The organism is Cnuella takakiae (assembly GCF_001953305.1).
In the GTDB taxonomy this organism is placed as follows: Bacteria; Bacteroidota; Bacteroidia; order Chitinophagales; family Chitinophagaceae; genus Flavisolibacter; species Flavisolibacter takakiae.
Genome location: NZ_MTFE01000010.1, coordinates 5240572 through 5298242 on the forward strand (window position 1 = coordinate 5240572; position 57671 = coordinate 5298242).

49 protein-coding genes and 2 pseudogenes (1 of these 51 running past the window's edge) are annotated in these 57671 nt (G+C 46.4%); 19 read left to right on the forward strand and 32 right to left on the reverse strand.

Annotated features, from left to right (window positions below; all coding sequences use genetic code 11):
- The 14 genes from BUE76_RS24895 to BUE76_RS24915 all read right to left on the reverse strand — a co-directional run.
- Nucleotides 1-459: LytR/AlgR family response regulator transcription factor (locus tag BUE76_RS24895; protein WP_216820712.1), on the reverse strand; the 459-nt coding region annotated here is incomplete at its 3' end.
- A 2-nt stretch (nt 460-461) separates the two neighbouring features.
- The gene (locus tag BUE76_RS22405) at nt 462-2231 is read right to left on the reverse strand and encodes a sensor histidine kinase (protein WP_073041769.1); all 1770 of its coding nucleotides are present in this window, start codon (nt 2229-2231) and stop codon (nt 462-464) included.
- Nucleotides 2232-2593: 362 nt separating this feature from the next.
- On the reverse strand, nt 2594-3001 hold the full coding sequence (locus BUE76_RS22410) for a VOC family protein (protein ID WP_073041767.1): 408 nt from the start codon (nt 2999-3001) through the stop codon (nt 2594-2596).
- Nucleotides 3002-3066: 65 nt separating this feature from the next.
- Nucleotides 3067-4152 carry an alpha/beta fold hydrolase gene (locus BUE76_RS22415; RefSeq protein ID WP_083596435.1) on the reverse strand — a complete coding sequence of 362 codons (1086 nt, stop codon included), beginning with the start codon at nt 4150-4152 and terminating at the stop codon, nt 3067-3069.
- Nucleotides 4153-4379: 227 nt separating this feature from the next.
- The gene (locus tag BUE76_RS22420) at nt 4380-4706 is read right to left on the reverse strand and encodes an MmcQ/YjbR family DNA-binding protein (RefSeq protein WP_073041765.1); all 327 of its coding nucleotides are present in this window, start codon (nt 4704-4706) and stop codon (nt 4380-4382) included.
- Nucleotides 4707-4869: 163 nt separating this feature from the next.
- Nucleotides 4870-5451: an LOG family protein gene (locus BUE76_RS22425; RefSeq protein ID WP_073041763.1), complete on the reverse strand. Its 582-nt coding sequence runs from the start codon at nt 5449-5451 to the stop codon at nt 4870-4872.
- Between the two features lie 203 nt (nt 5452-5654).
- On the reverse strand, nt 5655-6047 hold the full coding sequence (locus tag BUE76_RS22430) for a RidA family protein (protein WP_073041761.1): 393 nt from the start codon (nt 6045-6047) through the stop codon (nt 5655-5657).
- A gap of 72 nt (nt 6048-6119) precedes the next feature.
- Nucleotides 6120-6812, reverse strand: coding sequence for a helix-turn-helix transcriptional regulator (locus tag BUE76_RS22435; protein WP_073041759.1), 693 nt, complete (start codon nt 6810-6812; stop codon nt 6120-6122).
- A gap of 184 nt (nt 6813-6996) precedes the next feature.
- Complete coding sequence (locus BUE76_RS25510; protein WP_394333555.1) at nt 6997-7158, reverse strand: type II toxin-antitoxin system RelE/ParE family toxin; 162 nt, start codon at nt 7156-7158, stop codon at nt 6997-6999.
- Nucleotides 7128-7295, reverse strand: a complete 168-nt coding sequence (locus tag BUE76_RS25515) for a type II toxin-antitoxin system RelE/ParE family toxin (protein ID WP_216820777.1) — start codon at nt 7293-7295, stop codon at nt 7128-7130. The genes BUE76_RS25510 and BUE76_RS25515 overlap by 31 nt, the downstream gene beginning before the upstream one ends.
- Nucleotides 7288-7539, reverse strand: coding sequence for a type II toxin-antitoxin system ParD family antitoxin (locus tag BUE76_RS22445; protein WP_073041757.1), 252 nt, complete (start codon nt 7537-7539; stop codon nt 7288-7290). Before BUE76_RS22445 ends, BUE76_RS25515 begins: the two co-directional genes overlap by 8 nt.
- Before the next feature lie 312 nt (nt 7540-7851).
- Nucleotides 7852-8346, reverse strand: coding sequence for a nuclear transport factor 2 family protein (locus BUE76_RS22450; protein WP_073041755.1), 495 nt, complete (start codon nt 8344-8346; stop codon nt 7852-7854).
- Between the two features lie 265 nt (nt 8347-8611).
- Nucleotides 8612-8992, reverse strand: a complete 381-nt coding sequence (locus tag BUE76_RS24910; RefSeq protein ID WP_216820714.1) for a Rossmann-fold NAD(P)-binding domain-containing protein — start codon at nt 8990-8992, stop codon at nt 8612-8614.
- A 63-nt stretch (nt 8993-9055) separates the two neighbouring features.
- Nucleotides 9056-9550: an NAD(P)H-binding protein gene (locus BUE76_RS24915; protein WP_216820715.1), complete on the reverse strand. Its 495-nt coding sequence runs from the start codon at nt 9548-9550 to the stop codon at nt 9056-9058.
- Nucleotides 9551-9591: 41 nt separating this feature from the next.
- On the opposite strand from BUE76_RS24915, the gene BUE76_RS22460 reads away from it, so the two are divergent.
- Nucleotides 9592-9966: a winged helix-turn-helix transcriptional regulator gene (locus BUE76_RS22460; RefSeq protein ID WP_073041753.1), complete on the forward strand. Its 375-nt coding sequence runs from the start codon at nt 9592-9594 to the stop codon at nt 9964-9966.
- A 337-nt stretch (nt 9967-10303) separates the two neighbouring features.
- Here BUE76_RS22460 and BUE76_RS22465 read toward each other — a convergent pair whose 3' ends face one another.
- The gene (locus tag BUE76_RS22465; RefSeq protein ID WP_073041751.1) at nt 10304-11212 is read right to left on the reverse strand and encodes a helix-turn-helix domain-containing protein; all 909 of its coding nucleotides are present in this window, start codon (nt 11210-11212) and stop codon (nt 10304-10306) included.
- A 73-nt stretch (nt 11213-11285) separates the two neighbouring features.
- Nucleotides 11286-12251 carry an alpha/beta hydrolase family protein gene (locus BUE76_RS22470; protein ID WP_073041749.1) on the reverse strand — a complete coding sequence of 322 codons (966 nt, stop codon included), beginning with the start codon at nt 12249-12251 and terminating at the stop codon, nt 11286-11288.
- 388 nt (nt 12252-12639) lie between these two features.
- Between BUE76_RS22470 and BUE76_RS25320 the strand changes: the two genes are divergently transcribed.
- The 5 genes from BUE76_RS25320 (at nt 12640) to BUE76_RS22490 (ending at nt 19629) form a co-directional block, all read left to right on the forward strand.
- A complete protein-coding gene (locus tag BUE76_RS25320; RefSeq protein WP_262485770.1) occupies nt 12640-12768 on the forward strand; it encodes a hypothetical protein in 129 nt (42 codons plus the stop codon).
- Nucleotides 12738-13145 carry a transposase gene (locus tag BUE76_RS22475; protein WP_073041747.1) on the forward strand — a complete coding sequence of 136 codons (408 nt, stop codon included), beginning with the start codon at nt 12738-12740 and terminating at the stop codon, nt 13143-13145. Before BUE76_RS25320 ends, BUE76_RS22475 begins: the two co-directional genes overlap by 31 nt.
- Before the next feature lie 343 nt (nt 13146-13488).
- Complete coding sequence (locus tag BUE76_RS22480) at nt 13489-16770, forward strand: SusC/RagA family TonB-linked outer membrane protein (protein WP_073041745.1); 3282 nt, start codon at nt 13489-13491, stop codon at nt 16768-16770.
- A 26-nt stretch (nt 16771-16796) separates the two neighbouring features.
- Nucleotides 16797-18572, forward strand: coding sequence for a RagB/SusD family nutrient uptake outer membrane protein (locus BUE76_RS22485; RefSeq protein ID WP_073041743.1), 1776 nt, complete (start codon nt 16797-16799; stop codon nt 18570-18572).
- Between the two features lie 217 nt (nt 18573-18789).
- Nucleotides 18790-19629 carry an endonuclease/exonuclease/phosphatase family protein gene (locus BUE76_RS22490; RefSeq protein ID WP_073041741.1) on the forward strand — a complete coding sequence of 280 codons (840 nt, stop codon included), beginning with the start codon at nt 18790-18792 and terminating at the stop codon, nt 19627-19629.
- Nucleotides 19630-20224: 595 nt separating this feature from the next.
- Here BUE76_RS22490 and BUE76_RS22500 read toward each other — a convergent pair.
- Nucleotides 20225-20815 (reverse strand): hypothetical protein, encoded by a 591-nt coding sequence (locus BUE76_RS22500; protein ID WP_073041738.1) that lies wholly within the window; start codon nt 20813-20815, stop codon nt 20225-20227.
- Between the two features lie 941 nt (nt 20816-21756).
- Between BUE76_RS22500 and kaiC the strand changes: the two genes are divergently transcribed.
- The 8 genes from kaiC (at nt 21757) to BUE76_RS22540 (ending at nt 28602) form a co-directional block, all read left to right on the forward strand.
- A complete protein-coding gene (gene kaiC / locus BUE76_RS22505; protein WP_073041736.1) occupies nt 21757-23484 on the forward strand; it encodes a circadian clock protein KaiC in 1728 nt (575 codons plus the stop codon).
- Nucleotides 23471-23788 (forward strand): circadian clock KaiB family protein, encoded by a 318-nt coding sequence (locus BUE76_RS22510; RefSeq protein ID WP_073041734.1) that lies wholly within the window; start codon nt 23471-23473, stop codon nt 23786-23788. The genes kaiC and BUE76_RS22510 overlap by 14 nt, the downstream gene beginning before the upstream one ends.
- A gap of 1 nt (nt 23789) precedes the next feature.
- Nucleotides 23790-24113 (forward strand): circadian clock KaiB family protein, encoded by a 324-nt coding sequence (locus BUE76_RS22515; protein WP_073041732.1) that lies wholly within the window; start codon nt 23790-23792, stop codon nt 24111-24113.
- A 2-nt stretch (nt 24114-24115) separates the two neighbouring features.
- Nucleotides 24116-25411 carry a sensor histidine kinase gene (locus BUE76_RS22520; protein WP_073041730.1) on the forward strand — a complete coding sequence of 432 codons (1296 nt, stop codon included), beginning with the start codon at nt 24116-24118 and terminating at the stop codon, nt 25409-25411.
- A gap of 9 nt (nt 25412-25420) precedes the next feature.
- On the forward strand, nt 25421-25819 hold the full coding sequence (locus BUE76_RS22525; RefSeq protein ID WP_073041728.1) for a response regulator: 399 nt from the start codon (nt 25421-25423) through the stop codon (nt 25817-25819).
- Nucleotides 25820-26122: 303 nt separating this feature from the next.
- A complete protein-coding gene (locus BUE76_RS22530; protein WP_073041726.1) occupies nt 26123-27709 on the forward strand; it encodes an IS1182 family transposase in 1587 nt (528 codons plus the stop codon).
- Nucleotides 27710-27907: 198 nt separating this feature from the next.
- The gene (locus BUE76_RS22535; protein ID WP_073041724.1) at nt 27908-28168 is read left to right on the forward strand and encodes a type II toxin-antitoxin system HicA family toxin; all 261 of its coding nucleotides are present in this window, start codon (nt 27908-27910) and stop codon (nt 28166-28168) included.
- A gap of 17 nt (nt 28169-28185) precedes the next feature.
- Nucleotides 28186-28602, forward strand: coding sequence for a hypothetical protein (locus BUE76_RS22540; protein WP_073041722.1), 417 nt, complete (start codon nt 28186-28188; stop codon nt 28600-28602).
- Between the two features lie 807 nt (nt 28603-29409).
- On the opposite strand, the pseudogene BUE76_RS22550 reads toward BUE76_RS22540, so the two are convergent.
- The 5 genes and pseudogenes from BUE76_RS22550 to BUE76_RS22570 all read right to left on the reverse strand — a co-directional run bounded on the left by BUE76_RS22550 (nt 29410) and on the right by BUE76_RS22570 (nt 34719).
- Nucleotides 29410-30384, reverse strand: a pseudogene (locus tag BUE76_RS22550) (tyrosine-type recombinase/integrase).
- A 346-nt stretch (nt 30385-30730) separates the two neighbouring features.
- Complete coding sequence (locus BUE76_RS22555; RefSeq protein ID WP_083596432.1) at nt 30731-32059, reverse strand: tyrosine-type recombinase/integrase; 1329 nt, start codon at nt 32057-32059, stop codon at nt 30731-30733.
- Nucleotides 32060-32515: 456 nt separating this feature from the next.
- Complete coding sequence (locus BUE76_RS22560; protein ID WP_073041717.1) at nt 32516-32911, reverse strand: hypothetical protein; 396 nt, start codon at nt 32909-32911, stop codon at nt 32516-32518.
- A gap of 308 nt (nt 32912-33219) precedes the next feature.
- Nucleotides 33220-34146 (reverse strand): helix-turn-helix domain-containing protein, encoded by a 927-nt coding sequence (locus BUE76_RS22565; RefSeq protein WP_073042113.1) that lies wholly within the window; start codon nt 34144-34146, stop codon nt 33220-33222.
- A 123-nt stretch (nt 34147-34269) separates the two neighbouring features.
- Entirely contained in the window at nt 34270-34719 is a 450-nt protein-coding gene (locus BUE76_RS22570; RefSeq protein ID WP_073041715.1) for a nuclear transport factor 2 family protein, read from the reverse strand.
- A gap of 289 nt (nt 34720-35008) precedes the next feature.
- Between BUE76_RS22570 and BUE76_RS22575 the strand changes: the two genes are divergently transcribed.
- Complete coding sequence (locus BUE76_RS22575) at nt 35009-36031, forward strand: LacI family DNA-binding transcriptional regulator (protein WP_073041713.1); 1023 nt, start codon at nt 35009-35011, stop codon at nt 36029-36031.
- Between the two features lie 159 nt (nt 36032-36190).
- On the opposite strand, the gene BUE76_RS22580 is transcribed toward BUE76_RS22575, so the two are convergent.
- The 9 genes and pseudogenes from BUE76_RS22580 to BUE76_RS22635 form a co-directional block, all read right to left on the reverse strand.
- Nucleotides 36191-38509 carry a GH92 family glycosyl hydrolase gene (locus BUE76_RS22580; RefSeq protein WP_073041710.1) on the reverse strand — a complete coding sequence of 773 codons (2319 nt, stop codon included), beginning with the start codon at nt 38507-38509 and terminating at the stop codon, nt 36191-36193.
- Between the two features lie 8 nt (nt 38510-38517).
- Nucleotides 38518-39219, reverse strand: coding sequence for a DUF6843 domain-containing protein (locus BUE76_RS22585; protein WP_073041708.1), 702 nt, complete (start codon nt 39217-39219; stop codon nt 38518-38520).
- A gap of 132 nt (nt 39220-39351) precedes the next feature.
- A complete protein-coding gene (locus BUE76_RS22595) occupies nt 39352-42306 on the reverse strand; it encodes a GH92 family glycosyl hydrolase (RefSeq protein ID WP_083639295.1) in 2955 nt (984 codons plus the stop codon).
- Nucleotides 42307-42477: 171 nt separating this feature from the next.
- Nucleotides 42478-43428: a BT_3987 domain-containing protein gene (locus BUE76_RS24920; RefSeq protein ID WP_073041705.1), complete on the reverse strand. Its 951-nt coding sequence runs from the start codon at nt 43426-43428 to the stop codon at nt 42478-42480.
- A gap of 28 nt (nt 43429-43456) precedes the next feature.
- Complete coding sequence (locus BUE76_RS22605; protein WP_073041703.1) at nt 43457-45262, reverse strand: RagB/SusD family nutrient uptake outer membrane protein; 1806 nt, start codon at nt 45260-45262, stop codon at nt 43457-43459.
- A gap of 15 nt (nt 45263-45277) precedes the next feature.
- Complete coding sequence (locus tag BUE76_RS22610; protein WP_083596454.1) at nt 45278-48334, reverse strand: SusC/RagA family TonB-linked outer membrane protein; 3057 nt, start codon at nt 48332-48334, stop codon at nt 45278-45280.
- Nucleotides 48335-48935: 601 nt separating this feature from the next.
- Nucleotides 48936-49190 (reverse strand): annotated as a pseudogene (locus BUE76_RS22615) (HepT-like ribonuclease domain-containing protein); the annotation flags it as partial.
- A gap of 1310 nt (nt 49191-50500) precedes the next feature.
- Complete coding sequence (locus BUE76_RS22625; RefSeq protein ID WP_073041699.1) at nt 50501-51991, reverse strand: calcineurin-like phosphoesterase C-terminal domain-containing protein; 1491 nt, start codon at nt 51989-51991, stop codon at nt 50501-50503.
- 1195 nt (nt 51992-53186) lie between these two features.
- On the reverse strand, nt 53187-54107 hold the full coding sequence (locus BUE76_RS22635; protein ID WP_073041695.1) for a hypothetical protein: 921 nt from the start codon (nt 54105-54107) through the stop codon (nt 53187-53189).
- Between the two features lie 190 nt (nt 54108-54297).
- Here BUE76_RS22635 and BUE76_RS22640 point away from each other — a divergent pair, with 190 nt between their 5' ends.
- Both BUE76_RS22640 and BUE76_RS22645 read left to right on the forward strand, forming a co-directional pair.
- The gene (locus BUE76_RS22640; protein ID WP_073041693.1) at nt 54298-55092 is read left to right on the forward strand and encodes an SDR family oxidoreductase; all 795 of its coding nucleotides are present in this window, start codon (nt 54298-54300) and stop codon (nt 55090-55092) included.
- A gap of 20 nt (nt 55093-55112) precedes the next feature.
- Nucleotides 55113-55436, forward strand: a complete 324-nt coding sequence (locus BUE76_RS22645) for a hypothetical protein (protein ID WP_073041691.1) — start codon at nt 55113-55115, stop codon at nt 55434-55436.
- Nucleotides 55437-55688: 252 nt separating this feature from the next.
- Here the strand turns inward: BUE76_RS22645 and BUE76_RS22650 are convergent, their stop codons facing one another.
- A complete protein-coding gene (locus BUE76_RS22650) occupies nt 55689-56069 on the reverse strand; it encodes a winged helix-turn-helix transcriptional regulator (RefSeq protein ID WP_073041688.1) in 381 nt (126 codons plus the stop codon).
- A 243-nt stretch (nt 56070-56312) separates the two neighbouring features.
- Here BUE76_RS22650 and BUE76_RS22660 point away from each other — a divergent pair, with 243 nt between their 5' ends.
- Nucleotides 56313-57221: an alpha/beta fold hydrolase gene (locus tag BUE76_RS22660; protein WP_073041684.1), complete on the forward strand. Its 909-nt coding sequence runs from the start codon at nt 56313-56315 to the stop codon at nt 57219-57221.
- A gap of 106 nt (nt 57222-57327) precedes the next feature.
- Nucleotides 57328-57671, forward strand: the beginning of a protein-coding gene (locus BUE76_RS22665) for a helix-turn-helix domain-containing protein (RefSeq protein WP_073041682.1). It continues 517 nt past the right edge of the window; only the first 344 of its 861 coding nucleotides appear in the window; its start codon is at nt 57328-57330; its stop codon lies off the right edge, out of view.

Below are 57671 nucleotides of genomic sequence, written 5' to 3' on the forward strand. Positions count from 1 at the left end.
TAAGGTTTCTGTAAACAGGGGTAAAGCAATTCTTGCCGGCAGCTCCTTTGATTTATTCAGATAATCCAGGAGATATACCAACCGATCATTGTTTTGCTTTTCGGCAATTTTCGACTTTGCTTTTAGGATTGCTTTCTGAAGTTCGCCAATGTCAATAGGTTTAAGCAGGTAGTCCAGAGCAGCATATTTAATTGCCTGAATGCCATACTGATCATAAGCTGTGATAAAGACGACTTCAAAGTTTACCTCCGGTAGTTTTTGCAACAAATCAAACCCTGTACCATCCTGCATCCGAATATCCAGCAATACAAGCTGAGGGTCATACTTGCCAATAATCAAAACACCAGTCGCCACGCTATCGCATTCGGCAATAACCGTTACATCAGGACAGTGCTGCTTTAAAAGCTCCTGCAGATTATCCCGGTTCGCGGCCTCATCATCCACAATAAGCACACGCATGCTTATAACCAGTTTTTAAGTGTGATCGAAACTAAAGTTCCCTTTACCCCTGAACTGACTTCCAGGCAGATGGGCGTTTCTTTATGAAAGCTATTAAAAAGTTCAATGCGTTTTTTAGATAGTTTCAACCCTTTGCCAACGAACTGATGTGCTGAATTAAAGCCAGTACCATTATCACGTATTAAGACCAGAATATTTTGTCCGGCTTTTCCAAGCGAAATACCGATCCTGCCTCCTTGCCTCATTGGAGCTATACCATGTTTTACAGCATTTTCTACAAAAGGCTGCAGCAGCATTGCCGGAATCTCAGTGTTTGTGCTATCTATATTATCATGCGAATCAATCTCATACTGAAAGCTGAATCGCATCTGCTCCATTTGAAGATAATCATGCAACATTTTGATTTCTTCGGTGATGCTCACAAACTCCGTTTTTTGCTCGTCAAGTACATTTCGGGTAATGCGGGCAAACTGAGACAAATACAAGTTGGCGGATGAGATTTCGTTCTTATTAATCAGGTTTTGTATGCCAGCCAAAGCGTTGTACATAAAGTGTGGGTTTAGTTGGGCCCGAACTGATGTCAATTGGAGGCGGGCTATTTCCTGTTGCTGCGCAGCATGGGTAAGTCTATTTCTATGAAGCTTTAAATAATAAGCAAACAGAAGTGAACCTCCTAGAAGCACAATGCCTAAGACCATCATTACCTGTTGCAGGGAAAACATCGTGGTTTCAGATGCTATAACCTCAAAGGGAATGGGAATAGTTTGAGCAGTGGTATTTCGCTTGAACTGTTCTGGAGCTTCCGGAATCACCAGAATTTCGTATTGGCCAGGATGGTTGAAAAAGGAGCTATTAATCCTCAAAAAAGGACGGGGACTATAGTAGGATTTCTCCCATGCGTTAGACACATAAACTGTATCAGTTCTTCCTGCAACAGAGCGCTTCAGGTAAACATTGTACATGTCATCTTGAATGGTGGGCTCCATTTCTACAGCCAGATGATTAATACTATCTGACCAGTTAAACTGTAGCTTTCCTTTCTCCCACTTTGTTCTATCGAAATGAAATTGTTTGTTGCTGGGAATATGATGCTGTTTGTATGGCCTAAACAGGTATTGATTATTATGATTGATTACTACAGACCGCAACTGTGCGGCAGGAAGGTATAGGCTGTTAAATATGGAGACGCTTCGGCCCCTGTAATTGCCAGCCTTATAGATTTCCAGTTTGATCAATTTACCTCCAACCTGAAACTTACCCAGATAAGCAAAGGTCAATCCTTTGACAGAACGAAACTCTTGCGGCCTGGTCCACGATACCAGTTCGGCGCTGTCATTAGCTGTTACGTGGTAAATAAAACTGTCTGCGTTTTGTTGGGTAATTCCAGCTGCTGCTAATTCAATTTCACCAACACCATTAAGCCAATAAAGCGTAGCATCACCATAATAACTAACTTGCCCCGCATGCTCTGCGGGACGCTTGTATTTCAGAAATACCTGAAAGTCCTCGTTACGACTTCCTCGGATCCATTTTTCACCTCCTGCTTCCATCTTGTATTGCAAAGAATCTTTAGTCGTATAGTAAGGGCCTGAAATGGTATCCATTCTCTGTGCATAAACTTGTACACATGTTAGTATGCTAAAAGCCAAAAACGGGAAGACTGGACGCCAAAGGCTTTGGCAATTGAAAGAAAAAAGTCGGAGCAATTTACCAAGAGACCTCGTACTTGTTCGGAATGCTGTAATGCGGGTTGCTTTTTGAAGAAGCATCATAAAGTATGTTTGTTAAACGAACTTGTGAAACATTTTGCTTTCTTTTATAGGCAACGAGAATTCAATATGCACAGATTGGTATGCAAGCTATTTCAACTAGAATTCATGGTCAAACTACCATGCAAGACTTTCAGGTAGATAAATAAATGAATAAGTGGATTGTGCGATAGCTGCAATTCTATAAGGCCCGGTTTTCATGCAACAAAAGGGCTAAAGGTGCTATTTAACTGCTAACGTTCAACGCTGTGCTGCGGGGCAGTAACGCTGTGTCAGCCTGGCTACTGTACTAAAGCTTATTTGAAGACCTGTTGTACAGCTCCTATGCGTCAGCTCCGCTTGCGGCAACAATATGTTGTGCGCCGCTATCCAGCCTTGTACAAAGTGGTCACTTCTATTCTGTTGTTGTCAGGGTCAAGTGTCTCAAATTCGTAGTAGCCATCCCCTGTTTTCCTGGGTCCACTCAAGATCGGGTAACCGGCAGCTCTAAGCTCCAATGCTTTTTCCTCCACCTCCGCCATTGTCTCTACACCAAATGCCAGATGAATGATTCCCTGATGCTGCTTCCCTTTAGTGTCATTCAAGTTCGCAGGAATGTTGGGACGGTGCATGATTTCAAGTCTTGCTCCTGAGGCAAAGGAGAGAAAGTAGCTCTGAAACGCCTTTTGCGGGTTAACATATTTACCATTGGGCACTCCTCCGAAGTATTGCTGATAGTATGCTTTCAGACGCTCCAGGTCAGCCGTCCAGATAGCTACATGTTCCAGGTTCATATTACGTTAGATTTGCTTTAAAGTGAGGGTTTTGAGCGGAGAACGTATGTTGTGCGTTCATATCATCATCTTAGGTTGTGATATTTCTTTACTTCACCCAGAAACTTTGCCAGGTCAGCAACAAACTCGTTTTTTCGTTCGTAATGGATATTATGGCCAGTGTTTTCGTAAATGCCGTGGCAGATCAAATGTGGGTGCATCTGATGCAACGCTGCATTTTGCCGCTCGAACGGCTGCAGGTCATCCTTACCAATTGGGTCCAGAATCAGCATCGGAACACTCAAGTTCCGGAAGATGATCTTTGGTTCTAACATGGCTGCTGACTCAGCAAAAAGGGGAACAGCAGTTGATTTCCGGATGTTGTCTATAAACTGTTGCGCCGTTTGCATATTGAACAACTTGAACAATCCATATCCAATGCCCCATGTTCCTACCGCAGTTTTTTGAATCCATGCAAGGTTATCAAATTGGCTACCTTTTACGCTCGAATCAAACAAAACCTTATAAGCTACAAACTCACTAGTATAGGTTGTATCTACCACTTCCTGGTAGTAAATCTGATTTACCCGCTTTGCCAGTGAGTCTTCGCTCAGGCGGTGGTAAAAGCTGTTCATTGCAACCGAGCCTCCGTCTTCCAGCACAAGCCCTAAAACCAGGTCAGGATAAGCATCATAAAAGGCCGTGGCAACTGCACCTCCCCTTGACCAGCCTCCGACTACGGCATTCTTTATTTTATGCTGATCCATCAATACAGCAATATCATCCGCCACATGGTGTAAGGAAACTTCGTGGGCAGGAATAGGAGTTTGACCATGACCATAGTAATCAATGCCGATAACGAAATACCCTGCTTTTACCAAGGAGTCTGCAATCGGCAGCAATTCGTAGGCATTACTGAAGCTACCGTGTGCCCATACCAGGGGGATGCCGTTGCCGTCTCCCCAGGTAAGGTAATGCATGCGGGTGTTCTTGGTTTGTATGAATTGTCCATGAGCTTTTTCAAACCGGAGAAAGTCAGCCTTTGCTCTTCTATAAGCTGCTGCCACCTGGTCGTCTATGGTAGTTGTGTGACCACGCTGTGCATAAATTGTCGCTCCAATTAACAAGTGGACGAAAACAAGGAAAATTTGCTTCACAATATTGGAGATCATTGTTTTAGAGTCCGCTTAACGCACAACGTAGAACAGATTTCAGGATCCAAGGAGTTTCGGGTTTGGGTAGTTTCATTGCAATTCTATTGTTCAATAAAGCTATACAGTTTAAGAATTGTTCTTCAGTCCTGGTTTTAGGAACCTGATGTTAGCAGCTTTTCATTTGCTTACTTCCGTAACAATGCCAAGCTATGAGTGAATCGGCAAACTATCTTGCAGATTTTTCACTATCTTTTTTCCGACCTAACCACTTCATTATATGCCGAAAGGAGGGCTTCCATAACTATCTCTTTTTGTACTTCATTGAGTTCGAATGTAGTTGCTCCCTTTTCGCCCCACTTGTTAGGCACAGGATAAATGTTTCTTTCGTCCATTTGACAAAACACACCCTGCTCCGCAGGTGTCAAGAAAATATTGGCTGTATTGTCTTTCAGCAAATAACTAGCAAACATGCGTTTGCCAACTACCTTAAATCCAACTCTTTCAAAATGAGGTGCTTGCTCAGTTCCCAGAAAAGAAAGAGCCATTTCTGTAAAAGTTTCTACCGTCATCATGGGTTGCAATTCAAGTAGCCGCTAACGGTTTGCCGCTGTACGAAGGCGGAGGTTTTCAGCACTAAACTTTACTAGATGCACAAAGCTTCAAATTAACACCTCACTGTTACAGAAACACTCCCCCGCTTTTGTAAAACGGATGTTAGCGGGGCGTTGTTCTATGTCAAACAGTTTCCTTGCTAATCCATTTTCCAACTGTCGGTGCTATATAGGTATTCATTTTGCCAAGTAGTTCGTCAATATTATCACTTACTAAAAGCATTTGCTGATTAACTTCTTTTAAAAACCCTTGGTCAACCATTGTCTGAACTAAAATATTAAGTGAGTCGTAAAATCCGGCAATGTTTAATATCGCAATTGGTTTTTTGTGTAGACCAAGTTGTGCCCAAGTCAACATTTCAAAAAATTCTTCCAATGTCCCAAAACCACCTGGCAACGCAATTACACCATCGCATAGTTCATTCATTCTCGTTTTTCGTTCGTGCATTGTATCAACCAATATCAGCTCTGTTAAGCTTTCGTGTGCAATTTCTTTTGTCTTTAAAAAGTTGGGCAATACACCAATTACTTTTCCACCTTCACTTAAAACTCCATTTGCAACTGCTCCCATTAGTCCAACATTAGCACCACCATAAACCAAATCAATTTTCTGTTTAGCTAATGTTTGTCCAAGTAAAGTTGCTTGTGCTGTGTAAATGTCCTGTGTACCATAACTTGAACCACAAAATACTGTCACTCTTTTCATTCTTGTGTATATCTTTATTAATGTAAGTGTTGCATCTACAATGCCCGCTAATGTGAAAGCATCGGCGTTGTGGCAAAAATATAATTTCGTCCGTCTGATACAGCACAAAGGCTCAAAAGTGCTATTACCTTTGAGCCTTTATTTGTCAGCCGCCATAGCGCTAATGCAATGTTAAGCGTCTGTACACTTTCTTTTTCTACGTTTTACTTTACAACGGTTGCTTCCAGCTCCACCGTCAATGAAGCAAAAAGTCCTTTTACTTCAATAAGTGTGGTGGCTTGCTCAATCCCGTTTTTTTGAATAAACGGCACGTAAACATCCATACAGGTAGTGAAAAATTCCTGCGTCGATGTTGTGTAAATGTTCAGTCTTACAATGTTTTGTAATTCGTAGGCAGCCTCGCTTACCAATTGCTCCAGGTTGGCAATTGTTTGAATGAGCTGGCTCCGCATATCTGCATTGCTTGGTACGCCGTTCGCGTCAAGGGCTACTTGCCCGGAACAATACAGGGTGCCAGCTGGTTGTTTTACTTCAACGGCTTGTACCGAATTGGTGTTCTTGCCCCAGGCCCAGGGGTCAAATGTAGTCTTTTGCATTTCACGTGTTTGATGGTGAGATACAAAATTCAAATGCACTTGTGACAGCCCTGTGTCAGGGGTCGACAAGGATCAATGGAATTTTTCAAAATATTCTTGCAAGGTCATTTTATGGGGTTCAAACTTTTCAGCAAGCACTTCCATTTTCGCCATTCTGTCTAGCCGGAAATACCTGAACCCTTTTCGTAAGCGGCACCATGCAATCAGTAACCAGTTTTCAGTGGTACTTATCAAAGCAAATGGTTCAATAGTTCGGCATGATGGTTTGTTACCCTCGTTTGTGTAGTCAATTCTTACTGCATAAAAATTTGTCAGTGCATACTGGAGTTGTGAAATATTGCTGCTGTTTCTTTCTCTGTTTATGTTTTGCTCAAAACGGGTTCTTTCGGCAAGTAGGTCCGCTTTGTCTTTTTCCGGTTGCCGGAGCACTGCTTTTATTTTGTCAATAGCTTCTGTATAATCTTTTATAAAAGATGCGTCTCTATTTTTTAATACCAATTGTTCGGCAAGGATTAAAGCGTTGGCTTGGTTTTCGGAGAACATTATTGGTGGAATTCTGTAACCATCCATCAATGTATACCCTTTCCCATCTTCTGTTAAAATAGGTACACCTGCCTGTTCTAATGCCCTTATATCCCGGTAAATGGTTCGGATGCTTACGTTGAACTTCTCTGCCAAACTAGTTGCGGTCAAAAGGCGCTTTGTCTGCAATTGCGTAAGAATAGCAGTTAATCGGGAAAGGCGTTTTGTGTCGTTGTCGTTCATCTATTTTCTAACCATTGATTCGCTACCTTCGCCGGCGGCGTTACGCCTGACGTTTTAGGCCTTTGCGAAGGCAGGGGTACCCGTGTTCCTTCAGCCGATCCTATGTACAAATGTCATTTTTTTTTGGGAAGGTGTAAACCAGCACTTCAGCCATGCTTTTGCAAATGCAATGCTGCACGAATCCTTATTCTTCCAGGTGGTTTTTCAAATCCATTCTTTGGTGCAGAATCCTGAGTATCATAAGATCATTATATGGTTCAACCCGATATGATATAATGTGTTTGCCCACCCGATGCCCCATAACACTCTTGGCGATTACTGGATACTTTTTCCCAGTTCCGGATATTCAAGAACTTCCTGAAAGCTGGCCGTGAGCATTCTATGGTATTTATCGGCCTGGCGTTCTGACAAGGTATCATAAGTGTACTCCCAAATCTCAACAAGATCTTCAATGGCTTTGTTGGTGAGGAAATACTTAGCTATTCCGCTTCTTTTTTGCTTTTAGTTGTGCCAGCTGATGTTCGGGATTGAAGTCCTTTGCAATGCCACTGTTAATGCCATCCTGAATGGCATGTCGCAGCGCTATTACCCTGTTTTCTTCTTCTTCCAAAAGGCGTAGTCCAGCCCTGATGACTTCACTGGCATTCTTTAACCTGCCCTCCGTAATCCTGCTTTCAACAAAACCTTCGAAGTAATCGCCCAATGACACAGAAGTATTTCGTCCCATATACTCGAGTTTTCCACAAAGTTACCAAAAACTGGTAGTTAGCAGGCCTGCTTTTGGAGGGGTGGTCGGGAGATTTCACACAACGTAGAAGCATTGGTGATGTGGCGGAATTAATTATTCTTTTAGTCCGGACCAATGCTTAGTGAATGTACTAGTGCTCATTGCTTGTTTTGTAGCTTGCATAAATTCGGTCACGCGGGAACAAAAGCTGATTAGTGATTTACAGCTGATTGCTTGATTAGCACCCCGCCAAATTGATAATACACTGTTGGCTGCTGGCATGTTTCTAATCGCACACAAATTCCAATATGCTTAATGGTCATAGCTAATCACTCTTGTTAGCTTCCACCCATCAACTCTTTTCTGCCAGATATGAACAAACTTGAATGTCCCGCAATCATCCTTTCCGTTTTCAGAATGACAATACCGATGCATACCTATTTCAATGGCTCCATAGTCTTTGATAGGATATACCTCAAGACTTCCAGGTATAAGCGTTCTTCTTAGTCCATTGTTTTGATCAAAAAGCCGACGTGTATTTTCAATTAACTGATTGTAATTTGTCAAACCACCATGGTCATGATAAAACTCAAGGTCGGTAGCGAATACTTTTTTTTGCTTGTCTAGGTCTCGGTTGTTGAATGCGTCAAATAACACGCTGTCCATGTGAGCAATGGTATCATATAAGGCTCTCAATGCTAGTGCATATGGCTTTGTCACTTCACTACTGCTCATTCGTGAAGAAGCGCAAGCAGCAGTAATACACACTAAGGTTACATAAACAACAGCAGCTCTTAGCCTTTTCATATTGACTTTTTAATGTCGCGTTTCACCTGCAGCCAACGTCCATCGGCTTTTTTCTATGCTGGCATTCTCTTTTCGGCAGCCGAATAACTTACTAAATATAGATAGAATTACAAATGATAAAGTGAGAAGTGTCAGCCAGAATAGCACAAAGTCTTTTGTTGCGCGCTGTGTTGTCCTTAAGTATAGGGTAACAAAGGATAAATAGTAATAACAGGTTCTTAGAAACCCGTTATTACGAAATATAAATTCTACAATCGTTATATGCTTATCGGTAAATCAACTCAATAAATTGTTTTACCGTAGTAGGTTTCCTTCCTAAGAACGAAGATAAAGTTTCATCTTCCAGCTCCAAAGCATCCTGCGTTTCAGCCGTTGCCCACATAGTAAACATACCAATGTACACCTGGGGCACGCCTGCTTCTTTCATTATGTCTTCAAACTGGGTTACGGAAGGAGATTTATATTCTACTTCTTTACCCAATACCGCAGACATTTCTTTTGCTATGTCAGAAAAAGAAACCGAAGTTATATTGGTTAGCGGATACGTTTTGTTCTGGTGTCCCTCGGTATTCAACACCTGTGCGGCAGCCTCTGCCAGTTCTTCCCGAAGCACCCAACTCGCTTTACCTTCCTGGGCAGGAAACACAATCACTCCGGTTTCGGCTGCATTACCAGCAAAAACGGGAATCATCTCCAGGTAAATTCCATTTTAAAGTATGGTAAAATCTACACCACTGTTTTTCAGAAATATTTCAGTCTGTACATGCGAGTTTTGAAAGGCAGCAATCGCAGTGTGTTCATAGCCGGGCTTCCTTACAAAGGAAGTGTACACAATGTGGTTTACACCTGCCTCTTTTGCTGCCTTGATTGCATTGATGTGATGAGCCGTACGGTTTTCAACGACTCCTCTGTCGTTGCTGGAAACCAATAATAATTTCTTAATTCCTTGGAAAGCTTCAACCAGCGAATCAAAATCCGAATAATCTCCGTTACGTAGCTCAACACCCTTGTCTTGTAAATGACTTGCTTTGGCCGTATCTCGCACGAGGGCTACAACCTGCGATTCTTTTACACCTTTGCTTAGCAAATGGTCAATGGCTTTAGAACCAAACTGACCGGTAGCTCCTGTCACTAAAATCATGTCTGTGTATTTTCTTATAAAGCTAATCACATCACCTTCTGCTACATAGTTTGCCAGTGTCATTTAGCACTATACTTTTGTATAGTCTCAAGAGTAATTAAACTATGAATAGTTTTACCGAAGTACTACAAGAAGAGGAAGTAAATCATTGTCCTAAACCGCTGATTCTTGCGTTGAAGGACACCATGAATGCGGTAAAGGGCAAATGGAAGCTACCCATTATTGCCGCTTTATTTCATGGAAAAAACCGCTTTAAAAACTTGCAGGAAAACATCGAAAAAATAACGCCTCGGATGTTGTCTAAAGAGTTAAAAGAATTGGAAATCAATGGTATAGTCACCCGTCGTGTGCTGGGGCAATCTCCACTTTTGATAGAATACAGGCTTACACCGTCCGGCAAAAATATAACTAAGGTAATTGATGCAATGATTGATTGGGGTCTTACACACCGGAAGGCAGAAATTAAGATGACTAAGTAACAAATGACAAGGTGATGTCTTGCTGATATGTGTGCAAGTGTTTCGGCAGCAAACAACGGAAAAGGTATTTCTGCAGTAGCAGAAGTACGTGTCACGTTAGCTTACATTTATTAAAAATGGTTATTAGAATTGTTATTGTTCAACACTTACTCTTTAGCTGCTATGGCAGAAATATCATGTTAGTGGTATGCGGTTCTTCTTCATTCCTGGTTTATCATTGTTAGGATAGGGTTGTCTGTGCCAGGCAGCGGATCTGAAAAAAAGAAAAAGATTTGTCGGATTAAAAGGGGCAACCTCTTCTCAACATTCGGGATGTACTTTTCTTGTGTGGCAATGGTCAATTAAAAGACTGCCTGAATGCTAAAGGCGAGAGTTTCGCTTTAGTTTTGAATAATTTGCTAAATGACTGCGGATGCTCAAACCCTAGCTGATAGGCAACCTCTGAAACGGTCAAATGGGTTGTAGATAATAATTCTTTCGCCTTTTCAATTAATTTATGGTGTATGTGCTGTTGGGCATTCTGTCCGGTCAGTGAACGAAGCATATCACTTAAATAGCTTGGTGATAGGTTTACATGTGCGGCAAGGTATTGAACAGTTGGCAAACCTTGCTCGAAAGGTTTTTCGTTGCTGAAATAGTCGTCTAAAACCGTATCCAACTTATGCAGCAACTCGTTATTTACAGCTTTTCGTGTGATAAACTGGCGTTTGTAAAACCGATGGCTATAGCTGAGCAGCAATTCAACTTGAGAGATCACTATTTCCTGGCTGAAATCGTCGATTCTGCTGTGCAATTCTTCCTGCATTACCTTAAAAATTGAAATGATGGTTGCCTTTTCATGTTCGGATAAATGCAAGGCTTCGTTGGCAGCATAAGAAAAGAAGCCGTATTGGTTTACTTTTTTAGCCAACGGGTACGACAGCAAAAAATCGGGATGGATAAACAATATATAGCCTGATTTCACAGTGTCATCCGGGCTTTGAAAAGGCTGGTTTGGTGCTGTAAACACCAAACCTCCCTCTCCGAAATCGTAATAATTTTGCCCATACTTCATCGCCCCGCTAAGGTCCATCTTATAAGCAACTTTGTAAAAGTTCACTACCAGGAACTCTGGCAGCGTACCAGGGGTTATCTTAACATCTTCCAGTTTCACAAGGCTAACCAACGGGTGCACAGGCTTGTCTAAACCAAGAATGCTATGCAATTGGGTTAATGATTCAATCTTTAAAAGATGGTTTTTGTTCATGTAATGACTTATTGCAATCCATAACACTTAAAACTATTAATACCCTGTGTCTTACTGTTTGTAAAGTAAAACTTTATTTATTTTCAATACTGCCTTTGGCATCGGAACTGTTCTTTAGTTCCTGCTCTAAGTCTTCCCAACTTGTGTCGTTCTGATCAAATTCGCTACGCAAATAGGCGATGATGGACAAGCAAAGGAAGGAAACCCGGTCAGGGTTCTCATCAGTGGTTTCCGAAGCATCGTAACCAGAAATACCACCGAAAATGTGTTCCGCATCAAATATGGTCAGTAAACTTTTAGGTGCTGGACTGTGATAATAAGCATCAGCACGCCAGTTCTCAAGGTCAGAAAAGTTAGGGTTCTTGTCTTTATCTCCATTTATCACCAAGGCCGACAGTGTCATGGTTGAATAGTCAGTTCCTGCTAAGGGATTACCATAAAGTTTATTTCCTGTTTCATTCAATCCTTCGGGGCTTCCTGGCACCCCAATCATCACTCTTGCTTTCAATCTTGGTTCGGGGAAATTTACCTTTTCACCAGTTACCGGGTCAGTTACTTCCATACCGGCAAGCATGGCTACAGTATGTCCACCTAACGAATGCCCAATGACAGCAATATTGGTGGTGTTCACTCTTTCACCTAAGCCCGGAACATTTGCGAGAATACTTTCTAGGTTGTCCAGGATAAATTGAATATCCTTTGGCCGGGACTTCCAAAATGTAACGCCTTCTGCACCAATTGGCAGTGCCAATGCTTTTGAATTAAGATGCGTCGGTTGAATTACCACAAAACCTTGCGAAGCAAGGAAGTTGGAAAGCGGTGCGTAACCATTTAGAGAGGACAAAAAATTGGAGCGGCCATGGCCATGGGAAAGGATGATTACCGGGAGGCTATGGCCTGAAACAGGTGCTGATACCTTCATTGCTAAATCCACCGGGCGACCTGCTACCGGAATCGTCACAGGATAATAGGAAAAGATAGGACTTCCACCTTCGACTTTTAAAATCGACTTCTTAGAACTTGTGTTTGATTGTGTCATTTTGAATTGTTTTAATTGATGACACAAAACTCAGGAAGGTTTACCGGGCAGATGTAACCTAACCGGGGGAGATAGTAGCCAAAATGAGGATTCAAAAAATAGTAAGGATTTGTTCTTTTTGTTTAGGCGAAAGGTGGGCCTCGTGCACGATCAAAACATAATGTGCTAATGGGGGTGGCTTAAAAAGTTCCGAGCAGTAGGCTTTCTTTAAATTTTTCTGTGTAGGCAGGTCGCGTCGGATGTTGATCTGTCAGAGGCTAGGTGGATTTGTGGTGTGCCCTACCATTACTGCTAACGTCAACTGTGTAAAAAGGGTTCAGCTGTTGTCGTTTACAAGCAGTAAGATAAAAAGAAGTGCAAATAACTTTACTGGTCTAAAAAGTTCTTTATGGCGTACCTGCAAGGCACGGACAGATTGCAAACAGCCATCTTCTGCCTGGAGGACTTCATAGCTCCCGATGCGCCTGTGCGCATACTGGAGGCTTTTTGCAAGCAGGTCGACTATACAGAGCCCTGAACTTCAGGGGCAAGTATACCCAAGAGGCCTGCAGACCTAATTACCATCCTTCGCTGCTGCTCGCCCTTTACCTCTACGGCTACCTTAATGGCATCCGCTCTTCGCGCAAGATGGCACAGGAATACACGCGCAACATTGAGGTGATGTGGCTCTGCAACAATCTCAGACCTAAGTACCACACCATTGCTGATTTCAGAAAACGGCATGCCACACAGATCAGGGCCGTATTCCTCCAGTTTGTAGCCTTGATGTGCCAGTGGAAAGGGGTGGGCAAAAAGAACATTGCCATTGATGGCACCCGATTCCGTGCACAGAACAGCAGAAAGGCTAATTACAGCGAAGAAAAGATTCGGCACCAGTTAGCCTATATCATTTAGAAAGTATCCGATTACCTGGAGGAGGTGCAGGCCATAGACCGCAAAGAGAAAACAAAGCTTAAGGACATGCAGCGCCTGCTCAAACTCACTCAGAACAAAGAAGCCCTGGAGCAGCGCAGGCCCTACCATGCAGTAGTTCGCTGTTTATTGACAATGATACTATCCGGTAACATTTTGTTCATGATTCTTTAAGATTGAATTAGCACGTTAGGTTTCATATGACTTTACGTTTGCACAACTCTTAATGAGCGATCAATTCTTGCCATGGATCAGCTCTGAAACCCTTGTGTTCTGCGGATCCTTTATCAGTTCTGGCAGCTCAAATAACAAAATACTTTTAGCAATGAATATTGACTTGAAGCGACATCGCTGTCTAGGTGTCATTCTTTTGCTCTTACTGAGCTTTTCCTTTCGCGGGATGGCCCAGCAGGGAGTAACTGTAAGCGGTGTTGTATTGGACGATGCCGGGGCTGCACTTTCCAATGTAACCGTGACTGCTATTAACCAGGCTGATACTGCCGTGCAGTCTGCAACGGTCACCAATGGGAAAGGTATATTTACCTTCAACCGGCTGGTGGTTGGAAATTTGTACAGATTTCGTGCTTCGCACATTGGTTTCACCCAGCAGATCTTGAATAACTATAAGGTAGCAGCCAGTGATAACAAGGCTGTCTCTTTTGTAATGCCCCGTTCTGCCGGCGCATCAATGGAAGAGGTGATCGTAGTGGGTTATGGTACCCAAAAGCGGGTGAATGCAACCGGTGCAGTAGACCAGATCTCTGCGGAAGCATTTGAAAACCGACCCATTACCAACCTCACCCAGGGTTTACAAGGTCAGTTGCCTAACCTGAACCTGCGGATGCTGGATGGTAAGCCTACACAGTCTCCCAGCTATAATATCAGGGGCACAACCTCCATTGGACAGGGTGGTAGCGCCCTGGTGCTGATCGACGGTTTTGAGGGGGATCCCAGCCAGTTGAACCCTAATGACGTGGAGTCCATCTCTATTCTGAAAGATGCCGCTTCCGCCGCCATCTATGGTGCCCGCGGGGTGTTTGGCGTAGTGCTGATCACCACCAAGAAAGGTGTAAAAGGCCGGACCAGCGTAAACTACTCCAGCAACTTTGCATTGAAGTCTCCCGTTGTCCGTCCTGATTTCGTGACCGATGGTTACACTTGGTCCCGGATGTTTGCTGAAGCCTTTATCAACGGGGATGGCGCCTTCCCGCAGAATGCGAACAAAACCCAGCGTTTCTCCCAGGCCTACCTGGATGAGTTCCGTCGTCGGGCAGAGTCGGGAGCGCCATACAACACCATCGACATCAATCCCACTACCGGAGAGTATACCTACTACGGCAGTACGGATTACTATGCGGAATTGTACAAGAAGCGTACCGCCGCCTATGACAATAATATCACGGTGAGCGGAGGTTCGGACAAGGCCACCTTCCTGGTGTCTGGCCGTTCGATGATCCAGAAAGGTCTGTTTCGGTACAACAGCGATGATTATGATATGAAGAATATCCGTGCCCGCGGAACCATCGAGATTTTTCCCTGGTTGACCATCGAGAACAATGCGGATTACTCCATCATGAATTACCACAACCCCATCAACGTTGGCGAAGGGGGCGGAATCTGGCGGAACATTGCAGATGAGGGCCACCCCACCATGCCGCTGTTCAACCCCGACGGGAGCCTGACTTTTTCTGCTGCCTACACCATTGGTGACTTTGTGCTGGGTAAGAATGGAATTGATACCCGTCGGGAAATCTTCCGCAACATTACCGGTTTGCGCAGCCGTTTCTTCAACAACAAACTCCGGTTCAATGCGGATTTCACGTTCCGTAATACAGACCAGGCCCGTGAACAGAAACGTGTGCCGGTTCCTTACAGCAACGCGGTGGGGCAGGTTGGTTACGTGGGTACCACCACAAACGACCTGCTGAACGATGACCGTAACACCCGTTACTGGGCTACCAACATTTACACCGAATACGAGAATGATTTTGGTGCCAATCACCACCTGAAGGCAATGGTGGGTTATAACTACGAGCAATCCACTTATAACCGCGTAGCGGTTCAGCGGAACGGTCTCATCTTTGAAGATGCCACGGACCTCAACCTGGCCCTGGGCCAGGCGATCACCACCGGTGGCGGTTACGAACAGTGGGCCATACTGGGTGGATTCTCACGTTTGAACTATTCTTTTGGCAATCGCTACCTGGTGGAGATCAATGCCCGCTACGATGGTTCTTCCAAGTTTCCCGCCGAGCAGCGTTATGGTTTCTTTCCTTCCATTTCAGCCGGTTGGAGAATTAATAAAGAGAACTTCTGGAATGTTGCTCCAGGCCTGGTCTCCGATCTGAAGATCCGTGCTTCTTACGGTTCACTGGGTAACGGCAACATCGCTTCCTATGCCTTCCAGGAGCAGTTCGGGATCAGCCAGTCCGGCCAGATCCTCCAGGGATCCCGCCCCCAGACCACATCTAACCCCGGTGTGATCCCGGCAGGTCTTACTTGGGAAACCTCCACCACCAGCAACATCGGTCTGGACCTGACCATGCTGAAAGGCCGGCTGACCTTTGTGGGTGATGCCTATATCCGCAAGACCACGGATATGTTTACCTTGGGCCTCACTCCTCCCGCCGTATTTGGCGCCACGGTTCCCCGTGGCAACTTCGCCGACCTGACCACCCGCGGATGGGAAGCAACCCTGGGCTGGAATGATAGGATCGGTCGCGGCAAGAAGCCCGTCCGGTATAGTGTTCGCCTGATGGTGTCGGACAACAAGACCAGGATCGATAAGTATAACAACCCCGACAAATTACTGAGCGACTACTATGAAGGGCAGACGCTGGGTGAAATCTGGGGTTATGAAACCGAAGGTTTCTTCATCGACGAAGGGGATATCGCCCGGCATGCCAAGCAGAACCCCCAGATGCGGGCTTCTCCCAACGGGAACTGGTATCCCGGCGATATCAAGCTCCGTGACCTGAATGGTGATGGCTTCATCAACGTGGGTGAGAACAAAGCGGGCAATTCCGGCGACCGCCGGATCATTGGAAACTCGGCTCCCCGCTACAACTACGGAATCAACCTGGGCGCCGACTGGAACAACATATCCTTCTCGGTATTCTTCCAGGGCGTAGGCAAGCAGCAGTGGTATCCCAGCACCGAAACCGAAATGTTCTGGGGCCAGTATAACCGTCCTTACAACAACATTCCCACCTTCCACCTCGGTAATATGTGGACTCCAGAGAATACCGACGCCTACTTCCCCCGGACCATGTCCCGTGCTGCTTCCAGCAACACCAACAGGACCCTGGGTGTGGCGCAGACCCGTTACCTGCAGAATGTGGCCTACCTGCGGATGAAGAATATCCAGGTCGGTTACAACCTGCCTTCCGCCTGGATCGGCCGCATTGGTGCCCGAAGCCTGCGGGTGTACTTTTCCGGCGAAAACCTGTTCACTTATTCTCCCATGTACAAGATCGTGAAAAACACCATCGATGTGGAGAATGCCGTACCGGCTGACCAGGACCTGAACTCCGGGGCCACCAACGGGGATGGTTACAACTACCCGCAACTGAAGAGCTATTCTTTCGGGATCAATGTTGGATTTTAATTGCTGATACGTGCAAAAAATTAATGATGAAAAAGATTTATATAGGACTCCTGGCAGCCGTACTTGGCCTGGCTGCCTGTGATAAACTGGACCAGCTCCCCGAGTCGACAGCCTCCCGGCAGGCGGTGTTTGGCTCTGAGAACGGCCTTAGGCTGTACACCAATTCGTTTTACAACATGGGTTTCCTGACGAGGAATTCTACCACCATGGACGCCATGACCGATTACCTGGCTGTTCGTTCGGTGCAGGACTTTATCCGTCCCGGAGGCTTTGCGGCCAACAACAGTTCTGGCTGGAGCTGGAGTGATCTCCGGAACATCAACTATTTCATCGTGAACTGCAACAACCCCGCGGTTCCCGAAGCCACCCGGAACAACTACCTGGGACTGGCCCGCTATTTCCGCGCCTTTTTCTATTTTGATAAGGTGGAACGGTTTGGTGATGTGCCCTGGATCAACCGTCCCCTTGACATTACCGACAGCAGCGCCCTTAATGCAGGCCGCGACAGCCGGACCCTGGTGATGGACTCCGTACTCGCCGACCTGGACTTTGCCTGCAACAATATCCAGGCAACCTCTGACCCCAGCCGGACCACGGTGACCAAATGGGTGGCTTATGCACTCAAGTCCCGGATCTGTCTTTTTGAAGGAACCTACCGGAAATACCACACGGAGCTGAACCTGGCCGGTTCCGCCAACCGCTGGCTGGAAGAATCCGCCTCAGCTGCCAAGTTCATCATGGACAATGGGGGCTTCAGCATCAATACCGCCGGTGGAGACCTGGCTTACCGCAACGTGTTTATCAGCAATGCACCGCTGGCCAACGAAGTACTGCAGGCTTCCGTGGCCGATGTGAACCTGGGTGTGCTGAATGAAGGAAACTGGTGGTGGACCTCGGGTACCTATGGTGCCAAGGCCAGCTTTACTCGCACCTTTATCAATACCTACCTGAAAATCGACGGCACTCCCTTCACCAATACCCCTGGGTACCAGACCATGCTGTTTAAAGATGAAGTCAAGAACCGCGACCTGCGCCTGAAACAAACCATCCGCACCCCAGGTTATACCCGCATCAGCAATGGTGCCGTGGTACCTGCGCCTCCCGTTTTTTCTTACACTTTTACCGGTTACCAGCCTATTAAATGGGTATTGGACGATATGCGTTTTGACGCCGGTGCGCTGAACACAAACGCCATCCCGCTGTTTCGCTTTGCTGAAGTGCTGCTGAACTACGCCGAAGCCAAAGCTGAACTGGGTGCCCTTACTGATGCCGAATGGGCACAGACCATTGGCGTGCTGCGTGGCCGTGCCGGTATTACCGGTGGCCTGCAGGCCAAGCCCATGGTTGCTGACCCTTACCTGATTGCGAACTATTTTCCCGGCATATCCGACCCCGCCATTCTGGAAGTTCGTCGTGAACGCGGTATCGAACTCAGCCTGGAAGGTGTACGTTTCGCAGACTTACTGCGCTGGAAGCGTGGAGAGTTGATGGAGCAGGTTTGGAACGGCTTCTATGTACCGGCCCTGAATACGCCTATGGACCTGAATGAAGACGGCATCAATGATGTGTTGTTCTACCAGGGTACAGCTCCCGCACCAATTGCCGGCGTCACCTTTGTGAATGTATCCCCCACCATCGGTGGTGCAGTTAACTCACAGCGGCTCTCAAACAATACCTCTGGCGAACTGACCTGGATGACGGAGATACCCCGCGACTGGACCGATAAAAACTACCTGTACCCGATTCCTTTAAATGACTTGCAGCGTAACCCACGCCTGGGCCAAAACCCCGGCTGGGAATAAAGGACATGGTGTCCGGCCGGCCCCGGTTATAAAACCGGGTGGGCGGACCATTTCATATCTATTTAAAAACCGGCTGGAAATTACCGCATTGCCAACAGTAGGTCCTCTCGGAAGGCCAGGTAAGCGTCGCTCTGTCCTTCGGTGCGTTTCGGGAGCCGCTTTGAAAACAATGGTAACGTACAACCTGATATTTAGACCGCTTCTTAAAACAGAACATATGAGTGTTAAATTGTGGCTGGCTGGCGCCTTCCTTGCCCTGAACATAGTTTCCGCACAGGCCCAAAAGCTGACCGTGGGCACATTCAACATCCGTTTCGATAACCCGCGTGATACCGGCAACCTTTGGGTTGACCGTGGGCCCATCGTTTCCAACCTGATCCGTTTTCATGATTTTGATATACTCGGTATACAGGAAGGATACAAGAACCAATTGGACGATATCAACAAGGACCTTCCCGAGTACGGGTTGTATGGAAAGGGTCGCGACGATGGTAAGGATGCCGGCGAGCATTCCGCCATCTTCTATAAAACAGACCGTTTTACCCTGCTGAAGAGCGGTGATTTTTGGCTTTCGGAAGCACCTGACGTACCGGGAAGAGGCTGGGATGCCACCTGCTGCAACCGCATCTGCTCATGGATCTACCTGCAGGATAAGCAGACGAAAAAGAAGTTCTATGCCTTCAATGTACACTTTGATCACCAGGGCGTAGTAGCCCGACGCGAAAGCGCCAAATTGATACTTTCTAAAATCGGAGCGATTGCAGGCAAAGAGCCCGTTCTTCTAACTGGTGACTTTAACGGTGGCAGGGACACCGAATGGTATCTTACCATGGCAAACTCAGGCAGCCTCACCGATGTTTTTACCAAAGTGAAGTATCCGTATGCCAACAACTCCTCTGCCAATGGCTTTCGCACCCCCCGTGGTACAACAGTGATCGACCACATTTTTATGAGCAAACAGTTCACTGCCAGTAAATGGGGTATATTGACCGATACCTACTTTGGAAAATTTCCTTCAGACCACTTTCCAGTGTTAAGCGTGGTGGAGTTGAAATAACAAATTGGTCTTGATCATTCTTTCAGCAGGATGGTTTGATTCTGCCGGTTGTACTGCAGCTTGAATAATTTGCCTCGTGGCCTGGAGTTGCTTTAAGCAGCTCCGGGCTTTTTTATTATTGGCATTTGAAAAAACCATTACTGCGGCAATAGATGACCGCGAGTTTGGATAGGATAGAGATATATAGCGCCTGAATGCTGGTCTAATATTAAGGAGATAGCAATGAAGCAACCATCCCGGCTATATATTACCTTGAGTTCTGTTATGAGCAAATGCCTGACTTGTATTGCTTACAGCATTTTGATGCCGCAGATATGGTAACACTAACCGAGGGTCAGTTCTTTTGCCAGACAAATGAATCAACACATTTACAAGGTATCACCCTGACCGATACTGAATATACGCATGACAGCGTGGATGGGTATTGTCATCAGAATGCCTACTTCCAAATAGAGGTGTTTAAGAACGCTACAGTTATGATATAGGAGTACTTTAACAAAGTAAACCGTTCCACGCTTTATGATGTTCGTTCGGCAGGCAAAAACAAAAGGGCCGCTTTTACAGGCAGTCCTTCACTCAATACTTTGTTCGTTAACTACGTTGCGCCACAGCCACCGATGTTGTGCGTATTGCAATCAAGAGTTTTCCAACCAGTTTCTTTGTATACATAGGCTTCCCAGCTAAACTCATTCTCATACCCAAAGATTAAAAGAAAAGATTCGCCTTCGGAAAGCTGCTTTTGTATTCTGGTCCCATTTATGATTTGATGGAGGTATTCTTTTTGCCTTTGCTCAGTTGATTCCCTATTAGAGGGGTATGTCACTAATACCTTCAAATCGGAATTGATAAGAAGTAGGTGCGAAACCTCTTGGTACAAGCCGCTATTAAAATGATTTTCATGTTCGAATGCAACTTTCACTTGTCTAAACCAATAAGAATTTGGTTTAATATCAGGAACCAAATCTTCGTCACTATACAGAAGTGAATCTACTGAGTAGTAATCAGTTGTGTAAGCTTTTAACTCGAGTAATTTACCAACTGATGTGATAATGTTGTCTTCGCAACCTTTGATAAGGCTAGTGAAAGCTTCTGCATTTCGCCAATCAGCTTGTAAAAGTTCTCTTTTGAGGTTTACAACATTCATCCACGCATTGAGAAAGTCTTGGGAAGAAACTCTTGTATACATTCTTTTGTTTTGGTGTTATTGCGCACAACGGAAAACAGGTTTGCGATGTGGTGGCATTTCATGTTCCGTCTGCCTTAATTACTTGATAAAGCCGAATAAAATTCCGTTGCTCAGCGCATGTTCGTCAGCCAACATATTGCAAACCTGATGTTAGCAGCATTGCACTATTTTTTCTGTCTGACTTCAGCAAAGATTTTTTCAGTTCTTCTACATCACTGGCTTTATCTTGCTCAATAGTTTCTTTCTTCTTAAAGAAAACATTACTAAAAGCTAAACCTAATAGGCTTAATAGAAGAGTAAATATGAGACCACCAACCCATTTAAAAAGGTCATAAATTCTTGCAATATCTTTTTTGAATGCGTCCTGATTCTCAAAAGCATTTCCTATACATTGATGAAAGGGATATAGAAAGTAGGAGCCGATTTGGGATTGGTGTACCTGTGCTACAACCTGAAAAGGATATGAACATAATTGCCACAGGAAAGATGCTGCAAAAGCTGCAGATGGCGGGATGCTAAAAAGCGAAAATGCCCGTGCATCCGTTCATTTGTGATAATTGCATACATAAAGCATCACAACAGCAACTTAATAAAAGCAGAATACCAAACAGAAGAAAAGGTGAACGGTGGAAAACAAAACAGAAAACTACCTTTTTGCACATCCTGACGTCTAACAGCTTTAAAAAGTATGGGTATTTGGAAAACGTCAGCTTCTCTTAGTTCCTGCTGTTCAATAAAGATAATTTGTTCAGCACATATTCTTTAGCATTAACTTTTTGAAGCTGTTGCTGTGCGTTCGTGCAGAATCAAACACTCAAAACGGCCACCAATTTAACTTTCCCGTGCTTTCATTCCTGAGCACGGTCCCTAATAAACCTAAAGCTTCCTTTCGTATTTATCCCTACATTTAAATCTTTGTAATAACGAACCGCTTCAGAGTCATGCCTCAAAAATTAAAGAACAATCCCCGTAAATTAAACACTTTAAAGAAAACCCAATCTGGTATTAAAGGCCTCGACGAAATAACTGGTGGAGGTTTGCCAAAAGGCAGACCAACCCTTGTTTGTGGTGCTGCAGGTTGTGGCAAAACATTGATGGCAATTGAGTTTATTGTAAAAGGTATCCTAGAATTTGGCGAACCCGGCGTTTTTATGGCCTTTGAAGAGAAAGCGGGAGAACTGGAAACAAACGTTTCATCCCTGGGCTTCAATCTTGCAAAGCTTCAAAAAGATGGTCTCTTGAGGGTAGACCATGTTCATATCGATAAGAGCGAAATAGAGGAAACCGGAGAATATGACTTGGATGGCCTGTTCATTCGATTAGGGTATGCCATTGATAGCATCGGTGCAAAACGAGTGGTGCTGGATACCATTGAAAACCTTTTCTCAGGGTTAAATAACCAGGCAATTCTTAGGGCTGAATTACGCAGATTGTTTGGCTGGCTGAAAGACAAGGGCGTGACGGCCATCATTACCGGCGAAAAGGGTGATGGCACGCTGACAAGACAAGGACTCGAGGAATACGTTTCCGACTGTGTTATCCTGCTTGATCATCGGGTCACGAACCAGATATCAACGCGGCTGCTCCGTATTGTCAAATACCGCGGCTCGCTTCACGGCACCAATGAATATCCTTTCCTGATTGATGAAGAAGGTATCTCGGTGTTGCCCATCACTTCCCTGATGTTGAACAGTGAAGTATCATCCCAAAGAATATCCTCCGGGATTCCAGCGCTCGATAACATGCTGGGCGGACAAGGGTTTTTCAGGGGCAGTTCCATTCTTATTTCAGGCACAGCCGGAACCGGCAAAACAAGCCTGGCTGCTTACTTTGCTAACGAGTCCTGCAACCGCAAGGAACGCTGTATCTATTTTGCATTTGAAGAATCACCACAGCAGATTATGCGTAACATGCGGTCCATTGGCATGGACCTCCAGGCGCATATTGATAAAGGGCTATTAGAGATGCATTCTGCTCGCCCTACCCTCAACGGTTTGGAAATGCATTTAGTCGCCATTCACAAGCATGTGAAGCGCTTCAAACCAAGAGCTGTAATTCTTGATCCGATTACAAACTTAATTACTGTTGGATCGATCAGTGAAGTGAAGGCGATGCTGATCCGGCTGATTGACTTTCTGCAAACAGAGCAGATCACTGTACTTTTCACGGCTCTCTCCTTGAACACCATCGTTACGGAACAAACGGATGAGGGTGTATCATCGCTGGTAGATGCCTGGCTACTGGTAAGAGACATTGAGTCCAATGGGGAACGGAACCGCGGTATGTACATCATGAAATCAAGGGGAATGAAGCACTCCAACCAGGTGCGGGAATTTGTGATTACTGATGAGGGCCTTGATTTGGTGGATGTTTATCTTGGCACTGACGGCGTCTTAACAGGGTCGGCCAGGGAAGCGCAACAGCTGCTGGAAACAACAACCAAAGTATTGCGTACACATGCCATAAGCAGAAAGGACTTGGAGATACAACGGAAAAGAAAAGTGCTGGAAGCAAAGATTGCATCGCTGCAGGAGGAATTTGAATCGGTCCAGGATGAGTTGAGCAAATCGTATGTAGAAGAAGACCTAAGGAAAGAGATTATGGAAAAGAACCGGGAGGAACTCATTCAAAACCGGCAAACAAAAAATACGGGTAATGTCAAAAAGTAGTGAAAAGGCTGCTAAGGAAAAAGGATACAAATGGGAGCTCCGGCTATACATAGCCGGCAATACGCCAAAGTCCATTACCGCCCTGAACAACCTGAAGAAGTACTGCGAAGAGTATATGAAAGATGAGTATAAAATTGAGGTGATAGATTTACTGGTGCATCCGCAGTTGGCGGCTGGTGACCAGATACTGGCCGTTCCTACACTCGTTCGAAAAGTACCCGTTCCTATCCGCAAAATCATTGGCGATCTTTCCAACGAGGAAAAAGTATTGGTAGGACTAAATATCCGCCCTTTAAAAAATTGAAATGCAGAAGTCAGAAGAACATGCCGGCCGGAAAGAGCATTCGCAGCAGCATGGAAAAGAATATGTTCTTCGGTTGTATATTACGGGAGCAACGCCCAACTCTATTCGGGCACTCACAAACATCAAAGAACTTTGCGAAGCGCACCTGCAGGGAAGATACTACCTGGAAATCATTGATGTGTACCAGCAGGCCGATATCGCAGAAAAGGAACAGTTGATTGCGTTACCGCTTTTGATAAAAAAAACACCACTGCCTGAAAAAAGACTAATCGGCGACCTGTCGGACACAGAGAAGGTTTTAAAAGGATTGGGGCTTAAACTGTAAACGTGAAGAATGAACTGACACATAAAACGAAAGAGGAGCTACAGAAAGAAATAGAGGAGCTTCGTTTTCAGTTGACGGAGGCTAACGAAACCATTGATGCCATCAGAACTGGACAGATAGATGCCTTGGTTGTGCAAGGCCAGGGAGGACATCAACTGTACACACTGAAAAGCGCCGACCAGACTTACCGCGTATTTATTGAAAAAATGGCGGAAGGAGCTGTTACCATCAATCCGAAGGGGCTCATTCTTTATTGTAACTCCCAATTTGCCTCCATGGTACATCATTCCTTGTCTGAAGTAATCGGCATGCCATTCGATACCTTTGTGGCTGATGAAAATAAGGCTCATTACAGGGAGTTGTTTCAAAAATGCTGGAAAGATGATTGCAAAGGAGAAGTGCTATTGATTTCCGGGGAAAGCCAGACGCCGGTTCAGTTGTCCTTAACAACACTCCAGTTAGCAGAAGGGATTTCACTGAGTATTATCCTTACCGATCTGACGGCACAAAAAAAGACGCAGCAACAGCTGTTGGAAAACAATACAAAACTGGAAGATATCAATCATGCACTGGAAATCAGCAATCACGATTTGCAGCAGTTTGCTTCTATAGCTTCTCACGACCTGCAAGAGCCGCTGCGAAAGATCATTATGTTTTCCAACCTGATCAAGGACAGGAGTGATGGCTTAACGACCGAAACGAAAAAGCACCTGCAGAAAGTGATCGACTCGTCAATTCGGATGAAAACATTGATCATCGATATCTTAACTTACTCAAAGTTATCTGCCAATGATTTTTATTTCGAATGTATTGACCTCAATGAAATGCTTGATGAACTAAAGGAAGACTTCGAGTTGATCATTGAAGAGAAAAATGCGCAAATTGTCGTAAGCAAGCTACCCTGTCTATATGTGAACAAAGGACAGATAAGACAGGTCTTTCAAAACATTATCAGCAATGCCTTGAAGTTTGCAAAAGTTGGTGTTTCGCCGCTTATCGAAGTGGCATCAAGAAGAATTGCCGAAAAAGCTTTCAACAGCAGGCAAAAGGAGGATGGGCCATACTGCCTCATCAGCATCCGGGACAATGGTATCGGCTTCGATGAGAAGTATGTTCAAAACATATTTTCACTATTTCAGCGGTTGAATACGAAGGATAGGTATGAAGGAACCGGTATCGGTTTAGCCATTGCAAAAAGGATTGTGGAAAAACACAAGGGGCTGATTACTGCTCTGAGCAAGGAAAACGAAGGAGCTGAGTTCCAGGTCATATTGCCCATGTCGCAAGGAAACGATTAGACAATAAGTATGTCAAAAAGAAAAATTTTATTAGCAGAAGACGATGAAGATGATCGGCTTTTTTTTCAGGACTTTTTACAAAGCCGCAATGATGTTGTTTTGATGCCCATCGTCGAGAATGGTGTTTTGCTGGTTGACCTATTGAAATGCATCGAGAATGATGCAGACTTGCCCGACCTGATCATCCTTGATCAGAATATGCCCAAACAAAACGGTTTGCAAACCTTGGAATTTTTAAAACAAGATAAACGTTTTAACCATATTCCAATTGTTATCTACTCCACCTATGCAGATGAAAACCTGATAAAAAACGGTTTCGAAAAGGGAGCCTGCATTGTATTGCCAAAGCCCGTGACAAAAGAAGGCTACAATGAAATGGTAGAGACCGTTTTTAAAATTTGTGTATAAAAAAAATTGAACAATCTTTTAATCAGGTAGATCATAATTGAACTTAAAAGTTTTTCAGTAAACGATTTGTGCTCGTATAACTAGAATCTGTCACCATAACATGACGCACAACGGTTAAGCGCTTACCGATGTACCGGCCGTAGCCATCCATTGCTTGTTGAGTTAGATAAAGTTGAATAAATATCGCAAGTTGATGGATGCGGTTCTGCCGGTATACTGGTAAGCGCATGTGCGTGTTGCACAACGTACAAAATTTCCTTTATCTCTGCTTGCATCTGCATGGGCTGCTGATTATCTTTTCTCATGCAAGGCCGCAAGCACTACTCCGAGAAACTCTTCACCCATTTTCAGCTCTCCGACCGCATACCAGAGCACAACTTCTACCGCAGGCTCAAAGCCACACTCAACCTTGGTTGGCTATATACCAAAACACACAAGTACTATGGAAAGGATGGACAAAAGAGCATTGATCCGGTGGTCTTCTTTAAGCTGCTGCTGATCGGCTACTTTGAAAACCTGCTTTCCGATCGCCGCATCATCGATACAGCTGCCATGCGCCTGGACATGCTTTTCTTCCTGGGCTACGATGTGGACGAACAACTGCCCTGGCATTCCACTATCTCCCGCACACAACAGCTCTATGGTGAAGAACTGTTCCATGAGCTCTTTACCTCTGTGCTGAAGCAATGCATAGATGCTGGTATGGTAGGTGGCAGAAGACAGGCCATCGACTCAGCACCTGTAAAAGCAAATGCATCGATGGACTCACTGGTGGAAAAGGAGGTGCTTGAAGATGGCGCCGCTTACCTGGACTCCTTACAAGAAGAAGACGCCAATGGTACTGTTGTAAAAGCGGCACACAATGTCAGTGCTACACGCAACAGGGCTGTTCAGCAACACCATGGCTGGAAAGCTAAAGAGTACAAGGGCATGCCTGGTGCACGCAAGCAAAAAGATGCACCAGAGCCCAAACAATCAGACGGGAACGAAAAGGAATACCTGCCTAAGTTTGTCTCTAATCACACCCACTACTCCACAACAGATGAAGATGCAAGAGTGAGTGTAAAGCCGGGCAAGCTGCGCCAGCTAAACTATGCAGCACAGGTGAGTGTAGATACTGCCTCACATGTGATCACTGCTATAGAAGCACACCATGCAGACAAGAAAGACTCGCAGTGTCTGACCGCCATTCTGGAGCGTGCCGTAAACAACCTGCAGGATGGTGGATTGCAGGTAGAAGAAGTGCTTTGTGATGCAGGTTACAGTAGTGGAGAAGCACTCAGTGCACTGGAGCAAAGAGGGATTGTGGGTTACATACCCAACTTTGGTCAGTACAAGCCCCATCGTGAGGGTTTCCGCTTTAATCCTTTCCGCAATGCTTATGTATGTGAACGTGGCGTGGACTTGCCCTTTAAGAAGATCACCACAACCTCTTTAGGGTACCAGATGAAAACATATCGCTCTTCATCGAAGGACTGCCGGCACTGTCCTTTGCGCAGCAGTTGCATTGGCAAGAGTGACTTCAAGAAGATCGATGATTCTGTAGATAAGCCATACTATGATAGAATGCACCGGAGGTTACAAAGTGAAAAAGCAAAAGCGATGAAGAAGGCCAGGCAAAGCACGGTAGAACTGGTGCTTGGAACCCTCATCAACTATGGCGGTATGCGGCGGGTGAACACACGTGGTATTGCAGGTGCAACCAAGTGCATGATCATGGCTGCAGTAGCATATAATCTGAAGAAATTACTGAAGCACAGGGAGCCGAAAGTACAAGCGGCAGTAGTAAGACTGCAAAAGTCCTCAGAAGGCCTGAAAAGGCTTGTTTTGAGGCGTCTTCAAGCTATGGTGCTGAATAGAGCAGGATACATGCGATTAGCCCAGAACTAAGCAAAAATAAAAAGACTGCTTGTACAAGCAGTCCCTCACTCAATACTTTGTTCGTTAGCTACGTTGCGCCACAGCCACTGATGTTGCCTGCTGGCGTTCCTGTACCTAAATCGACATACCATTGGTAATAAAAAAATTACCTACCTTAGTGAACTGGGTAATAATTTTATTACCTTTATTGCTTAAACTTCATTACACATGACCGCATCATTCCTTATCAGCTATCTGGAAAGAGCTGGCTGGCAGCAAGTTCGCCAACAAGGCATTCATTGCATTCTTTCTCATCCCAATCATCCTAACCTTCTGTCAATTCCCGACTTAGGAGAACAAGCCTTAAAACCAAGCCTCGTAAACGACATTTGCCGCGAAGCAGGGCTGAAAGGCAGGGTGCATAAGGTACAATTTAGCCCAAGAGGGATTGTAACGATGGTTAGGAATGTTTTGAGGCTGTCCCGGTAATTGCAAAAATGTTTCTTATGCAAATTTCAACAACTTTGCCCGTACGCATTGATTGGGAGGATTATAAGTTTGGGGCACAGGTAAAAGCTTCTGGCTTCTTACTCACTACACAAGGCGATACGGTACCGGTTGTGCTGGAGAACCTACGATGTCTACTCACGGATTATCTGGCGCATGAAGGTAAAAACAATCCAGAGTGGCAAAACAGAAATGTAGAAGAGATTAGGTTTGAGTGTGAGTATGACTTAGCAGCTTTTTTTGAACATTTCAAAGAATTAAAAATATCGGCCATTGCGGCTCGGGCAGGTATTAATCCTAATCTGTTGCAGCAGTATGTCTCAGGCAACAAGCGGGCCTCGGAAAGTCAAGCCAAAAAGATCCAGGCAGCCGTCCATCTTTTAGCAAATGAACTAAGACAGATTGCTTTAAGCTAAGGAACAGGTGTGATTATATCAGGAGTAAGGTTAATGATTGTTGAGGCTTACGCTTGCAGGCAACGTAAAGGGCTTTATGCAGCAGCGGTACTTATTATTCTGAAGCCTCACGTTTGCACATCAGCCAGTTAAAGAAATTCAGTCCAGCCGTCGCACACAAGCCGCTGTTGCAAAAAGCCGGTTTTAGCGGTTTTCGGCACTTCGTTTTTGCTGCAATCTTTCCAAGCATTTTAAAACTTTGCTTCTATTCTTGCTTGAAGTCATCCAACGTGGAAGACGGCTTCCAAGGCTTGATTTTGCTTTCGGCACACTATTTCGCTCTCGCAGATTTGCTCCGAGGAGTTGTTTCAAGAAGGTCAAATGTTCGTAATTATAAGCCCACAAGAACTTTCCCTCTCATTCCATTTGCAACCAATAGGTCAAGTTAAAATCAGATATGACGTTGCCCTTAGACGTTTGGTTGAAGCCGCAGTGTTGACAGGTGACTCTTGTATTTGTAAAGTAGTGGTATTTCTGTTCGGGTGGCCTTGTCACCAATGCCTGGTTCGCACATTTTGGACAAACAACGTAAATATGGCTCATAAAATCTCCAAGCCACTTTGAATAACCCTCTTTTGTTCTTAGCGTCGTCGTCATGTTTACCGCTAACGTCTGTATTAACGAAATTATCGGAAGTTTTTTCACCTCTTCAAAAAGAGTTTAACTATTTAATCTTCAAACCTTTTCGATTGCGTTTTTTGAGTAGTTACTACTCAGAAAACGCAATCGGCTTGTTTTGTTTTACTACTCAAAAAACGCAACTCTTTGTTACCAATTTAGCTTATCCAATGGACTTTTGATGGCTTCAATCTTGAACTGGCTTACATGTGTGTAGCGCATGGTTGTTTTAAGGTTACTATGTCCCAGGAAAGACTGGATATACCTTATATCGGTTCCAGACTCCAACAAATGAGTGGCAAAACTATGTCTAAAGCTATGGATGCTCCCACCCTTTCAAATTCCTGCCCGCCATTTTGCTTCTTTTAAGATAACCTGCGCACTCCTGGTACTATATAGCTTTTGTGAACAAGTTCCTTCAAACAAATATTCTTTCGGCCTGTAATGCCGGAAATAATCCCGCAATGTTTCGAGCAACTTATTGGAAAGGGGAACCATTCTATCCTTCTTTCCCTTTCCCTGCCGCACAAGAATCATCATACGCTTAGAATCCATATCATCTACCCGCAAATTCACCAACTCACTTACCCTTAAGCCTGCCGAGTAGGAAGTCATTATCAAGGCTCTATGTTTGAGGTTTGGTGTTTTCAGAATCAGGCTAATAATTTCTTCTTCGGCCAGAACGACATGCAACTTCTCCGGCCGCTTTGGCCTGGGAAGATCATAAAACTCCCGTCCCCTGTTCTCGACCTTTTCAAAATTGAATTTAATTGCGTTTACTGCGCTATGGATCATTGTTTCACTTAGGCCCTTCTTTTCCATCAAAAACAATAGGTACGATTGTATATGGGCCTTGGTAAGGCTGCTTACCGGCACCACGCCTAGCAACCGGAGCAGTCGTTCAAACTCGTTTTTGTACGTGTCAAACGTTCTTGGGCTGTAACCCTTTAGCTTCAGCATATTCTGGTATGCCTGAAAAGCCAATAGGTTTTCCGAACTAAGCGAGTACTCTTTAAGTTGTTGTACCTTTTTTGCCAAGGGTGAATTGGCTCTTGTTGGCAAAACCTTTCGCTGTTCCAGGTATTCCCGCAGCTGAGCAAGTTCCAACATGGCTTTGCCCTTCATAAGAGCTTTTAACTCCAGGTATCTCTCTTTTTCCAATTGAATGTACCAGCATTGCAACTTTTGGTTCCAGCGTCAGCCGTAAGGAGTATTCCAGGGCCTTATCGTTTGTAACCAGGTTGATTGTTTCAGTGCCATTCTGGTGATGCGGTTGTAAGACAAGCAGGGGAAGCATGGGCTGCAGTTAGTTGATATAAAAAATACAACACGTGTTTTAAACCTGCAAACCATCTAAGAACCTCTAATTCTTGCATTTCTCTGCGCATCAAACATTGTTTCACAAAAACGAACAAACAGCAATCATTTCAACCGTTTACGTATGATTTCTTTTCATTGTTATCTTAAGAATCTATTGTTTAAATGCAGTCAGCTTACTGGCATATTCTTTTTTCACTTCTTTTTCAAAGCTATCCAGGTAGTTTTCAGTTGTTTTCTTATCCGTATGGCCTAGTGCCTCCTGAATAAATTCGGTACTTACACCTGCCCTTTTCAGCTGAGTTGAGAAGCTGTGCCGGGTTACGATCGTAGTTACCTTTTTTTCAATGCCCAAATTCCTACTGATCTCGCCCATTGCCTTATTGATATCCTTCCTGGTTTGATGGAGTATATTGAACTGCTGCAACTGGTCTAGGTTGTTTTTTAGTATTGGAAATACATAATCATTAGGCTTCCGGCTGCTGTTTCCATAAGTATTGATGATTTGCCATAAATCCTCAGACAGGTATACCGTTATCGGTTTTTGATCTGCCCGGGTGGACTTTTCCGTTTTGAAGCGCTCAAAGATGAGGTACTCCCCTTGGATGTTCTTCCACTTCAGCAGGATCATGTCTTTTACATTCATCCCATTTGCCAGGTAGCAGAACAACCAATAAGCTTTGCCAACCGCCTGCTTTTCAGCGTTTGGTTCGAAATAATAAATCTTTTTCAGCTCCTCCTGGGTTAATGCCTTCTTTAGATTACGGGAGGCCGGGATCTGGTACTTTCTCCTGCCAAAAGGGTAATGCTTCTCTCTTTTTACCAGGCCATCTTCAATCGCCTCGTTAAAGATGGAACGCAATGGCCGCAGCACGATGCCCACCGAAGTTTTAGAATTGCCACGTTCCAGCATCCACCGCTCATACTGGTATAGATAGCTAACAGTCACTTCTTGCAGGGTACTGTTTCCTTTAAACGCTTTTAAAGACCGGTAAGAGCGTTGGTAATTTATGGCACTGCCTGTACGGCCTTGTTGCAACAGCTTTTTGATGTAGGCCAGAAAAACAACAGACAATCCTGTTTCACTTGCATGAGTGTCCTTAAAAATGGTAAACCTTTTCAAATAGGGCGTGTAATCAAATTCATCATTTACTGAAACCGGCTTTATTTCCGGGTCTTTATGCAATTTTACTTTTACAAACCCATTTCCTACATAGGCCCGCTCAAATTCACTAAAACTAAATGGGTCCATTCCTTGCAGCACTGCTTCTGCAGTGGCCGTAACTTCCTGGAGTTTTCTTTTGATTTCTAATAAGCTTTCACTTATGCGGGGAGCAGAAAGCTTTTTGAAATCCACTTCCGACAGTTCGAAAATTGTGGAATATTCTTTTGCCCCCCTGTTGTGGATGACTCTTAACTTAATTGGATGCTTTTTACTTTTTTTAATCCTTCTTGTATCAAGGAAAATTGATACGCTTGCCATGATCGTTGATTTTTCATGCCACCGCTTTCCTCCATTCAAAAATTTTCAAACAAATTTTCAAACAATCAAGAGTTAATCAGGGTATTTATTCATGTAAGCAAGTTAACCCACCTTACACAAACAACTGATTATCAAAAGATAAGATTAAAATGAAGTAATCAGGATTAAAAACCGTTAAGCCTTAGTACACACTCATAATCTGCGGGTCCACGGTTCGAGCCCGTGAACGTCCACAAATAATTTATCGATTCCAGTTTTTTACAAAGGCCTGCAGTTGCAGGCTTTTGTTATTTGCAAACAAAGTTTGAAACCAATTAGCTGCTTCGGGTAAGAAAGAATGCTTGAATACCCAATTTTACAAATATTAGCGGGCAAACACATTACCGTACTATTCTTTTCACTCAACCCAATAGCCTGCATTTCTGCAGGCTTTGCTATGCGGCTCACCCGATCCGATTACCAGTTGCAGGCTGCTTTAGTTTTAATGTAGTGCAACACCTCGGATTGTAAAAAGAATACTTCTCCCCTTTGATTATGCCCCCCCTTTACCCGGCTATTTGATGTTACCAAAGACACCCGGAACATTTTGGCCAGTTCCATGCTGGCAAGCAATTGTTCAGGACCAGACTCCAATGGTTTTGACGATGCTTGTGTTACCAGTTCCTCCTTGATATTGTTCCTAATTCGCTGCCAAGACTGCTCTGGTTCCTGGGGAATCAATATTGGCGCTTGCACTTTTTCTATAACAACTCCATTCTGATCTCCAAGCTTTTTGAGATAAATAAACCTAAGTGGCAGGTAATTCCGGGTTGGCACATACCGAATAAAACCAAACCGCACCAGATAACACATGGCCTGGTTGTAAGTTGATCTGGAACCAATCTTTGACAGGCGGATAACCCGCGTTCAGGAAATGGAAAAAGGATAAGCCCCACCTTCCTTTATACACATGGCCAGCAAGGCAGCATAAAGGGCCAGATGTGCTGGCCTATGCGGGAGGCACACCCGCGCTTTGAAGCCTTGGTGCGTGTTGGGTGCTGGAAGTTAAGCCGGAACCTTTAGGGGTAAAAGCCGTGGCTTGGGCCTTATCTTACCGCGCCTCACCGGCTACGGCTTTTGCTTCCTCCGCTCTGAAGCCTTCCCGCCTTACCTATGTTTACCTATATAGAAGTTGTTATTGTGCGCATTCCCATCTTTCGGAATTCCGTTGGTGTTAGCTGTAGCTGCTTTTTAAAGAAGGTGCCAAAGTGCGTAGGGCCTTCAAATCCTAAACTATACGCAATTTCGGAAATGGACCAGGAACTGTGTTTGAGCAGGATTTTCGCTTCCTTCATTAGGCGCTCCATGATCACTTCGGAAGTGGTTTTCTGCAGCGCTTCTTTTACCGATTTGTTCAAATGATTTACATGGATGGCAAGTTGCGAAGCATACTCGGAAGGAGATCGTAAAGGAGCATCGGCATGGGCTCCTCCCACGGGGAATTGTCTTTCCAGGAGCTCCAGGAAAAGCCTTGCTATTCTGGCTCCGGCAGTGGCGGGTGCAGGTGTTGTAAAGGGGGCCGGCCGCATCTTTAGGGCCGCATGAATGATTTGAAAGACCTGGTTGCGCAACACGTCGTTGCGAAAATCAAAATCGCTGTTTTTCTCGGCTTCCATCCCTTTGAAAATGGACTCAAAGTGTGCAAACGATTCTAACGACAATTCATATACCGGGTGGCCTGCAGGTTGGAAAACCGGGTATTCTTTGATACGTCCAAAGTCCTGAAAAAAAGCTTCGTCAAAAACACAGGTAAAGCCAGACTGGCTATTCAGGTACTCCCAGTTATAGGGAATAAGGGGGTTGCCGAAAAACAAGGCCTTACCGCTGATCTCAATGCTTTTGTCGGCATAATGAATGGTACTGTTTCCGGAGATAAGACAGATTTTAAAAAAATCTTTGCGGCCAAACGGAACAGGCTTGCTTTCCTCAGGCAGGTGTTTGTCTAAGCACAGCACATTAAAATGACCAGTTGACTTTTTAATATCAACAGGAGCCGCAAAGCTGTGAATGGCATAATATTCTTCAAGCGACTGAGGGGCCTTTGCCATGGCAACCTTTTGCTGTTTTAATATGGGTTTAAAAAAATTAAAAATAGATACTTTCTGCATCGCTTACAAATGATGGATGATGACACCGGGCGGGAACAGCACCGGTGCCATCACGAGGATTGATTAGTTTTCTGCTCCTACAAAACTGGAAAGCGGAGCGTCAATGGCTTCCATGGCCACCAGCGGGTTCCAGAAATCTACATAGCGGGTGATCTTTCCGTCCTGCGTAGTAGTTACTACGGAGATATACTTTTGGTGATAGGGCTTACCTGTGGCAAGGGCATGACCGTTACTGGTAAATTCAGCAATCACGAGTGTAGGTTCCTCTGTGGGATGGAAGTGCAGGTTTTCAAAGCTCACTTTGAAATGCTCCGGGAAGTTTTTCATGTACTCGTACAACTCTTTATTACCACTAACCTTTTGGGGAAAGTTTTTGGGACCATAAGGAAACTCGAGTACGCCGTCTTCAGTGAAAAGGTCTACCCATTCGCGGATGCGTCCTGAGGATAAATAATCAAGATGATGTTTAAATGCCTGTAGTGCCAGTCCTTTGATTTGCGCTTTCGTGTTCATAGTAATTTTATTTTTTGAGTGATTGTTTGTGAAAACAAAACTAGCGTCACAACAGGCCTGCGTTTTATCAACAATCAATCGATGTTTCTGACAAATCAATCATGAAGGAAATATTCCGATTATAATCAGGTAATAATCTAAACTGTTAAGCTACCGTACCTTCGGGTATGAATAGGAAGCCGAAAACCTCAAGGCATTCCTGCTACTTGCCTCAGCAATCAGCCTGATCAGATAATTTTAAAACCCCATCTGGCCTAACGCATTGGTAAAAACTATCTTTATACTTGAAATGAAAAATGTCTCATTAAAAGATATTGCGTTAAAGGTAGGCACCTCTATTTCAACCGTTTCCTTAGTGCTGAACGGGAAGGGGAAAAAAGTACGAATAAGCGATGCGCTGTCCCGGAAAATTAAAACGGTTGCAAAGAAGGAAGGTTATCATCCCAACAAAATGGCCATTGCACTCAGAACCGGGAAGTCGAATATAATCGGGCTGCTTGTGGATAATATCTCAGGTCATTTTTTTGCCGCCCTTGCTGAAGTCATCGAAAGGGAGGTGGATCACTATGGCTACAAGGTAATTTATTGCAGCTCCGGCAATGAACTGCGAAAAGGCAAGGAACTGATCCGGCTGCTGCACCAGCACCAGGTGGATGGCTACATGATCATTCCGGTGGCTGGAATGGAAAAAGAGATCAGTGAGTTGGAAGAACACGGCAAACCAGTGGTTTTGCTAGACAGCTATTTTTCAAAAACGCAAAGCACCCATGTTCTTGTAGACAATTATGGAGGTATAAGTACGGCCGTTACGCATCTGATTCAAAGAGGGTATCAAAAGATCGCCTTTGTGTACAACAACCTGGCAATGATCCAGATGAAAGAACGGAAACGGGCATTTTCAGACACCCTAAAACAAGCGGGCATAAAGACCGCACCGGAACTGATACTCAAAGTACCTCTCACAGATAACCGCCAGGAGCAGGTACTTAAAATCAAAACCTTTCTGGATGCAGCAAAACCGGAAGCCGTGCTCTTTGCCGCAAACTATCTTGGCGTGCAGGGGCTCGAAGCCATTCACAACCTGCAGCTCAAAATACCCGATGATATTGGCGTGATCTGCTTTGACGACCATGAGTTATTCTCCTTGCACCAGCCTGCCATAACGGTTGTGCAACAACCCGTGCAGGAATTGGCTAAAACCGCCGTAGCCATCCTGATGGCAAAGCTGGGGCACGAAGAAACAACATCAAAAGAATCCGCTGAATTGCAGGCAACCTTTATTGAACGGCAATCAACCACTTACAAAAAGTGACCGGTCGTTTATCCGCAGAAAAGGCTTAGTTCACCTGTAACACGTAAGATCATAGCAATTCTTGGGTCCACAAAACAGCTGTAGTTTACAAATACATCATTGTGTTGGAAGCAGAATAGCCGTTGGGAGTGATTTTTTGTAATCTGTCCCTATATAAATTTATTTAAACAAACTTTTGTTTGGTTGCGGGCCCATTACAAACACCAGCTTTCCTCCTTTCATCAGGTCGGCGTGGGCCAGTGAAGGCCGCTGCAACGCCACACCATTTAAAGTTACCTGCTGCACATACACGTTTGCATCGCTTTGGTTCTTTGCCTCCACCGAAAACGTTTTGCCGTTTTCCAACCTGATGGTAGCTGACTTTACCAACGGACTGCCAACGGCATATGCACCCGAAGCTGGCGCCACGGGGTAAAAGCCTAAGGCACTGAAAATGTACCAGGCACTCATCTGCCCGCAGTCGTCGTTGCCGCCCAGACCATCCGTAGTAGGCTTGTACATTTTGGGAATGATCATTCGTATTTTTTCCTGTGTTTTCCAGGGTGTGTTCGTCCAGTTAAACAGATACGCCGCATGGTGCGAGGGTTCGTTGCCATGTACATAGTTGCCGATGATGCCATCACGGGTAACGTCTTCTGTTTCGGCAAAATACTTATCCGGCAGATCCATGGTAAAAAGGGAATCAAGATGTACTGAAAAACGGTCCGGTCCACCCATCATCCGGATCATGTCTTCCGGGTTGTGCGGCACATACAGACTATAATTCCAAGAGTTTCCTTCAATGAATCCTGCCTGGTGGGTGTTCAGTACGTCAAATTCTTTCTTGAAGCTGCCATCGGCCAGGCGTGGGCGCATAAAAACGGTACTGGCATCGTACACGTTTTTGTAGTTCTGTGCCCGCTTGCTGAATTCATCATAGATGTCTTTACGGTTTAGCTTTTTTGCCATCTGCGCAATGCACCAGTCATCATAGGCATATTCCAGCGTTTTTGACACCGAACTTCCACTCTTATCTTCCGGCACATAGCCCATTTTAATGTACCATTCTAAGCCTTCATATTGTTTATTCCGCGCGGTGGTTACGCATGCATCCAGCAAGGCATTTGCATCTGCACCCGCACTACCCTTCATCACTGCATCGGCAATCACCGGTACACTGTGGTAGCCGATCATACACCAGTTTTCGTTAGCGTAATGACTCCATACGGGCAGCATATTGTGTGCACTTTGTTGGTAATGTGCCAGCATGGAGGTTACCATATCCTTGTTGCGTTGGGTGTTAAGGATGGTAAACAAGGGATGGAGCGCCCGGTACGTATCCCATAAGGAAAAGGTGGTGTAATTCGTAAATCCTCTTGCCGTATGAATATTCTGGTCGAGGCCACGGTATTGTCCATCCACATCGCTGTACACCGTGGGGCTTAAAAACGCATGATACATGGCTGTATAAAAGTTCACCCTTTCGGTTTCGTTTATCGGATCGATATCCACTTTGCCCAGCATGCTGTTCCATTGCTCCTGGCCCTGCTTTTTCACTTTGTCAAAGTTCCAGTGTGGTATCTCCTGATTCATATTGCGCAGTGCGCCCGCCGTGCTTACCGGCGACAAAGCTACTTTCAACATTACCTGCTCACCATCCTTTACATCCATATCGAAGTGCGCCCTGAGCTGCCGGTCGATCATTTCCCGGAAGTTGTTGCGGATATTGAACTTACCCCAAAAGCCACGGTAGATATTGTTGCCGCCGGCATCGCGGTAGCCAAAGCTTTTGAACGGTTTCGAGAAAGCAATGGCGAAATAAACAGTACGGGTCTTGGCCCAGCCGTTTGTTTGCCTGTAACCGGTGATCAGCGTGTCATTTTCAACCCGGACGAAAGTCCACACGTTTTTGTTGGCGTGATTGTAAATACCTGAAACCAGGTCAAGAATAATATGTCCATCACCACCTTGCTGAAACGTATAGCGGTGCATGCCTACACGGGTGGTGGTAGTCATTTCTGCGTTGATGTTGTGGTCATCCAGCTTCACCCGGTAGTAGTTGGGCGCTGCCGCCTCATTGCTGTGGGAAAATGCCGACCGGAAGCCGGACGCAGGATCAGCAGCAACACCAGGGTTAAGCTGCAGGCTGCCCACCGTTGGCATCACCAAAATATCACCCAGATCAGAATGGCCGGTGCCGCTGAAATGTGTATGGCTGAAACCGACAATCGTTTTATCGGTGTACTGGTAGCCTGCACAATACTTGTACATATCCTTGTTGTACCGCCCGTTCACCTCGTATTGCAGGGTATCGGTATCCGGACTTAACTGAACCGCTCCAAAGGGTACCGTGGCACCGGGATAAGTATGGCCCATCTTTTCGGTTCCGATCAACGGATTAACATATTGAACGTAATTTTTGCCGCTTTGCTGGGCTTGTGCGGTTAATGCACAACTGGCGGAAAAAAGAAATACACTTTTAAGCATTATTTTTTTCATGGTCTGTTTTATCGTGTCTTCGACAAATCGCTTGTGCGCACTTTTGATGCCATCACACTTTCTTTGCAGGCCTGCACCTGGTTCTTCAACAAATTGTCTTCTTCAGGATGGTCCAGTAGGCCGGAAGTATCTACGGCGCCCTTGCTATAGACACCATATTGGGTATAGCTAAACGCTGCTTCCTTTAGGTTTGTCACTTTTCCATTTACAATATTAATGGGCTTCACATATTGCACACCCATGCCTTTGATGATAATGACCGGCTGATCTTGCCGCCGGTTTTGTAGTGTTGTATTGCCCTTGTCCTCGTATTGTTTTTCTCCCTTGCCGTCTGTTGTGTATCCGGGTGTCCTATCAATCACCTGCTTGATTTCCTGGCGGACACCCGTTGAATCTTCAAAATAGTAAGCTGACCCAGTTCGGTTGTAAGGACTTTCTTTTTCATTTAAAATAAGCAGCCCATTTTTTGGAAAACGAAATACAGAGTGGCCATTTTCGATATCCGGTCGCCCGCCACATGCTTCATCATACACTATGGTGAGCGATCCCTCAAATCCAGCCGGGATCAGGAAAACAGGCAAGGATGTATTATCTGTTTCCAACCCTTTAGGTGAACTGCAGCCGACTAATATCAGTACAGCCATGAACAAAAAAAACAAAGGATCTTTTGCCTGTCTGTTGTTGTATGTAAGTGCGGAATATTGTTTCATAAGCAGTTTTTTGGTTATAAAAAAAGCCGCAGGCAGACGAACTGCCCGCGGGGAGCTAACGATTGCTGTGTGAGAAGATATTTCTAAGCAGGAATTGGCACCTTCAAAAGGTAACCGGCATTTTTTTTCTGCTTATCGAATCGCCGGATTGGCAACATATTCCTGCCACAAGGCATCCACGTTTTTGCCTGTTAACTCTGTCCAGGTGGCATCGGAATAGGTTTTCCTCCGGGCAGCCTGGTCGAGCAACTGCACGAAATCTTTATTGTATCGTTGCGTAATCCACACAAAAAAGCGGGCAGTGATCCGGTAGGCGCTTGTGTACTTATGGTCTGGTTTCAGATCGGGCATGCTCCAGCTGGCTTTTGCATTATTGAACCCTTCCGTAGCCCTTACATAATCAGCGATCCCTTCTGTTACCCACCCCGGCACGCCGCGGTAGCCATAGCCCTGTACCAGGTGCATGGTTTCGTGGGTCACCACATCAAGGTCTTCGGGGTTCTTATCAAACCAGGCAGGATTAAACCGCACGGTGGAACCACCGGCTTCCGCCACACCGGAATAGGAAGGGTCAATAAAGAACGTAACCGTCTTCGGGCTTTCGCTGTTGTATTTGGCAATAAGCTTTGGATACTGCATGAAATAGGCATCCACCAGCCGGTTTTTCAATGCCGGGGCAATGGTATTTTCCTGGTCCTGAAAGATGAGCGTGAGCCCTGCTTTCGAAATGGTATCAGGCTGGCTATAAGTAGTAGTGTTAGCAGCAGGCTTGATGTCCTTTACACTGTTGTACATCTCCACATCGTCTTTCGAAAAGGAATAGGGAGCCGCCGCTTCATCGGTGCCCCTTGTCTTGTTTGGAGTGGCCGACATTACAAAATTGATTACCCCTCCTTTTTGCAGTTCATCGTGCGGCAGCCAGTTCTTGTTCCACAATTTGCCGTTGAAGGTTACGCTTTGCACGTACCTGTTCGCATCTGAATTATTGGTTGCATGGATCACCAGCTGCTTTCCGTTCTGCAACGACACTGTTATCTTTTTAAACAGGGGAGCACCGAGGACATACTGGTTGGTACCAGGCGTAACGGGGTAAAAGCCCATCGCTGAAAACACATACCAGGCCGAGGTTTGGCCGTTGTCTTCATCGCCGCAGTACCCATCGGGTGTGGCCTTGTACAGGCGGTTCAAACTTTCGCGTACCCAGTACTGTGTCTTCCAGGGCTGGCCGCCATAGTTGTACAGGTAGATCATGTGCTGGATAGGCTGGTTGCCATGGGCATACTGGCCCATGCCTGCAATCTGCATTTCGCGGATTTCGTGGATAACCCCGCCATAGCCGCTTTCATCAAACAGCGGCGGCTGGGAAAACACCGAATCGAGCATACCTACAAAAGCAGTGTTTCCGCCCATGAGGTTGCGCAGGCCGGCTATGTCCTGGAAAACGCTCCACGAGTAGTGCCAGCTGTTGCCTTCGGTAAAAGCATCCCCCCACTTGAGCGGATTGAAAGGGCTAACAAATTCGCCGGTCGCTTTTCTGGGACGCATCAGTTTATGTGCAGGATCAAACAGGTTGCGGTAGTTGAGCGCCCTGCCTGCATACAGCGCCAGTTCTTCCTTTGGCCTGCCCAGGGCTTTGCCCAACTGGTAAATGGTAAAGTCGTCGTAGGCATATTCGAGTGTGCGGGCGGCGTTTTCATTTACCCGCATATCGTAAGGCACATATCCCAGCTTGTTGTAATGACGTACGCCGGCACGGCCAACTGCCTGTATCGGGCCTTCGTTGTTGGCGCCATGCAGCAAGGCCTCGTACAGGGTGTTGATGTCATAACCCCGCAGTCCCTTGATATAGGCATCAGCCACTACCGATGCCGAGTTGTTGCCAATCATAATATTGGCATAGCCGGGGCTACTCCACTCGGGCAGCCATCCGCCCTCCTTATAATCATTCAGCAAGCCTTCCTGCATTTCGCGGTTGATAGCAGGAAATGCGAAGTTGAGAAAAGGATACAGGGCACGGAATGTATCCCAGAAACCGGTACCTGCAAACATATACCCGGGCTTTACATCGCCGGTGTAGGGACTCCAGTGTACCCTATTACCGGCAGCATCATACTCATACATCTTGTGCGGGAACTGGAGCGCCCGGTACAAACAGGAATAAAAGGTACGCGTCTGGTCAACGGTGCCCCCTTCGGCCAGCAATTTCGACAACTGTGTATTCCAGGCGGCTTTGGCTTTGCGGCTGGTGGCATCAAAGTCGTCGGCTGCCAGCTCTTTTTTCAAATTGAGTTCGGCCTGCTCGATACTGATAAAAGACGAAGCTACCTTGAGGTGTACTTTTTCACCCTTGGAGGTTTTAAAGCCAACAACGGCCCCTGCATGGCTAGCCGTCGTTTCAAGCGAGTCGGCTACAAGGCCTTTATCATTCCAGGGCCGCGAAAGGGTAAATTCCTTATCGAGATAAATAACAAAGTAATTTTTGAAATTCTTCAGCGGGCCACGGCTGTACCGTGTACTATAGCCCACAATCTTGCGCTCGGCAGGAACCAGTTTTACATACGAGCCGCGGTCAAAGGCATCGATGACGATAAAAGAACTGTCGGCCTTTGGAAAGGTAAACCGGAACTGCGCTGCCCGCTCTGTGGGTGTGATCTCGGTAGTGACGTCAGCATCAGCAAGGTAAAGGCTGTAGTAATAGGGTTTCGACACTTCGGCCTTGTGCGAAAACCAGCTGGCGCGGTCGTCTTCCCGGTACTTCAATTTGCCGGTAACCGGCATGATTGAAAACTGGCCATAGTCATTCATCCAGGGCGAAGGCTGGTGGGTTTGTTTGAAACCACGCACTTTATCCGATGCATATGTGTAGGCCCAGCCATCACCCATCTTGCCGGTTTGCGGCGTCCAGAAGTTCATGCCCCAGGGCACACAAATGGAGGGATAGGTATTGCCGTTAGATAAGCTTGGTTTGGAGTCGGTACCCATCAGCGGGTTCACCCACTCCACGGGGTCTGTTACCTTGTTGACCATCTGCCCGCATGCAACTGCAACTGCAGCAAAAGAGCAGAAGACCAGAAATATTTTTTTCATCATAAAATTTTAATAGGCACCTCCTGGAACAGGTGGCACCCAGGCATTCACAATTGTAACCGGCAGATCAGCGCAGCCATTCGCTTATTGCTGTTTGCATGAAGAGCCCCGGCTGGTAGCCGGAGCTCTTTTTTTGGTTTTCACGGATAAGGGATAATAGGTCATTACGCTTTATTCATAACGGATCAGGCGCCACTCGGACAGCTGAAACAAGCTTTCGCCGTTATTGGCCGTAAGAAATATGCGGTAGTGCGTGTACAATCCGGTCATCGTTGCTGGCAGCTCAAAACGCCTGGTTTGATTGCGGGCACTGAAAAATTCGTCTACACGGGTATCCAGAACCGTCCATGTATTGCCGTCTTTGGAACCCTGTAGGGTCCAGCTTTTGGGATCGCGGCCCGGAGCATCGTTGGCCGATGTAAGGGTGTAGGCCCCGATGTTTACAGGTGCTGCAAACTGAAGCTGGAACCAGCCGGCGGGGTTGAATCCAAAATACAGGAACTTGGAGCTGGTATTGTTGTCGGTAAGCTTCAATGAGCCTTCTTCAGCTGTTGCACCACTCGGGTTTTCATTACTTACTGTAAGCGTACCCTGGCCTGTTATGTCTACCGACTTGCGCAGGATGGTGTCGAAGCGGAAGTAAGTGGTTTGTAAAGCAGGATTGATGGCGCCACTGCTGCTGGCGGTTAAACTAACGGGCAGCATATAACGGACGCCGAAACGCATCTTGCTGGACGAAACGTTAAGCACCAGGGGGTTCGATGAAGTGCTTTTTGCAGCAATTACCGAGTTGAGGCCGGAAAGTACATACACGCTGTCGGGCAGTACCTGGTAATTGGTACCGTTGCGGGCATTATAAGCGGCCACCAGTCCTGTATCCAGCTTGAAGTTGACATTGATATCCTGGCCGGAATACTTTAAGCCGCCATAGGCTGCACCAAACGCCACTTCCTGCGCGTTGGGAGATAACTGCAAATTGATGATGCCTCTGCTGCCTGACGCCTGTGGCATGTAAACGGAACCTTCGTTGGGCAATGTCACATCTTCCGGCTTGTTGCAACTGAGCACCATACAAGCGGCAGCCAACAGCACACTAAGAGGAAAAAATTTATTATGCTTCATTATTATCGTTGTTCGTAACATTAAAAATTTACCAGCCGGTATTTTGTTTGATGGCCGGAACGCTCAACACTTCATTGGCAGGAATGGGAAACAGGTAATCCCGCTTTCTGAAGATGCGTGTTTCGAGGAGGGTCCTGTTGTAAAAAGCCGTACCGTTCTTGGTCATGTCCATACCGTAAAACGGACCGGCATCGGTTTGTTCTGCAATACGCCAGCGGCGGGTATCGAAATAGCGGACATTCTCGAAGGCCAGTTCTGACCTGCGTTCGGCGCGGATCGCGTCGCGCATGGCCGACTGACTCGCTGGTACGGGCAAAGGGTTGCTGCCTGCACCGTATTGCGGCACACCTGCCCTTTCGCGAATGAGGTTTACGTATTTCAAGATATCAGCATCGCCGGGGCTTGCCTCGTTTAATGCTTCGGCATAGCTCAGGTACATCTCGCCAAGACGCAGGTACAACGACCCACGGGAGGCATCGTCCTGGTACACGTTTTTGCGAATGATGTACCCGGTAGGCGACACATCGGACGTGCTGCGGGAACGACCGGAATTGCCTGAGAACTCCATATTTGTGATGATGGGATTGCCATTGGCATCACGGTACAGCCAGGTACGGTTGGTATAGGTTACGCCCACGTAAAAGCGTGGCTCACGGTTTACCCATTGATTGAAGGTGCTGCGGGGTGCCAGGTCATCAGGCGATTGAAAATCGGAAAAGCCGCTGCTTTGATAACCCGAAGCCGGGTCGGTAATAGGCAGGCCGTTCGCCATAAAATATGCATCCACCTGCGCCTGCGTAGCACCGTTGGCACCAGCACCGCGCTGGTTGCCATTGGTTCCGTCGTGGTAAGGCGTACGGTCGTACCGCATAAAGGTGCCGGAGTTGGCACGGCCAAAAATCCATTCCTTGTTCCAGCTCACCAGGATCACATCCCTGCAGGAGAGGTAAGCAGCCCTGAACGGGTTAGGATCACTTACGCGGTACAGGTCAACACCTGGCACGAAGGCTGTAAAAAACTCCCGGTAGGCTGCGGCAGCTTTGGCCCATTTTGCAACATCAACGGTTTGGCTGATGAGCTGTTTGCCGTCATCGTTTTTCAGTGCAGCGTAATCTGGATTGCCGTTAAACAGCGGGCTTGCAGCCAGGAACAGCGCTTGTGCTTTATAGGCCTTTACCACCCGTTGCGTGAAGTGTCCTGAGGAGGCGCCCTGAACCGGTACACCAATTTCATCATAAGCCTTGTCAAACTCGCTCACCACGTAGGCGGTACATTCGTCAAATGATGATCTTGCTTTAGCCAATTCACTGCCACCGGCTGTAACCGGCAACAGGTCGTCGCCCATCAGAACCACGGGTCCGTAAATGCGCATTAACTGGTAGTAGAAAAAAGCACGCAGGGCCCTGGCCTCTCCCTTGTACCTGGTTTTTTCCTGCGCATCAAAATCGGTGGCAGTGGCACCGTCAATACGCTGGATGAAGTCTGTAGCATTGCGAATGGCGCGGTAATAGTTTACCCAGTAGGTACGCACCTGGCCATCGGTATTGCTCCAGGCACTTCGGTTCATAACCGTAGTATAGTTGAAGTCCCAGTTGAACTTGCCTTCATCTGAGGCGCCAATCCACACACCGCTGTTTTCATTGCCTTCAAAGCGTTGGGTGTGCTCGTTGGGAAGCGTATTGTAGATATTGGCGATGTAACGTTCGATGTTGGTGCGCGACTTAAACACATCATCAAGCGAAAGCACGTTGTCAGGAACGGTATCGAGGTATTTCTTGCAGGAGCCCAGTAGTAGCATTGCACCCAGCAAGCTCAGTGTCAGTATTCGTTTCATTATTGCATTCAAAGTTTAAAGGGAGGCTTGAAGGCCGATGGTGATGTTTCGGGTATTGGGGTAAGCGGAGCCGTTGCCTGTATTCAGCTCCGGATCCCAAAGCTTGAATGAACTCCAATAAAACAGGTTCATACCCTGCGCATAGAACTTGGCATTGCGGAAGCCTGCTTTTTTCACCCATGTTGCAGGCAGGTTTACACCCAGGTCAACTGTTTTCAGCCGGATAAAATCAACATCCTTGATCCACCAGGTACTGGCCACAGAATTGTTCCTGTTTGGCCCGTTGCCGTAAGCTAAACGCGGATAAAACGCATTGGGATTGGGGTTGGCTTCTGTCCAGCGGTCCTGGGCAATGGTAAATAAATTGCTGCGCTCCGCACCGGTGCTGTTGCTAAACGGTATGATACCATCTCCGCTCAACTGGCGCTGGGCACCGCTGATTCCCTGGAAGAAGGCACCGAAATAAAATGATTTGTAGCTGAGGTTAAAACCGCCACCCCAAACCAGGTTGGGTACATCGCCGTTACCGATGCGCCGGATATCTAGGTTATCGATAAGACCATCAGCGTTGAGGTCTTTATACTTGATATCACCCGGTCTTGGCCTACCGCCTAAAGGTGATTGATCGGCATGGTTGTCGATTTCTCTTTGCGACTGGAACAACCCTTCTGCTACATATCCGTAATTGGACAGCACGTTGTAGCCCCTGCGCTCCATGTAAGCGTAAGGCTGTTTCGGTGCATCATTTTCAATCAATTTATCACGGTTGTAGGTAAACGTAGCACGCAGGTCCAGGTTAAAGGCGCCCAGTTTGAAAGTGCCGCCTTCGATGGTTCCGTCCACGCCTGCGTTGTCAATAACTCCTACGCTAGCAAACGGTACGTTGTTAAGGCCTACATAGGCAGGCAGGCTTCCGCGCTGAATCAGTACGTCTGTGCGGTGCTCCTTGAAGAAGTCGACGATTACAGACAGGCGGGAGTTGAATGTTTTAAACTCCACACCCAGGTTTTGTTTGTGCGATGTAGACCAGCCGATGGGATAGCCATAATCGGTAACCCGAACGCCGCCATAACCCCTGTTGACGTCGGCAGAGGTGTTGTTACCAAAGGTGAAGCCAGGTGCAGTGGTGCCATTGTCAGAAACCACCGTCAAAAAGCCAAAACGTCGTCCGCCGCTGGCAGAACCCACATTACCATCTGAGTACCGGAGTTTCAGGAATTGAATAGCACGCGAGAGTGGGTCAAAGAATTTTTCATTGGATACCACCCAGCCCAAACCCACAGAAGGGAAAAACCCGAAACGGTTTTCAGGGGCAAAGTTTTCCGAACCATTGTACCCGAAATTGCCTTCAACAAAATACTTTTCCCGCCATCCATAGGTAACACGACCAACATATCCCTGGAGGCGTGAAGGCAGCGAGGCAATCACGTCGCCCGCAGATGCATTGATGTTTTCGCGTTGGTTGTACAGCAGCAAACCGGTAACGCTGTGGTCTTTTCCAAAACGGCGGTTGTAGTTGATGGCTGCTTCAAAATAATTCTGCCTGTTGCCACCGTTGTTATTGCCGTAACCGAGGTTTTCGGTTCCGCTGGTGATAACAGGCAACAGTTTAACGGTGCCGTCAGGATTGTATGGTGTTACCGGGTCAATTCGCCAGGTGTTGCGTTGGCGGCTACGGATGATGCGCTGTACGTTGAAAATGTCATACGAATACAACCCATATACCGAAAGCCCTTTAGTGATCATATTCAAATCCTGCGTAACACGGAGGTTGGTGTACAACTGGTTGTTGAAGGTGTTCACAAAACCCATCTGCGTGAGCATCTCGTAAGGGCTTTTCTGTGCATTAGCCGTATTGATACCAGGCACCAGGTTGCCCGGGTACATGGTAGGATACAGGATGGGTGTTGTTTGCATCACCTGGCTGAACACCTGCTGGGGGCTTACGTTCGGGTCGGTATTGTTGTTGGAAAGTGCCGGAAGGTTCAGCTTCGATAAGTTGCCCTGGATGCCTAGTTCCACTTTGGTGGTCTTGGTCCAGTCCATATCCAGGTTGGTGGTTACGTTCAACCTGCGAAACCGGGTATCGCTGTCGTACGACTGCAAACCATCAGTTTTCAGCAGGCTCGTTTCATCATAATACGCAAACGACACATAATACCGAGCCGCTTCAGAGCCACCGCGAACGCTGAAGTTAGCGCGGCGGTTTACACCGTAATCGTTGAAGATGGCCTTCATCCAGTTTACGTTGGGATATAGATAAGGCTGGTCGCCTTTAGTGGTGGCATCAATGGCTGCCTGCGAATATTCGGGGGCCAGACCTGAAGCAACCTGTGCTTCATTGCGCAGGTTCATGTAGGTTGGTCCGTCCGTCAGTTCCGGCAATTTGGTAAATGCCGTAATACCCTGGTTGTAATTAAGGAGAATGGAGGGCTTGCCTAAACGGCCACGTTTGGTGGTGATCAGGATAACGCCGTTGGCGCCCGCTACCCCATAAACGGCCAGGGCGTTGGCGTCTTTCAAAATGGTGAAAGAGGCTATATCCTCAGGGTCAAAAGCGTTCAGGCCGCGGTTTTGCACACCATCTATCACAATCAGTGGACCGGAGGGGTTGTTGCCAAAAGTAGAGATGCCCCGAATCCAGAGGTCAGCGGCATTTTCACCCGGTAATCCCGAACGTTGTACGCCCACCACACCGGCAATACGGCCGGCCAGCGTAGCGCTCAAATTGGCAACAGGCTGCTTTAGTTCATCGATGGAAACACTCGACTGTGCCCCCACGATGCTGATTTTTTTTGCCTTACCAAAACCCACTACTACCACCTCCTGCATGTTTCCTTCTGCGGCATCCATTACCACATCCAGATTCAGCGCGTTAACGCCGATGGTTTGCGGTTTGTAGCCAACAGCGGTAAAGATCAAGCTGGCATTTTCGGGTATGGTGATAGCGAACTTTCCGGCAGAGTCGCTTCTTGTTATAAGCGCGGTGTTTCCGACTACCTGTACGGTCACGTCTGGCAGGGGCGCTCCTAAACGGTCGCGAACGGTACCGGAAATACGTACATCTGCCATGAAGTTTTTGGAGATTGGCGCTCCATTGTCAGTTAGGGTACTTGCAGCTTTTGCAGCAGGCGGGAATAAGGAAGCGCTAAGCATTGTGAAAAGCAAGCCGGACTGCAGCAGCCGCAGGCGCCTTGCGTCAACTTTGTACATAACAAATAAGGTTTGGTTTTGGGTTAAACGTTTTAGCACTTTGCTAAAACGTTTTAGTAAATTAAAGCTGTTTTAACTGTTGAGCCAAATAATATTTAATCATTTTGTAACATTTACTAGCAGAAGGGCAATAAACACCAGCGCTGGCGACAGTCGCCATCGCACCTTTTACGCAGCTGATTCAGGGAACGTAGCGTAGTAATGCCTGCTTGAGCAATGGTTCAAGCAGGCAGGTTTGCTGCCCAGTAAATTATCCTTCAACTTAACGCTCTATGTAAGTGCAGCCTGAAAAGGCTTGTTTTGGGGCCATTTCAACCTAGGGTGCTGTATAGGGCAGGATACATGGGATTAGCCCTGAAGTAGGTAAAAAAAAAAGGACTGCTTTTACAAGCAGTCCTTCACTCAATATTTTGTTCGTTAGCTACGTTGCGCCACAGCTACTGATGTTATGGGCAATTGGTCAATCCTCGGAGAGTGGCCGAAGTTGAGCGATCATGTTGGGCAGGAATGTCTCCTTGATAAGCCAGACAATGGAAGAATCGATGCCAAAGTAATTGTGCACGATTCTGTTGCGGAAGCCTCTGATTCTGTGCCAATCAATTTCAGAATAACTATCCTTGAACTCCTCTGGAAGCCGGTTGGCAGCCTCGCCAATAATCCCGAAGTTGCGGACTACTGCATCAATAGTCTTGCTGTCTTTCATAAAGTTCTCAAATGTGAGGCCTTCGGTTTAATTTAGGATTTTGGCAGCACTATCTAGAATGTCGCCTACCAGAAGCTTAGGTTCACGCCTAGACATAGAAAATCTCCCGCTCTATGATATCCAGGCCTGTCTTGTCCTTCATAAGGGTATGTTGGGATAGTGCTAGGCTGTCAACGACCTTAAAGGAAATAATATTACGATCGTCCGATGTACCAGCACCCTTTGGTTGGGTGTACGGTATAGCCATCATGGAATAGTTGTCAGAAGTTGGTTGCCAGGGATTAGAGTTATTGCCAGTATTTCCAAATAAGGCAAAGGTAAAATGTTATCTATCCGGCAGATAATAGCGTTGGTTTCAATAGGCAGGGTTTGAGTTAGGTTTGGGAAACCTGCCGCAAATACAACAGGTGATTTTGATCTGCTCAGGATTGTCTGAACCCTTTTAAAAAGCAGAACAGGGAGCTGCATGGTTTTTTGAACAAGCAAAATGGATAAGGTTCATAAGCTATAATCAGTTAAAAAACTGAAATAGCAAAGGTGGGCAATGCCCTGCCTGACGCTTTTGATGTTGTTCTTTGGTTTTACAAGGACGCCCCATGGTCCGTCCTTCCACTTACCGCAAATAAGAAAGGCGCATAGAAATGCGCCTCGTTTCTGTCTATCTAAATTGGTGTCATCTTTAGTTGGTTACTGTCTTCTTTTATCCAGGACCTTACAACTTATCTTACCCAAACCTCACCCTACCTGGATTTTCCTGAAGCAGTATGGCTAGCCGGAGTGGTCCTTTTTACACTAGGTACAAACCAAAATGTATCGCCTGCTTCAGAACCGAACACTTCACACACGTGCAGCATACGCAAGTCAGTATTAAAAACAGACAATCTCGTTGTATCAAACAATAGCAGCCCATCCACCCTCCTGCCTCCTACCTTTTACACCTGCTTTGTGATTCCACCTGCTCCACCTAGATTGATTGGGAATTCCCACTAATCTTCACCGCTCTTACAGGGAGTAATATTTTTACCTGAACAAAGTACCTGCCGGCAACACTTCAACCAGGGGCTGCAAATCCTTTCTGAAAGCATCCAAAATGATATGCTGCTTCACAGCCAAATTGGTAGCTTTTACTGTAGCAAAAATCAACCCTTTATGTTACTGCTATGTAAAGGAATGGTTACCCCTGTAATAACAATAAAGAACAAGAAGGTACATCCAAAAAGGAGCACTAACCTTACCGGCAGTTTCATCCACATTGGCTGCGGGCTGCATCACCTTTTACTATGATCCTTGTTCGGAAATGCATCTGTGGGCACCCATCAAAGTCAAGCCAGCTTTATACTGGACTGGTAAGTATTTCCAAAAGGATCTGTTGCAATCACCGTGACCTCTTTGGCACCCGCTGAAGGAGCCGCATAAAACAGGTGATCGGTGTGGGTAGGTTCTACAAACTTGTGCTTGGCTGGTAATTGAGGCCCGCCATACAATTCAAACGCCCAAGGGTCAAGCCCTATCCTTTGCTCCATTGAACCCTTTACTACTCCGTCCTCTGCCCATGCTACTTTCCAGTTCCTATCCCAGTTCCACACATTGGCTACCAACAGGTCGGGGTTCGCCTTGTCGCGTCCTTTGGCGTATACCCTTAGCTGCTCCTTGCGGTCGAGGCCCACGCCTTTGTAATACCATTTGATGTCGCTGCCCTCTACTTCGTATACCCCATAGCCACCGGGTGTACCATCGGAGCAGATAGGCCCCGTCCACCAGGCCCCACATACCGTACCATGCACATGTTCGGTGATATTACCTTCTGTCCAGGATTCGCTTACATGCGTATGCCCCGACATGATATGTGCTTTGAAAGGCGCCAGCAGGCGGTACAGCTGTTTGCGGTTCTGCACCGTGCCCCCCATCTCCTCTTCCTTTTGTTCGCGCCGGGCAGCACCTGTATTGGTTGGAATGTGCAGGTTTACTACTACCGTGCTACCGGGCTGCACCATCGCTAGGTCTTTTTCCAACCAGGCAAGCTGTTGTTCCGTGAGGTAACCAATATATTTTTTGGCTGTACCCACAAAAAACACGTCGTCCAGCACTACATAATGGATGGCGCCACGGTTGAACGAATAATAAGTAGGGCCAAATTCCTTTTTAAAGGTGCGTGCAGATGCTTCATCCGCACGGGCATCCAGATCCATGTCATGGTTGCCAATAACATTGAAGAAAGGAATCCCGGAAATCCGGATGGCCTCCCGGTAATCTTCGTATAACTCAAAATGATCCCAAACCAGGTCTCCGCAACCAATACCATGAAAGAGGGTTCCGGCTGGATAGGACGCTACCAGTGCTTTCAGATCCGGTGCCGACCTGGTTTTCAGTTCGGTGGCATCCTGCTCCGAAATCACCTGCGGATCGGCCCATACCACGAAGTTGTGCTTACGGTCGTCTGCCGCCAGCTTTTCCAGGGCAAAGTCAGCAGTGAAGGCACCATTTGCCGCGGCAATACGCTGGTAGAACCGAGCCACCCCCTTGTCATTAGGAAAAGCATAGCCACTGGGTACACTGATGTGCACAAATTCGGCGGTATCAGGTGAAACAAAACTGAAGTTGCCGGCTCTGTCCGTGCGTACCACATGGAGGCCATCGGTTACTACTACACCTTCCAGCCCCTTACCGGCACTGCTCACTTTTCCCTTTACCTGTACTAAGGAAGCATCGGCACTTGTCTTGTTGCCTGATGCCGCTTTTACAGCTGCTGCAGGAGCCACTGCGCCTGCACCTATAAGACCAAATGATTTAAGAAAGCTTCGTCTGTTGAACATAAATTTTGATTAGGTTAATTGGGTTGACTACGGAATAGCAAGAAGGCTGTAATACCTGCTACAATCTGGAAAAGGATCCTGTTTTTATACCGACACTTGAAACCGACCCCGCTAGCACCTGCACTTACAATGCCCCTGGCATCCTTCAATTTGCCACCCAGCCACTGCATGATCTTTTGAAGTACATCCACATATCCCTCAACCCCATCCAGGCATGAGCGCTGCGCAATGATTACCGGTAGCAAACTGGCATGCCACACCATATATCGGTTGTGGTTAGGGACGATAGTGCGGGGATTGATTTCCGGAATATAATCAAGTAACACTTTAGCGCAGCTCCACCTCGTGCCCATGTGCACATCGGGAATCACTATAAAATCGTTTGGCTGTCGGTTTAGCTTTTTCTTGCTTGCTGATACCCGATAAGCATTGGCTAAGGGTTCTGTAATCCATCATACGAATTACGAAACTGCACCAGCTGTATTACCAGGATATTAAGAAGCTGTTATGTCAATATGAAGAAAAGCCATTAGCTGAAATAGTGTTTTACTTACCCTTACTTCGATAAAGATGAGCGCATGAAGCTTTCTGCTCCATACCTTTCCCCATGTGGCCGCATGTTAGTGTTTCCGGCTTCGCTTATACAATGCGCAATTACCATACAACTCCACCCAGTGACCTTTCTTTTGTCCATCCGGTAAAGGTTCCAGGTAATAATGGTCAGAGTTAAGGTATACCTATAAGTAAGGCTGTGCTTCCTGATCCTTTATTATATAAATACTACCGGGCAGCTTTCTCAATTGCTGTGGGGGGTAACACAGAAGTACCGGAATAAACATAGAACCGGCCTCAATAGGGAAAATAAAATAAGCCCCTGTAAAAACAGGGGCCGCAACCAAAACTAAACTAAATGAGATCTGTAAACGGTGAATATAAAAGAGACTTCACTTAAAACATATAGCATTCACTGAGCAATCGGTTGAGCAGCATAAACCATGGATAAGAAAATCGTTGTGTTGGTAAAGAAGTATGTGTTGCCATGAATTAAGGTATCAAAATGCTTTCCCAATCAACCTGGTCCTTGTGTTTTGAACAAGAAGCTGGCAGCGCACCGGCCGGCAACAATTGCTCAGGATAAAATACCGAAAGCACCACCCACAACAAAGTCAATCTATAAGTAAAGCATCTGCATTAGCTATACACCGTCATCGTAAAACTGCCGCAACAGCTTCAAGCGTTTTCTTACCAGCTTATTGCGCATGGGCTCAAAGGAAGCCAGCTCGGTGTTGTTCTTTTTAACTATGATCCGGTAAGGCTGCTTTAGCTTTCGGGTCAAATGATAGATGGTGACCAGTTCGGCAATATCTTCCGACCATGCGGCCATGCTATAGAGGGAGGTGAAAGGTGTTTGCTGCAGGGCGCGGTATACTGCCGGTGCAGACACGATGGAAACACTCCGGTTACGCTGCCTTGCGTGGTCCAATAGCAAATCGGTATACATAGGCACAGGCTGGTTCCTCTTGCGCCAGGTGCCTTTTGTAAAAGGCGTAGGTTTCAGGAGCGTATCGCTGTTGTCCGGGTGCGTGGTCAGGTTCAGCACCGCATCAACTATATGGGTTGCTTCGTGTAAAAAAACATACTGGATGGCATTAAGGGTGCCGGCATCAGCAATAAGCTGCACCTCCTGGTCAGCAGCCTGGCTAAATGAGGTATATTCTTTTTTAGCAACCCATTCAGAAATGGTTTCCGAAAGCATGCCCGCCCGAAAAGTGATGTTGAACTGTTTAGCGGAGTCCCCACTTTCCAGTAAGGAAGTAAGTGCATTATTCGGCATGCTGTCCATAAAACTGATGCTGTGCAAATGCATTTGCAGGATGCGTTGATGCAAGGGCGGCAATATGGCGATGGCCTTTTCAACTGCTGCCTTTTCATCCGCATGCAACGGGTGATTGACTGGGTTCATTCCGGCATCCCGAAATAGGGAGAACACGCTTTCCGGAGCAGTTGACACGCGGCTGGAAAGGGGCTCCTTTCTTTTTTGTTCAGGCACCTGCGCACGGGTAAAAGTAGATAGCAGCAAGGCACAGATAAAACTGCCTAAAATGCGGGTGTTCATTATGGTTAGGGTTTCGTATTGAAATAAAACTATTGCTCCTAAAATGTCGCTGGCAAAAGTATGGCCGCAGGTCTCCACTTTCTCTTCCAAATTACAATTGGTACATGGGAATAATTCAGCCCTATGTGAATCTGTATGCCCTACTTGTGCGGCATCACCACGGCCTGGAACTTTGCCTTAAATAACAACAATGGAAACACCATTTTATAGCAACAATGAGCTGTCCGGAAAAATTGCACTGGTTACCGGTGGCACCCGGGGAGCCGGCAAAGCCATAGCAGACCGGTTGCAGCAGGCAGGTGCAAAGGTGGTCATCACGGCAAGGAATGCACCTGAAAACAAAAACACGGAACAGCACTTTATTGCGGCCGACCTGGGCAAGGCCGAAGGGACTGCTAAAGTGGTGCAGGAAGTTCTGGCGGCTTATGGCGGCCTGGATATCCTGATCAATAACCTTGGCGGATCCGACACAGCGGGTGGAGGCTTTGCAGTATTGACGGACGCCGACTGGGAAGCATCACTGCAAACAAACCTGCTGGCGCCGGCACGGCTGGACAAGGGGTTCTTGCCCCATATGATCAGCCGCGGCACCGGCGTGATCATTCATATCGCTTCCATACAGGCGAGGCTGCCATTGTTCGATTCCACGCTGCCTTATGCAGCAGCTAAGGCAGCATTGGTCAACTACAGTAAGAACCTGTCCAATGAAGTAACACCCAAAGGCGTACGGGTGTTAACGGTATCGCCCGGTTGGATCATGACCTCCGGTTCGGAAAAAATGATGCAACGCATTGCCGAAACTGGCAATACCACTACCGAGGAAGCTACCCGGAGTGTAATGCAGGCGCTGGGCGGTATACCCTTTGGCCGGCCGGCGCAACCCGCTGAAGTAGCCGAACTGATCGGCTTCCTTGTTTCGCCCAGGGCCAGCTACCTGACAGGTACCGAGTTTGTAATAGACGGTGGAACCATACCCACCACTTAATCACATAAAAAAACAGGAACATGAATTTACCCAATGTAGTTACCGGGCTGATCAAATCACAGGAACAATTTGACAGCGCAGCCTTTGCCAACTTTTTCGCAGCAGATGCCGTGGTGTTCGATGAAGGAAAAACCCACCAGGGAAGAATGGCCATTCAACAGTGGAATGCACAAACCAACCAGGAGTACCAAACAACCCTGCAGCCGATGGGTTATGCAGAAACGGAAGGGGGCGGCGTGCTCACCACCCAGGTGTCGGGCACATTTCCAGGCAGCCCGATTGTAGCGAAGTATCATTTGCAAATAGCGGATGACCTTATCCAATCATTGAAGATTGCCGTTTGACCTTTGCCCGCTTGATTTGGTTGAGCGTAAATAAAAAGGAAAATTCAAAAAGTGCAGCTGCTCCGGCGACAGCAATTTTTGATTTTTCCTTTTGCCTTTATAAAAACAATTGCTCCTATTGACACAGCCATTTTATCAAACAGCACAGGCGCACAAACAAACCCCAACCTGGTTGTAGCGTTGTGTGCAACAACCCGCAGGCATCGCTGCCGAGCATCCTGCTACATAATTCATTTCGTTACTCCTACGAACTTATACAGCAACTGCCGGTGAACTGAACCGGTTGGTTTTACCAATCACCCGTTGTAAAAAATCGCGGTTGTCATCGCCCCAATAACCCAGTGCGCCAATCAGGGGCAGCAGCGACTGGCCTTTTTCCGTAAGGCTGTATTCCACTTTCAGGGGCAACTGGTGATAAACCTTTTTGCTTACCAGTTCGTGTTCTTCCAATTGCGCCAGTTGCATATTCAGTACACGACGTGCAGCCTCTGGTATCTTCCGGGCCAGCTCGCTGGGTCGTTGCACCCCGTTGCCGATGTACCACAACAGGTGAAACTTCCATTTGCCATTCAGAACCTCCCGCAGCAGGTCCAGCCCACATTGGTCGTCGATGGCGATTTTCCGTTCATACATAAGCGTTTCTATATAAAGCAAATTTAAATACCACCGATGAAAAGTACCGCAGGGAATAATTATTCCCTAGCTGCCCTTGCCTTGCTGCAATAAAATATTCGTGCTTGCGCTCAGCCATAAAAAACCAGGCAGGGAAAAAAATGCAAGCATCATCTGCTTTCGTCCATTTACCCGCGGGCTTATTCAAACCAACTTTGTGTCATCAACAAACAAACCAAAATGATCACTAATAAACACAAAACAATGAAAACAGCTATTGCCACCCTCCTGCTTTTTGCAACCTTACTCTCCACGGGATCCGCTTCAGCGCAGGGGAAAAGAGTACCAGCGTCCGCGGGAAGGGCCAGCTTTGTCGAGGTAGAGCCAAACGTTCGCCTGCACGTAACGGACCTGGGGGCAGGACAGCCCATCGTACTGATACACGGATGGCCCCTGAGCAATGCCATGTACGAATACCAGTACCAGTACCTGGTGCGCCGGGGATTTCGCGTAATCGGTATTTCGCTGCGGGGTTTTGGCCAGTCCGACAAACCTTTTGGCCGCTATGATTTTGACGTGTTCTCAGATGATATCAAAACCGTACTGGAGAAACTGAATATCCATAACGCGGTGCTTGGCGGCTTTTCCATGGGTGGTGCTGTTGTGCTGCACTATGTTACCAAATACAACAGTGCCCATGTAAGCAAACTGGCCCTGTTTGGCGCCGCGGCTCCCTCCTGGAAGCAGCGTGAGGGCTACCCGTACGGCATCTCCGATGCAGATGCGGCAGGCTTGATCAAAACCACCATGACCGGGCGCCAGGACCTCATAGCAAGCTTTGGCGCCAGCTTTCCGGCCAGGGAAGGTGCCATCAGCAAAAACATGGAGAAATGGCTGGAAACGATCAACCTGGAAGCATCGCCCTACGCCGTTACGGAATCCATTACCGCCCTGCGCGACCTGGACCTGCGGCCCGCGCTGTCGAAGATCAAAATCCCGGTAGCAATCTTCCATGGCACCCAGGACAAACTCTGTGACTTTGCCTTTGCCGAACAACTCCACAAAGGCATCAGGAACTCCTATATCGTTAAGTTTGAAAACAGCGGGCATGCGCTGTTTATAGAAGAGATGGAGAAATTCAATACAGAACTGGAGAAGTTTGCAAAAGGATAGTGGGTAAGTCTAAAACATGCGGCGATCGAAAGGCGCTGCATGTTTTTTGGCTTACCCGGTAAAAAGCAAAACACTAATTTCCCGGTCGGCCGTTTTAAGATTGGTTATGACACAGCAAAAGCTTTTTGATGTAGGCCCTAAAAAAATAGGGCTCCTTCCGGTAGCGCAGGAAACGGCGCTGCTGATCAACTCAGAGAACTACAAATCCTTCATCAAGATTGTCTACCTGCCTGCAGGATATACGGTCAAGGTGGATTTCAAAACCTACCACACGCAAACCCCTTCCCTATTCTGTGTAAGCCCGAACCAATACCTGCAGGTAGAGCAGTTCGGCACCGAAACGGGTCATTTTATTTTTTACAACCGCGACTTTTACTGTATCCAGATACACGATGAAGAAGTGGCCTGCGACGGCCTGTTGTTCAACAACAGCAACAATATGCCGATGAC

Coding starts and splice junctions, on each gene's coding strand:
- BUE76_RS22405 (WP_073041769.1), bottom strand. CDS start 2,231: ATGATGCTTCTTCAAAAAGCAACCCGCATTACAGCATTCCGAACAAGT.
- BUE76_RS22410 (WP_073041767.1), bottom strand. CDS start 3,001: ATGAACCTGGAACATGTAGCTATCTGGACGGCTGACCTGGAGCGTCTG.
- BUE76_RS22415 (WP_083596435.1), bottom strand. CDS start 4,152: ATGATCTCCAATATTGTGAAGCAAATTTTCCTTGTTTTCGTCCACTTG.
- BUE76_RS22420 (WP_073041765.1), bottom strand. CDS start 4,706: ATGATGACGGTAGAAACTTTTACAGAAATGGCTCTTTCTTTTCTGGGA.
- BUE76_RS22425 (WP_073041763.1), bottom strand. CDS start 5,451: ATGAAAAGAGTGACAGTATTTTGTGGTTCAAGTTATGGTACACAGGAC.
- BUE76_RS22430 (WP_073041761.1), bottom strand. CDS start 6,047: ATGCAAAAGACTACATTTGACCCCTGGGCCTGGGGCAAGAACACCAAT.
- BUE76_RS22435 (WP_073041759.1), bottom strand. CDS start 6,812: ATGAACGACAACGACACAAAACGCCTTTCCCGATTAACTGCTATTCTT.
- BUE76_RS22445 (WP_073041757.1), bottom strand. CDS start 7,539: ATGGGACGAAATACTTCTGTGTCATTGGGCGATTACTTCGAAGGTTTT.
- BUE76_RS22450 (WP_073041755.1), bottom strand. CDS start 8,346: ATGAAAAGGCTAAGAGCTGCTGTTGTTTATGTAACCTTAGTGTGTATT.
- BUE76_RS24915 (WP_216820715.1), bottom strand. CDS start 9,550: ATGACACTGGCAAACTATGTAGCAGAAGGTGATGTGATTAGCTTTATA.
- BUE76_RS22460 (WP_073041753.1), top strand. CDS start 9,592: ATGAATAGTTTTACCGAAGTACTACAAGAAGAGGAAGTAAATCATTGT.
- BUE76_RS22465 (WP_073041751.1), bottom strand. CDS start 11,212: ATGAACAAAAACCATCTTTTAAAGATTGAATCATTAACCCAATTGCAT.
- BUE76_RS22470 (WP_073041749.1), bottom strand. CDS start 12,251: ATGACACAATCAAACACAAGTTCTAAGAAGTCGATTTTAAAAGTCGAA.
- BUE76_RS25320 (WP_262485770.1), top strand. CDS start 12,640: ATGGCGTACCTGCAAGGCACGGACAGATTGCAAACAGCCATCTTCTGC.
- BUE76_RS22480 (WP_073041745.1), top strand. CDS start 13,489: ATGAATATTGACTTGAAGCGACATCGCTGTCTAGGTGTCATTCTTTTG.
- BUE76_RS22485 (WP_073041743.1), top strand. CDS start 16,797: ATGAAAAAGATTTATATAGGACTCCTGGCAGCCGTACTTGGCCTGGCT.
- BUE76_RS22490 (WP_073041741.1), top strand. CDS start 18,790: ATGAGTGTTAAATTGTGGCTGGCTGGCGCCTTCCTTGCCCTGAACATA.
- BUE76_RS22500 (WP_073041738.1), bottom strand. CDS start 20,815: ATGTATACAAGAGTTTCTTCCCAAGACTTTCTCAATGCGTGGATGAAT.
- kaiC (WP_073041736.1), top strand. CDS start 21,757: ATGCCTCAAAAATTAAAGAACAATCCCCGTAAATTAAACACTTTAAAG.
- BUE76_RS22510 (WP_073041734.1), top strand. CDS start 23,471: ATGTCAAAAAGTAGTGAAAAGGCTGCTAAGGAAAAAGGATACAAATGG.
- BUE76_RS22515 (WP_073041732.1), top strand. CDS start 23,790: ATGCAGAAGTCAGAAGAACATGCCGGCCGGAAAGAGCATTCGCAGCAG.
- BUE76_RS22525 (WP_073041728.1), top strand. CDS start 25,421: ATGTCAAAAAGAAAAATTTTATTAGCAGAAGACGATGAAGATGATCGG.
- BUE76_RS22530 (WP_073041726.1), top strand. CDS start 26,123: ATGCAAGGCCGCAAGCACTACTCCGAGAAACTCTTCACCCATTTTCAG.
- BUE76_RS22535 (WP_073041724.1), top strand. CDS start 27,908: ATGACCGCATCATTCCTTATCAGCTATCTGGAAAGAGCTGGCTGGCAG.
- BUE76_RS22540 (WP_073041722.1), top strand. CDS start 28,186: ATGCAAATTTCAACAACTTTGCCCGTACGCATTGATTGGGAGGATTAT.
- BUE76_RS22555 (WP_083596432.1), bottom strand. CDS start 32,059: ATGGCAAGCGTATCAATTTTCCTTGATACAAGAAGGATTAAAAAAAGT.
- BUE76_RS22560 (WP_073041717.1), bottom strand. CDS start 32,911: ATGTGTTATCTGGTGCGGTTTGGTTTTATTCGGTATGTGCCAACCCGG.
- BUE76_RS22565 (WP_073042113.1), bottom strand. CDS start 34,146: ATGGCAAAGGCCCCTCAGTCGCTTGAAGAATATTATGCCATTCACAGC.
- BUE76_RS22570 (WP_073041715.1), bottom strand. CDS start 34,719: ATGAACACGAAAGCGCAAATCAAAGGACTGGCACTACAGGCATTTAAA.
- BUE76_RS22575 (WP_073041713.1), top strand. CDS start 35,009: ATGAAAAATGTCTCATTAAAAGATATTGCGTTAAAGGTAGGCACCTCT.
- BUE76_RS22580 (WP_073041710.1), bottom strand. CDS start 38,509: ATGAAAAAAATAATGCTTAAAAGTGTATTTCTTTTTTCCGCCAGTTGT.
- BUE76_RS22585 (WP_073041708.1), bottom strand. CDS start 39,219: ATGAAACAATATTCCGCACTTACATACAACAACAGACAGGCAAAAGAT.
- BUE76_RS22595 (WP_083639295.1), bottom strand. CDS start 42,306: ATGAAAAAAATATTTCTGGTCTTCTGCTCTTTTGCTGCAGTTGCAGTT.
- BUE76_RS24920 (WP_073041705.1), bottom strand. CDS start 43,428: ATGAAGCATAATAAATTTTTTCCTCTTAGTGTGCTGTTGGCTGCCGCT.
- BUE76_RS22605 (WP_073041703.1), bottom strand. CDS start 45,262: ATGAAACGAATACTGACACTGAGCTTGCTGGGTGCAATGCTACTACTG.
- BUE76_RS22610 (WP_083596454.1), bottom strand. CDS start 48,334: ATGGCAGATGTACGTATTTCCGGTACCGTTCGCGACCGTTTAGGAGCG.
- BUE76_RS22625 (WP_073041699.1), bottom strand. CDS start 51,991: ATGTTCAACAGACGAAGCTTTCTTAAATCATTTGGTCTTATAGGTGCA.
- BUE76_RS22635 (WP_073041695.1), bottom strand. CDS start 54,107: ATGAACACCCGCATTTTAGGCAGTTTTATCTGTGCCTTGCTGCTATCT.
- BUE76_RS22640 (WP_073041693.1), top strand. CDS start 54,298: ATGGAAACACCATTTTATAGCAACAATGAGCTGTCCGGAAAAATTGCA.
- BUE76_RS22645 (WP_073041691.1), top strand. CDS start 55,113: ATGAATTTACCCAATGTAGTTACCGGGCTGATCAAATCACAGGAACAA.
- BUE76_RS22650 (WP_073041688.1), bottom strand. CDS start 56,069: ATGTATGAACGGAAAATCGCCATCGACGACCAATGTGGGCTGGACCTG.
- BUE76_RS22660 (WP_073041684.1), top strand. CDS start 56,313: ATGAAAACAGCTATTGCCACCCTCCTGCTTTTTGCAACCTTACTCTCC.